This is a genomic window from Kitasatospora sp. NPDC058170 (assembly GCF_042883905.1).
Lineage (GTDB): Bacteria > Actinomycetota > Actinomycetes > Streptomycetales > Streptomycetaceae > Kitasatospora.
In genome coordinates this window covers 114805-172475 of the sequence record NZ_JBHVUV010000011.1, presented here as the reverse complement: position 1 = coordinate 172475, position 57671 = coordinate 114805, and the positions used below count along the sequence as shown (strand labels likewise).

The window sequence follows — 57671 nt, the reverse complement described above, 5'->3', positions numbered from 1 at the left end:
CGCCGCCGTCACCGCCGAGGCCCCGCAGACGCCGGACGACCTCGTCGCCCAGGTCCAGCGCTCCCTCAAGGCCGATCCGGCCGACCTGCACGCCACCCTCGACGGTCTGCTGGTCAAGGAGCTGCTCGTCGCGGACGGCGCGAGCCTGCGCCCCACGGACGCCGGGCGCGAGCTGCTCGCCGCCGTCGGCGCGCAGACGGCACCCGTCTCCGCCCGCATCTGGGGCGGGATACCCGAGGAGGACCTGGCCGCCGCCGGCCGCGTCCTCGCCCTGGTCACCGGGCGCGCCGACGCGGAGCTCGCGGCGCTGACCGCCTGATCGCCTGATCACCACGGGAGCAGGAGCACGGGAGCAGGAAGTCGGACAGGCCGACTTCCTACTCCCCGGACTTCTTCGGTGCCACCCAGATCTCACCGGGAAGCGGGCGGTCGGCCGGGACCGGTTCGCCGTAGCCGCTGAGGGTGAAGGTGCCGGACGGCTCGCGACCGGAGGAGTCGAACTCCACCTTCAAGGGGTAGGGAGTGCCCTCCGCCGCCACCGAGACCTTCGTGATCCCGGACAGTCCCGCCGAACGCAGCACGACCACCGGGGTCCCGCCGACCGTGCCGGTCGCGATCCGGGTGACCTTGAGGGTCTTCGTGGTGGGCGACTCGCTGCGGATCAGGTCGGCGACGAACTGGGCGGAGCACCGCGCGCGCCACTCCTTCAGCACGGCCTCGTCGTCCGGCTGCCACTTCGACATCAGGGCGAACACCTCCTCGCGGTCCTCGGGAGGGGTGTGGCTCCTGGTGTCCGAGTCGTACTCCAGCCAGGCCCGGTCCGGGTGCGACCAGCCCTCCTCACCCACCTTGCGGAAGAGGAAGGAGCCGTGCTCGACCCTGGACTCGCCGACACAGTTGTCCTGCTGGTCGAAGGAGACGCGGTAGCCCGGGTTCGTCGTCCGGCTCGGCTGCTCGGCGAGCAGCGTGACCGAGGGGGCTCCGAGCAGCGCCTCCCGGGCCTTCTTGGCGAGTTCGAGCGCCACGGCGTCCTCGCTGGGCGAGGCCGTGACGCTCGGGGTTGCCGGGGCTTCCGGGGGCGGACTCTTCTCGGCGGCACCGCACGCCACCAGTGCCACCATCGCCACGGCGGCCAGACCGGCCGACAGGACTCCCGAAGTCCGCACGCTTCCACCCCTGTTCGATCCGGAGCCTTCACTGTCCCATACAGGGAATGGAGTGGCCGACGGGCGTCTACAGCTTCAGCTGGAACCAGACGGTCTTGCCGATGTAGCCATCACCGCGGAGGTGGGCGCCCCAGGAGTCGGCGAGGGCGGTGACGAGTTCGAGCCCGCGGCCGCTCTCGTCGTCGGGGGCGGACCGGCGGGGCTGGGGGAGGTCCTCGCTGGCGTCGGTGACCTCGACCCGGAGGAGCGCCGGGTCGAGCAGCAGACAGCGGACCCCGACGAGGCGGTCCCGCGGGGCGCGGGCGTGACGGCAGGCGTTGGTGACCAGTTCGCTGAGGAGGAGCATCGCGATCTCGGTGGCCTCGTCGGGGACGTGCCACAGGAAGGCCTGCCGAAGCAGCTGGACGCGCGCCCGGCCGGCACTGCGGGGGTGGCGGGGGAACATCCACTCGATGTCGACAGGCTGAGTGATCATCAGGATCCTTGGGGGCATGGGGTCTTACGGCGTCACTCACAGGGGCGGAGTTCGGCCAATTCACGTTCCAAGAGTCGACATCCGGGCATAGCCTCGGGAGTTGCAACCGAGGTACAGCGGCGAAATGTCTCGCCAGCCGACCAGCACGGGAACGGGGGTCCGGGGATGAGCGCGCCCGCGCAGCAGCCGATGGCTTGGAAGTACTGCGGCGATCAGATCAAGCGGTGGCGCGATCAAGCCGGTGTGACACGAGAGCAGTTGAGCGAGGCCGCCAACTACGACATCGAGAGCGTTCGATCGATGGAGGCGGGAAGGCGGAAACCGTCGTTCAAGCTGCTGTCGACGGCTGATGAACTGTGCAACGCCCGGGGCATGCTGCTGGGCGCACAGGACTTCCTGAAGCCGGAGAAGTTCCCGTCCTACTCGAAGGGCTTCACGCAGGCCGAGAGCGAAGCCATCGCCCTCCACGCGTACGCCTCGCTGGTGATTCCAGGCTTGCTACAAACCGAGGAGTACGCCCGAGAGTTGATCAGCAGCGCATACCCACCCCTGGATGATGAGACGGTGGAAGTCCGCGTCGCCGGTCGGATGCAACGGCAGGAGCGGCTGAGGAAGTCACCCACGACGACATACGGCTTCGTGATCTACGAAGCCGCATTCCGAGCCATCGTCGGCAGTGCAGGTGCCATGAAGCGCCAGCTGGATCACATGCTCGACGTCGGCAATCTGCGCAACATCTCAATTCAGGTCCTGCCCATCGACCGTGCGGCCCGAGCGGCACTCGACGGGCCGATGGTTCTCCTGGAGACCCCGGATCACGAGCAGATCGCCTACGTCGAGGGGCAGTACACGGGGATCCTCTACGCCGACGCCGAACGCGTGAACATCCTCGCGCAGCGCCATGGCATGATCCGCATGCAGGCCCTCAGCGTTGAGGAGTCTGTAGCGTTCATCAGAAGAACGGCGGAGGAGCTATGAGCACCGGACTCGGTTGGTTCAAGTCCAGCTACAGCAACAGCGACGGCGGGGACTGCGTCGAGGTCGCCGCCTCCCCCCACTCCGTCCACGTCCGGGACTCCAAGGACAAGGCCGGGCCGCAGCTCTCCTTCTCCCCCGCCGCCTGGGGTGACTTCCTCGCCTTCGCGGCCGAAGCTCAGGTGTCGGCGGCCGAGTGACCTCCTAGTGGAATGGGTGGGTAACCAACCACCTCCCATCCACCCAACTACCGCTACTGCCAGCATGTATGACTAATCGTCACTGTTGGCCACCATGCGTTCCCGACGTGTAGCGTGCGCACCAACGAATCAACCCCCGCCGGTGCGCCAACACCGAACGGGGGTTTGACCAGCACGATCGATCGGACTCGATCCTGTGGCTACCCACGACTTTAGCGTTCCCGCTCCCGCCATGGCCTCGTCCGGCTACGGAAAGCGCTCCGCGCCGGGCGAATCCGCCCGCAGCGCCGAGGACTTCGCACACCTGCCCGTCCGCGAGGCGTACCTGGCGAGCCTCATCGACCATCTGCCCGAAGGGGCGGCGATGGACACCAAGACGCTCGCCGCGCACCAGCCTCTCTACGGGCAGCAGGCCGTCCGGACCGCACTGAACAGGCTCTCCGCCGCCGGGCACCTGCGCCGCATCCGCGAGCGGGTCGGCGCCGACCGCACCCAGTGGGTGTTCCGCACCTACTTCTCCCGCACGTCCCGCACCGACGGCTGGTGGGCCCACTTCCTCGCGACCGGCGAGGCCCGTGCCCAGGACGCGCCCGCCGAGGTTCACCCGGACGAGCGGCCGGCCCCGGAGCCGCCCTGTTCGCCCGCCTATGCCGCCCTGGCCGGGCTCGGCCTCGCCGATGCCCGCCTGTCGCTCTCGGCCGCCGACTGCGCCGCCCTGGAGCCGCTCGCCGCCCAGTGGCTGGCGCGCGGCACCACCCCGGACCTCTTCACGGCAGCCCTCGTCTCGGGGCTCCCGCCCTCGGTCCACAGCCCGGCCGGCCTCGTCCGGCGCCGGTTGGTCGACAAGATGCCCCCGGAACGCGCCTGGCCCCCCGCCCCGGCAGCGCCCGGCCGGGTCATGGAGTGCACCGCCTGCCGCACCCCGGGGCGCCCGACAGCCCTCCTCGGCGGCATCTGCCGCGCCTGCCGCACGGGCACCGCCACCGCACCCCCACCCCAGGCCCGGCTCGCCCCGGCGGCGGTCCGTACACACGCCGCCCGCATCCGCACCACCGCCGGCTGGACCCCTGCCCCACGCACCTACCGGTCGACGGCCATCGCCCCGGTCCGCCGGGCGAACTCCCGCACACCGGGCAGCCCCACCGGCGCATAGAGAACGGACGCCCACACCCAACCCGGCCTGCGGGGCGAGCTCGACCCGTCAGAGCTGATCAGAGCCCATCAGAGCACCAAAGGAGGACCACCATGGCCGGAGTCGTAGCGGTCTATGCGCAGTGCCGTACTGCGCCCGCCGTGATCGAGGATCTGGATCTGCAGCCGCCCCGGCCGTGGTGCCTCGCCTGCGCCCTGGTCCTGATGAAGGTGGGCGAGCCCGTGACCAGTTACCGGGAGCTCGACGGCGGTGGCGCGTACACCCGCGCGCTCGCCGGGACGGGCACCACGCAGACCCTTCGCTTCGGCTGAGCCCGGCCCGGCTCGCCCCGGCGGCGGTCCGTACACACGCCGCCCGCATTCGGACTGGGCTGATCACCAGCCGATCATGAATATTCACAGGCAGCGGCGTTAACCTATGCAAATTCCAAAGGTGAACTAGGTTACAAACCTTGCAATCAAAGCCACCCGGTTTGCCCACATGCTGAGATCCGTGCAATAGTCGAGGAAGTCCAACGGCGGGCAACGACAAATCCCGCCATGGACACCCAGAACTACGGCTGGCCCGACCTGGCGCAGCCGTCGACCATCGCACGGCACGCACCCCCTTGGCCGGCGCGATGACTTGCACGGGCCCCCACGCACCGGACCACGGTGACATCGGGGGCCCTGCGCGTTTTCCGGGCCGAGCAGGGCCGGGCAGGGCCGAGCCCGGCCGGGCCTCAGTGCCGGTCGCGGACCTTCAGCTCGAACCAGACGCTCTTGCCGCGCGGCAGCAGGTCCGCGCCCCAGCGGTCGGCCAGGTCGTCGACGATCTTCAGGCCCCGCCCGAACTCGTTGATCGGCAGCGGCTCGGCGAGGATCAGACAGGGCAGCGCCCGCGAGGAGTCCCGCACCTCGACCCGCAACCAGCCCGGTTTGCGCGTCACCTCCAGGCCGATCGTCCGCCCGGCGGCATGCCGCACCGCGTTGGCGACCAGCTCGCTGGTGAGTAACTCGCCCACCTCCAGCTGCTGGTGCAGATCCCAGGACTCCAGCACCGAGAGCACCAGTCGGCGGGCCACCGGGCCGGACTCCGGCCGGGACGGCAGCCGGACCTCGCCCGGCTCGGCCTGGTCGCACAACTTGCCGAAGTACATCTGCTCCAGCTCCTTGGAGCTGCGTCCTTCCAGCGTCGCGAGCGCGTCTTGGAAGCACATCCAGGACGCGTCAGCGACCAAGCTGGACCCAGGAAGTGATGACTGATCTGTTTCGCCCCAACCCGCCATGCGGACCATCATTGCGGAACGCAAGCGGCCGCGTACGGACAATGAGCAAACGATCACCACCCATTCGGCATATGCCGGACGCAACCCGGGTCCACGAACCGTCAAGCCCGGGTTGCCGCCGACCGCCTCCTACCAGGCGCTCCAGGCCAGGTTCCAGCCGCTCAGCCCGTTGTCCGGAGCGACCTGGCCGCGCGAGGAATTCTGCACCTTCACCACGTCCCCGACGAGCGAGCCGTCGTAGAAGGTGCCCGCGGAGGTCGAACCGCCGCCGCCCTTCACGTCCTTGAGCCCGACGCAGCCGTGGCTGACGTTGTCCTCGCCGAAGACGTTGCTCCAGTAGTTGCCGTGCACGTACGTGCCGGAGGTGGTCAGCCGCATCGAGTGCGGCACCATCAGGTCGTACGGCGCGCCGGTCATCCCGGGCATGCTGCTGGACTGCATCCGCACCACGCCCTCCTTGGACATCACGACCATGGTGCCGTTCCAGGTCGGGTGCTCGGGCGAGCCGGAGGTGATGTCGACGACCGAGGTCTGGCCGGCGGTGACCACCGTCATCTCGTGCGTCTTGGCGTCAACCGTCGAGACCTGCGATCGCCCGATCGTGAAGGGCTCGTCCCGCTCCACTCCCCCGTAGACGCCGGGGGCGATCTCCACGTTCTTCAGCCGGTAGTGCACGGTGACCTTGGTGCCCGGCGTCCAGTACGCCTCGGGGCGGAAGTCCAGCCGGCGGTCGCCGAACCAGTGGCCCTTCACCACCGTGCCGTTGTCGGACTCGAAGGTGATGCCCTTGGCGACGGCCTCCTTGTTCTTGACGTCCTTGTCGAAGTCCACCGAAACGATCATGCCGACGCCGTAGGTGGCGTTGTCCTCGACGTTGTCGCTGGCCTTCGCCTCGCGCTCCGGCGTCAGCGTGGTGAAGCTGCTGTCCGCCGCGGCGACCACGCCGTTGGCGTCCGCCGCCATCGCGCTCACCTGGTAGGCGGTGCCGACCGCGAGGGCGGCGGACGGGGTCCAGCTGCCGCCGTCGGCGGCGATGGCCCCGGGGACCTCCTTGCCGGCCTTGTCGCTGACCTTGACCGTGGTGAGCTTCCCGCCCGCCACCGCGACCTTCAGCGCGCCGTTCGGCGCCACGTCGACCGAGCCGGCCTTCGGCTGGATGTCCAGCACCGCCTGCGAGGTCTTCGGCGCCGCGCTCGACGCGGCGGCGGCCGGCGCCGCGGCCGGGGCGGAACCGCCGGCGCCGGCCGGGGCGGTCGACGCGGCCCCCGCGGTCGCGCCACCCCCGAGCTCCGCCTTGGCCGCGCTGCCGCTGCCGCCGCCGTCCCCGCCACAGGCGCTGGTCAGCACCATCACGCCGCCCAGCACACCGGCAGCCATCACCCTGCGTATCGACTTCACGTCGATTCCCTCCCTTGCTCCCGCCCTGGCCCCTGTGGACCCGACAGATACACGCGGGGACCACGGAAAAGGTTGCGCCATTCAGGTGGCAATTACCCCGGGAACCACGACCGGCCCGACCCCAACGAGTGAGGATCGGGCCGGTCGTCATCGAACCGGGACTACCGGGGGCTACCGCCGGGTAGGGGTAACCGGTTCGGCTACCAGTTCGCCCAGGCGATGTTCCAGCCGCTGAGCCCGTTGTCGGGCGCGACCGTCTTCTCCTTGGAGTTCACGACCTTGACCACGTCGCCGATCATCGAGTCGTTGAAGAACTTGCCCGCGACCGAGGCGTCGCTGCCTTCCTTGGTGTCCTGCATCGAGATGCAGCCGTGGCTGGCGTTGGTCTTGCCGAACGGGTTCGCCCAGTAGTTTCCGTGCACGAAGGTGCCGGAGGTGGTCAGACGCATCGCGTGCGGCACGTCCGGGATGTCGTACTCGCCGCCGAGACCGACGGTCTGCGAGTTCATCCGGGTGACCTTCTCCTTGCTGGAGATCACCATCACGCCGTTCCAGGACGGGTTCTTCTCGTCACCGAGGGTCACCGGCACGGTGTGGGGCTGGCCGTCCCGGACCACCGTCATCGTGTGGGCCGCGGAGTCGGCGGTGGAGACCTGCGAGCGGCCGATGGTGAACGGCTCGTCCTTGTCCACGTCGCCGTAGACGCCCGGGGCGACCTCGACGTTCTTCAGCCGGTACTTGATGACGACCTTGGCGCCCGGCTTCCAGTACTCGGCCGGACGGAAGTCCAGCCGGCGGGTGCCGAACCAGTGGCCCTTCACCTCGGTGCCGTCGTTGGTCTCGAAGGTGATCCCCTTGAGGACCGCGTCCTTGTTCTTGACGTCCTTGTTGAAGACCACCGAGACGATCATGCCGACGCCGTAGGTGGCGTTGTCGGTGATGTTGTCGTTGGTGGAGATCTTCTTGTCCGGCGTCAGCGTGGTGAACGAGGTGGTCGACGCGGCCACCAGGCCGTCGGCGTCCTTGGCCTGCGCGTTCACCTTGTAGGCCATGCCCACGGCGAGCGCGGCGCTGGGCTTCCAGCCGGAGCCGTCCGCGGCGATCGCGCCCTCGACCGGCTTGCCCTCCTTGTCGGTCACCTCGACCGCGGTGAGCTTGCCGTTCGCCACCGAGACGTTCAGCGCGTTGGTCGGCGCGACGTCCTGGGCGCCGTCCTTCGGCTCGACCGTCAGCACGGCGGCCGAGGTCTTCGGCGCCGCCGAGGTCTGTCCGCCGGCTGGGGCGCCGCTGGCGCCGGCCGTCGCGGCCGCCTCGTTGGAGCCGCCCCCCTTGCTGTCGCCGCCCTTGTCATCCCCGCAGGCCGCGGTGAGCAGCAGCACCCCGCCCATCATCAGCGCCATCGCACCGCGGCGCATACGAAGGTTGGTGGTGCGTATCGCGGCGTCGGCCGCCCTAACCTGCTTCACGGTCTCTCCCCTCCCGGTGTCCACCCTGATGGACGCGCGGATACCCGGACGGGTTGCACCCGGCCGTGATCTTTCACGCCGGGCTTGCGGCGCGGCAAGCAGGATAACTGGGCCGAATGAGTGAACCCCGGGGGGAGGGCGGTGAACCGGGTGTGGAACCGGGGTGAAGATCTGCCGCGCCGACCGGCGGCTCCGGCAGGTCGGGGCCGCGGCCGGGCCGGGCTCCGGCGGCGGGTCAGTGCTCCAGCGCGCTCCCGGCCCGCCACTGCTCCCAGGGCAGGTTCCAGCCGTTGAGCCCGTTGCTCGGCGGGACGTAGTCCCCCGCCGAGGCCTTCACCTCGATCACGTCCCCGGGGATGGTGTGCTCGAACAGCCAGCCCGCCGGGCTGTCCTTGCTGGCCCCGCCCTTGGCATCGGCCAGTCCGATGCAGCCGTGGCTGGTGTTGGCGGTGCCGAAGACCCCCGGGTCGGCCCAGTAGTTGCCGTGGATGAAGGTGCCGGAGTTGGTCAGCCGCATCGCGTGCGGGACGTCCTTGATGTCGTACTCGTCGCCCATCCCGACGGTCTGCGAGTTCATCCGGGTGACCTTGTACTTCTCCGACACCACCAGGACGCCGCGGTAGGTGGTGTGCTTGGGATCACCCCCGGACACCTTGAGCACCCGCACCGCCTTGCCGCCCGCGCCCTGCCGGACGGTGAGCGTGTGGGCGTCCAGGTCCGCCGTGGAGACCTGGGCCCGGCCGATCGTGAAGCGGATGTCCTTGGACTGGGTGCCGAACTCGCCCGGCGCCCCCTGCACGTCCTTCAGCCGCAGCGCCACGGAGACCTTGGTGCCGGCCGCCCAGTACGCCTTCGGCCGGAAGTCCAGCCGCTGGTTGCCGAACCAGTGCGCGGCCACCTCGACGGCCGGCTCGGCCGTCACCGCCACCGCCCGCTCCACCGCCGCCCGGTCGGTGATCGGTCGGCTGAAGCGCAGCGAGACCGGCATGCCGACCCCGACGGTGGAGCCGTCCTCCGGGGTGAAGAAGGCCACGAAGGTGTGCGCCCGGGCGACGGTCGAGAACGCCGAGTGCTGGGCCGCCTTCTGGCCCTGCTCGTCCTCGGCCACCGCGTCCAGGGTGTAGGCGGTGCCCAGCGGGAGCGGGCCGTCCGGCGTCCACGAGGCGCCGTCCTGGCTGATCGTCCCGGCCACCTCGGTGCCCTTGGCGTCGGCCAGCCGGACGGAGACCAGCCGGCCCTGCGCCGCCGTGACCCGCACCGGGCCGTCCGGCAGGACGTCCTGCGCGCCGTCGGCGGGCAGCGCGCTGATCGCCGCCCGGGAGGCGGGCTGCGGCGGCGCGGCCCGGCCCGGCGGGGCCGCGTCACCGCCGCCCGAGGGGGCGCTCCCGCCGGAGCACCCCGTCACCACGGCCAGGCACAAGCCCAGCGCCGCCGCCCGCCGTGCCCAAACCCGTTGTCGGGGCCGCATCCCGGGGCCTCCCGCCGTTTCCGTCCGATACCCCGCTAACGAGGGCAATCGCGACAGGACACGCAGAACACTCACACCCCCGGCCGAACCCGCACAGCCGAACCCCGGCGGGCCGCCCACCGCTCCCGGGGCCCGCGGCGGCCGCCCCGGCCACCACCCCCGGCCGCCATCCGCCGGTAAGCCACCGTTCAGCGGCTTCCGATCAGCAGGATCAGGGAAAGAGAGGTGGGCGGGGTCCGGGACACCCCGCCCAGGGAGGGTGCGGCCATGGCGTCAGGGCAGGAGCTGGAAGCCGGTGCGCGGCGGCTCGACGGCGGACCCCTCGCCGGACCGCCACCCTGGCCCGGCAGCTGGCAGCCGCTCGGCGCCCGCTTCCGCACCGACCCGCAGGGCCGCCAGGGCACCAACTTCGCGCTCTGGGCGGCCGGCGCCGAGGCCGTCGACCTCTGTCTGTTCGACGAGGACGGCCGGGAGAGCAGACACCGGCTCACCGAGCAGGACTTCCAGACCTGGCACGGCTTCCTGCCCGGGGTCGGACCGGGCACCCGCTACGGCTACCGGGTGCACGGCCGCTGGGACCCGTGGACCGGCGCCCGGTGGAACCCGGCCAAACTCCTGCTCGACCCGTACGCCCGGGCCGTCGACGGCTGTTACACCGCCCACGACTCCGTCTGCGGCTCCGTCCGCAACTGGCCCGAGGCCGATGTCGCCGACACCGTCCGGGACAACCGCGACTCGTCCCGCCACGTGCCCAGGTCCGTGGTCGTCCACGACGACGACGACTGGTACGACGACCACCGCCCGAAGACCCCGTGGGCCGAGACCGTGCTGTACGAACTGCACGTCCGCGGCTTCACCATGCGCCACCCCGGCGTCCCGCCCGAGCTGCGCGGCACCTACGCGGGCCTGGCCCACCCCGCCGCGATCGAACACCTCACCGGCCTCGGCGTCACCGCCGTCGAGCTGCTGCCCGTCCACCAGTACGCCAGCGAGGACCACCTCCAGGCCCGCGGGCTGGTCAACTACTGGGGCTACAACACCCTCGGCTACTTCGCCCCGCACGCCGGCTACTCCGCCTCCGGCAGCCGCGGCGGCCAGGTCGGCGAGTTCAAGCGGATGGTCCGCGCCCTGCACGCGGCCGGGATCGAGGTGATCCTCGACGTCGTCTACAACCACACCGCGGAGGGCGCCGAACTCGGGCCCACCCTCTCCCTGCGCGGCATCGACAACGCCGGCTACTACCGCCTCCCGCTGCACCGCCCGCGCGGCTACGCCGACTACACCGGCTGCGGCAACACCCTGGACACCCGCCGCCCGCACGTGGTCCGGCTGATCACCGACTCGCTGCGGTACTGGGTCACCGAGATGGGCGTGGACGGCTTCCGCTTCGACCTCGCCGCCGCCCTCGCCCGCGGCGGCGACGGCGTGGACATGGACCACCCCTTCCTCGCCGCCGTATCCCAGGACCCGCTGCTCAGCCGGGTCAAGCTGATCGCCGAACCCTGGGACGTCGGCCCGGGCGGCTACCAGGTCGGCGGCTTCCCGCCGCTGTGGGCCGAGTGGAACGACAAGTACCGCGACACCGTCCGGGACTTCTGGCGCGGCGCCCGCCCGGACGTCCGCGAACTCGGCTACCGGCTCTCCGGCTCCTCCGACCTCTACCAGCGCGGCGGGCGCCGCCCGTACGCCTCCGTCAACTTCGTCACCGCCCACGACGGCTTCACCCTGCGCGACCTCGTCTCCTACAACCGCAAGCACAACGAGGCCAACGGCGAGGCCAACCGGGACGGCACCGACGACAACCGCTCCTGGAACCACGGCACCGAGGGGGAGAGCCCGGACCCGGCGGTCCAGGCCCTGCGCCGACGCCAACTGCGCAACCTGCTGGCCACCCTGCTGCTCTCCACCGGCGTGCCGATGATCACCGCGGGGGACGAGTTCGGCCGCACCCAGGGCGGCAACAACAACGCCTACTGCCAGGACAACGAGGTGAGTTGGCTCGACTGGTCGCTGCTGGACGACCCGGGCTGGCGCGCCCTGCGCGACCTCACCGCCCGGCTGGTCCGGCTGCGCCGCGCCCACCCGGTGCTGCGCCAGCGGGCGTTCTTCTCCGGCCGGGCGCCCGCCCCGGGCGGTCAGCCCGACCTGGCCTGGTTCACCCCGCTCGGCAAGGAGATGACGGAGGCCGACTGGTTCTCCCCCACCGCCTGCCTGGGGATGCTGCTCTCCGGCGCCGCGATGTCCGAACGCGACGAGGAGGGGCGCCAGTTGACCGACGAGAGCTTCCTGCTGCTGCTCAACGCCGGCCCCGGCGAACCCGCGTTCACGCTGCCCGGCGAGCCCTGGGCCGCGCCGGACGCGGTGTACCGGACGGTGGTGGACACCGCCTCGGACGACCCGGACGCCGACTCCTCCGACGACCCGGCCGCCCCGCCGCGGAGCTACCGCCCGCAGGAGGCCGTGGTGCTGGGCGCCCGCTCGCTGCTCCTGCTGCGCACCCCGGCCCCGCACTGAACCCCGGCCCCCCGCCGGACCCCGGCCGCACCGACCCCGCCGAACCCGCCCACCGCACCGGCCCCGCCGGCCCCGCCGAACGTCCGCGTGCGGAGGAGCCTTCGCGGCGAACGGGACCGCCCGGTGGCCGGTTCTCGCCGACAGGTCCGAAAAACCGGATGAGAAATGACGCGCCCCCGGCCTACCCTCACCGCGATGGCCGATAACCAAGACACCACGCTGCCCGGTCCCCCACCCCGGACGGGGCAGCACCCACCGGACCCACCCGGTCCGGAGCCCGCCCCGCGGACCGCCGCACCCGCCCGCCGGTCGACGGTCCGCTCACTGCTGCGCCTGTGGCCCTACGCCCGGCAGATCCGCGGGCGGCTGGCCGCCTCGATCGGCGCGGCCGTCCTGGCCATGTTCAGCGTGCTCGGTGTCTCGCTGGTGCTCGGCCGGATCGTGGACGGCCCGATCGCCCACCACGACCTCGACGCGCTCTGGCCGCTGGTCGGCCTGCTGCTCGCCCTGGGCCTGGCCGAGGCGGCGCTCTTCTACACCCGCCGGGTGATCCTGGCCCGCCCGCTGGCCGGGCTGGAGACGGCGATGCGCGGCGACCTGTACGCCAAGCTGCAGCGGCTGCCGATCTCCTTCCACGACCGCTGGGGCTCGGGCCAGCTGCTCTCCCGGGCGACGGCCGACATGTTCACCATGCGGCTGTTCCTGACCTTCCCGCTGGTCTTCCTGGTCGTGAACTCGGTGATGTTCCTGGCCGGAACGGCCCTGATGTTCACCCAGGACTGGCGGCTCGCGCTGATCGTCGTGCTGCCCGCCGTCCCGCTGGTCGTCCTCACCCGGCGCTTCGAGACCGGCTACTCCGGCGCCGCCCGCCTCGCCCAGGACCAGAACGGCGACGTCGCCACCGTGATCGAGGAGTCCATCCTCGGCATCCGGATCCTCAAGGCCTTCGGCCGCCACCGCTCGATTGCCGAGCGCTTCCGGGCGCAGACCCTCGACCTGCGCCGCACCGAGCTGCGCAAGGCCGGTCTGCTCGCCAACCTCTGGGCGGTCATCGTCGGCCTGCCCGAGCTGGCCCTCGGCTGCGCGCTCGCGGCCGGCGCCTACCTGGTCGCGCACGACGAGCTCAGCGCCGGCACCCTGGTCGCCTTCCTCTCCACCGCCCTCGCGCTGCGCTGGCCGGTCGAGTCGCTCGGCTGGCTGCTCGCCTACGCCAACGAGGCCGCCACCGCCACCGACCGCTTCTTCGAGGTGCTGGACGAGCCCGATCCGGAGGACCGGGGCGCGGAGCAGGGCGCGGGCACCACCCCCGACGGCATCCGCCTCACCGGCGTCCGCTTCCGCTACCCCGACGCCCCGCCCGGCACCCCCGACCTGCTCCAGGGCATCGACCTGCACATCCGCAGCGGCGAGACGATGGCCCTGGTCGGCGCGACCGGCAGCGGCAAGACCACCCTCACCGCGCTGCTCCCCCGGCTGCACGAGGCCACCGCGGGCAGCATCACCCTGGACGGCCTCGACATCCGCGAGCTGTCCCGGCAGCGGCTGCGCGAGCTGGTCGCGGTCGCCTTCGAGGAGCCCACCCTGTTCTCCGCCACCGTCCGGGAGAACGTCCTGATGGGCGCGCCCGGCGCCGGCCCCGAGCAGCTGCGCACCGCCCTGGCCACCGCCCAGGCCGACTTCGTCGACCGGCTCCCGGCCGGGGTCGACACCGAGGTCGGCGAGCAGGGCCTCAGCCTGTCCGGCGGCCAGCGCCAGCGGCTCGCACTGGCCCGCGCGGTGGTCGGCGACCCGGCCTTCCTGGTGCTGGACGACCCGCTCTCCGCACTGGACGTGCACACCGAGGCACTGGTCGAACGGGCCCTGCGGGAGGTGCTCGGCTCCACCACCGCCCTGGTCGTGGCCCACCGCCCGAGCACCGTCCTGCTCGCCGACCGGGTCGCGGTGCTCGCCGACGGCCGGATCGAGGCCGTCGGCACCCACCAGGAGCTGCTGCGCGGCTCCGCGCGCTACCGCGAACTGATGTCGGGCGAGGCCGCCCCCGTCCCCGAGGGGAGCACCGCCCGATGACCACCACGATCGACCCCGCCGAGCGGACCGCGCCGAGCGAACCGGCCGAGGAGGAGCTCCCGCCGCCCCCGGCCGACGAGGAGGACATCCCCGTCCCGCCCGGCGCACCGCGCGCCCTGCTGCGCTCGCTGCTCGGCCCGCACCGGGCCCGGGTCACCGTCGCCATGGTGGTGATCCTGGTCCAGCAGGCCGCCCTGCAGTCCGGCCCGCTGCTGGTCGCGATCGCGATGGACCGGGGCATCCCGGCGCTGCGCGAGCACGACGCGGGCCCGCTGATCGCGGTGATCACCGCCTACCTCACCTGTGCGCTGCTCAGCACCGTGCTCCAGTGGGCGTTCATCAAGGTCACCGCCCGGATCAACCAGGACATCCTGCTGGAGCTGCGCGGCCGGATCTTCCGGCACGCCCAGCGGCTCAGCCTGGACTTCCACGAGCGCTACACCTCGGGCCGGATCATCTCGCGCGCCACCAGCGACGTGGACGCGCTGCGCGAGCTGCTCTCCGAGGGCCTCCAGGAGCTGCTGACCGTCTTCCTGTCGGTCTGCTACATCTCGGTGCTGCTGCTGGTGATGGACTGGCGGCTCGGCCTGGTCTCGCTGGCCTCGTTCCTGCCGCTGGCCCTGATCGCCCGCTCGTTCCGCCGCCGCTCGCGCAAGGTCTACCGGCGCTCGCGCACCTCGGCCGCCTCGCTGATCGTCCGCTTCACCGAGACGATGAACGGCATCCGCCCGGTGCAGGCCTTCCGCCGCGAGCGCGCCAACGAGGCCGCCTTCGGCGTGGTGAACCGGCAGTCGGCCACGGCCATGGCCGACGGCCTGCTGGAGATCGCCCGCTTCGTCGGCCTGGCCCGCGCCACCGCCAACCTGTGGGTGACCGGCGTGGTGCTGTTCGGCGCCTTCCTGGTCACCGACGGCGGCCTGGAGCTGGGCGTGCTCACCGGCTTCGTGCTCTACCTGCGCCGGCTGTACGACCCGATCGACCAGCTGGCGATGTTCCTGAACAGCTACCAGTCGGCCGCCGCCGCCCTGGAGAAGATCGCCGGCCTGCTCGCCCACGAGCCGACGGTGGCCGAGCCCGAGCGGCCCGCCGAGCTGCCCGCCGCCGCCGGCAAGGGCCGCGAGGTGCACTTCGAAAAGACCCGCTTCGCCTACCGGACGGGCAAGGAGGTGCTGCCGCCGTTCGACCTGGCGCTGCCCGCCGGGCAGACGGTGGCCGTGGTCGGCGCGACCGGCGCCGGCAAGTCGACGGTCGCCAAGCTGCTGGCCCGCTTCTACGACCCGACCGAGGGCCGGATCACCCTGGACGGCGTGGACCTGCGCGAGCTCGCCACCCCCGAGCTGCGGCGCGGGGTGGTGATGGTGACCCAGGAGTCCTTCCTGTTCTCCGGCACCGTCGCCGAGAACATCGCGATCGGCCGGCCGGGCGCCACCCGCGAGGAGGTCGAGCAGGCCGCCCGGGACATCGGCGCCCACGGGTTCATCACCGAGCTGCCGGACGGCTTCGACACCGACGTGCGCAAGCGCGGCGGCCGGATCTCGGCCGGCCAGCGCCAGCTGGTCGCCTTCGCCCGCGCCCTGCTGGCCGACCCGGCGGTGCTGATCCTGGACGAGGCGACCAGCTCGCTGGACGTGCCGGGCGAGCAGGCCGTGCAGCGGGCGATGCGCACGGTGCTGGCCGGGCGGACGGCCGTGATCATCGCCCACCGGCTCTCCACCGTGGAGATCGCCGACCGGGTCCTGGTGATGGAGCAGGGCCGGATCGTGGAGGACGGCACGCCCGCCGAGCTGATCTCCGGCGCCGGCCGCTTCGCCGAACTCCACCGGGCCTGGCGGGACAGCCTGGTCTGAGCCCGGCCCTCGCACCGGGGGCGGGGGCCGGACCGGCCCCCGCCCCCGGTGCGTTCAGCGCAGCAGCCCCGCGTCCATCCCCGCGGACTCGGCCGGCAGGGCCACCAGCCCCAGCTCGGCCGGGGAGGCCAGCCTCGGATGGGCCGGCAGCACCCGGACGGTGTACCCGAACGGGCCGGTGCGGCAGAGCTCCAGCGAGCCCTCGTACCGCGTCCGCCCGTCCAGGTCGGAGCCGCCGACCGGCTTGAGGGCGAGCAGGCAGGCGTCCGAGATGCCGTCCGACTCGTCCACCCGCCCGGACACCACCTGCACCTCGACATCACCCGGGTCCAGTGCCCCGAGCGCGACCTGCACCCGCAGCGCCAGCGAGCTGCCGAGCTCCTGCGCCTCGTCCGGGCACTCCGCCTCGACGTGCTCGACCCGGACGGCAGGCCAGGCCTCCCGGACCTTCGCCTTCCAGGCGGCCAGCTCCCGCGCCCCGGCGTGCGGGGCGGTGACCGGCCCGTCGGCCCCGGCCTCGCCCGGCCCGGCCGCCGCCAGCTCCCGCTGCGCCAGCGCCGCCGGGGCGTACAGCCGTTCGACGTACTCGCGGACCATCCGCCCCGCCAGCACCTTGGGGCCGAGGGTGACCAGGGTGTGCCGGACCATGGCGATCCAGCGGTGCGGCAGGCCGTCCGCGCCCCGGTCGTAGAACCGGGCCGCCACCTGGTGCTCGATCAGGTCGTACAGCGCGGCCGCCTCGATGTCGTCCCGGCGCTCGGCCTCCCGGCTGTCCGGGTCGAGCGGCCCGCCGGTGCCGTCGGCGGTGGGGATCGCCCAGCCGTTCTGGCCGTCGTACCACTCGTCCCACCAGCCGTCCAGGACGGACAGGTTGAGACAGCCGTTGAGCGCGGCCTTCATCCCCGAGGTGCCGCAGGCCTCCAGCGGGCGCAGCGGGTTGTTCAGCCAGACGTCGCAGCCCGGGTAGAGGTGCTGGGCCATCGCCATGTCGTAGTCCGGCAGGAAGACGATCCGGTGCCGGACGGCCGGGTCGTCGGCGAAGGCGATCATCTGCTGGATCAGCCGCTTGCCGCCGTCGTCCGCCGGGTGGGCCTTGCCGGCGACCACGATCTGCACCGGCCGGGCCGGGTCCAGCAGCAGGGCGCGCAGCCGCTGCTGGTCGCGCAGCATCAGGGTGAGCCGCTTGTAGGAGGGCACCCGCCGGGCGAAGCCGATGGTGAGGATGTCCGGGTCGAGGACGGAGGAGACCCAGCCGAGCTCGGCGTCCCCGGCACCGCGCTGGCGCCAGGAGGTGCGCAGCCGGCGGCGGGCCTCGTCGACCAGCTGGGCGCGCAGGCTGCGGCGCAGCTCCCAGATCTCGGTGTTGCCGATCCGCTCCAGGCCGGTCCAGCGCTTGGCGTCGCCGGTGGTCATGGCGGACTCGGCACGGTCGGCGCCGATCTCGGCGGCGCCCAGCCGGACGACGGCCGGGTCGATCCAGGTGGCGGCGTGGACGCCGTTGGTGACGGAGGTGATCGGGACCTCGGCGGCGTCGAAGCCCGGCCAGAGGCCGTTGAACATCGACCGGCTGACCTCGCCGTGCAGGGTGGAGACGCCGTTGGCCCGCTGGGCCAGCCGCAGGCCCATGGCGGCCATGTTGAACAGCTTGCCGTCCCCGCCGCGCCAGGTCTCGGCGCCGAGGGCGAGCACCTGCTCGACCGGGACGCCGGGCAGGGCCGCGTCCCCGCCGAAGTGCCGGGCGACCAGCTCGCGGTCGAAGCGGTCGATGCCGGCCGGCACGGGGGTGTGGGTGGTGAACAGGGTGCCGGCCCGGACGGCCTCCAGGGCGGCGGCGAAGTCGAGGTCGCAGGTCCGGTCGGCGACCAGCTCGCGGATCCGCTCGACGCCGAGGAAGCCGGCGTGGCCCTCGTTGGTGTGGAAGACCTCGGGGGCGGGGTGGCCGGTGAGGCGGCAGTAGGTGCGCACCGCGCGGACGCCGCCGATGCCGAGCAGCATCTCCTGGAGCAGCCGGTGCTCGCTGCCGCCGCCGTAGAGGCGGTCGGTGACGTCCCGTTCGGCGGCCGAGTTGGCCTCGATGTCGGAGTCGAGCAGCAGCAGCGGGACGCGCCCGACCTGGGCCTTCCAGATGTGGGCGGCCAGGGTGCGGCCGGCGGGCAGCGCGAGGTCGACCCGGCAGGGGGTGCCGTCACCCTCGCGGAGCAGGCTGACCGCGAGTTCGTCCGGGTCGAGCAGCGGGTAGCGCTCCTGCTGCCAGCCGTCCCGGTCGAGGGACTGCCGGAAGTAGCCGTGCCGGTAGAACAGCCCCACACCGATGATCGGCACGCCGAGGTCGCTGGCGGCCTTGAGGTGGTCGCCGGCCAGGATGCCGAGCCCGCCGGAGTACTGCGGCAGCGCGGCGGCGATGCCGTACTCGGGCGAGAAGTAGGCGACGGCCCCGGGCAGCGGCCCGGCTCCCGCCTGTTCGGCGCCCTGGTACCAGCGCGGGCCGGCCAGGTAGTCCCGCAGGTCGTCGGCGAGGTCGCCGAGTCTGCGCAGGAACCTCCGGTCGACGGCCAGCGCGGCGAGCCGGGCGGCCGGGACCTCTCCCAGCAGGCGCACCGGGTCCTCACCGGTGGCGGCCCAGACGTCCGGGTCCACGGACCGGAAGAGGTCCCTGGTCTCGGGGTGCCAGGACCAGCGCAGGTTGAGGGCCAGCTCGTGCAACGGCTGGAGTTGTTCGGGCAGGACGGTGCGGACGGTGAATCTGCGGATTGCCTTCACGGCGTGAAGCGTAGACCCGGCCACTGTCGTGATGGTGCGTCAAGTGGGCTATTGAGCCTCCGTTCGGCCTATTGATGAGATCGCATTCGGCGCATTGGACTGCACGGGGGGCGCGCGAGGCGCACTTTTCGGGGGAACGCGCTACCAATACGTGAACACTGCGGAACAGATCCATTTCCACCGACGGAGCCGCCCCGGACAAGACCCGAAACTACTGTCGTACCGCTGCAAAAGTCCGGTCCGCGATGCGACTATGAACCAAGGTCGTTGATGCTGTGGGGAGTGCGGCGACGGGTGGCGCCCCCCTTGAAGCAGCACGTCCGAATCCTTTTCGTGTTGATCGTTTCTCAACCTCCTTAGCCCATTCGGCGCTCACCGCGCACCGACGCGTGTCCTCGAACACGGCCTGCTCGTTCACGGGTGGGTTGGGTCGCCCAGGGGCGTACCCCGAGAGGCGTGCGCCGGGACGCGCACGGGCTCTCGGGCTCCCCGCCGCAGGCTCGGCGGGCGTCGGGCAGGTTGCCGGGGACGGTGGCGCGGGCAGGCTTCCGGTCGCACGTCCTCCCCACCCAGCAGTCCTCCCGGTACTCCCCTGGCCCGTCCGGCCCGCGGGAGCTGCCGCCGATCTCGGGCAGGAGTTTGGCATGCACGGCGACACGCGGGACCAGTCCACACCGGTGGCCGACGCCATCGACGCAGCGGTCGCGGAATCCGCCGGACGGATGGATTCTGACACTCGGACAGACGCGGCGATGCCGGGGCCCCGGGGCGCCGGGGCTATCCGTACGGAGCAGACCGAACCGGCCCGACAACCCGGGGCCGAGGAGAGCCGGACCGCGGCACCGCGCAAGCGCACCACCACCAGGCGCAGCGCGACCGCCGCCGGCGCCGCTGCCGCCGCCACCGCGGAGGCCGGCGCCGCACCCCGCAGGGCCCCCGCCCGAGCGACCGCCCGCAGCACCGCCGGTGCCACCGGTTCCGCCGGTGCAGGTGCCGCCGCCGCAGGTACCCCCGCCGGCGGTACCGCCGCCCGCAAACCTGCCGCCCGCAAGCCCGCCGCCCGCAAGACGACAGAGAGCGACACCGTGATCGGCCGCATCCCCGTCCTGGACGTCAGCCCACTCGTAGACGCCGGCCGCCGCCCGGCCAAGGCCGTGGTCGGCGAGACCTTCACGGTCACCGCGACCGTGTTCCGCGAGGGCCACGACGCGGTGAACGCCAACGTGGTCCTGCGCGACCCGCGCGGGCGCAGCGGCCCGTGGACGCCGATGCGCGAACTCGCCGAGGGCAGCGACCGCTGGGGCGCGTCCGTCACCCCGACCGGGCCCGGCCGCTGGTCCTACCTGGTGGAGGCCTGGAGCGACCCGCTCGCCACCTGGCGCAAGGTCGCCGCGGTCAAGCTGCCCGCCGGGATCGACACCGCGCTGGTGCTGGAGGAGGGCGCGCTGCTGCTGGAGCGGGCCGCGAACGGCGTGCCGAAGAAGGAGGGCCGGGCGCACGTGCTGGCCGCGGTGGACGCGCTGCGCGACACCGGCCTGCCGCCGCTGTCCCGGCTGGCCGCCGCGCTCGCCCCCGAGGTGCTGGACCTGCTGGCCCGCTACCCGCTGCGCGAACTGGTCAGCGCGACCCGCCCGCTGCCGCTCCAGGTGGACCGGGAGCGGGCCCTCTACGGCTCCTGGTACGAGTTCTTCCCGCGCTCCGAGGGCGCGGTGGTCGACCCCTCGGGTGTGGAGCCGCCGCGCTCGGGCACCCTGCGCACCGCCGCCGAGCGGCTGCCCGCCGTCGCCGCGATGGGCTTCGACGTGGTCTACCTGCCGCCGGTCCACCCGATCGGGCGGGCCTTCCGCAAGGGGCCGGACAACACCCTGACCGCCGGTCCGCACGACGTCGGCTCGCCCTGGGCGATCGGCTCGCCGGAGGGCGGGCACGACGCCGTCCACCCGGACCTCGGCACCATCGAGGACTTCGACCACTTCGTCGCCGAGGCCGAGGCGCTGCGCCTGGAGGTGGCGCTGGACTTCGCCCTGCAGTGCTCCCCCGACCACCCCTGGGTGAACAAGCACCCGGAGTGGTTCAGCCACCGCGCCGACGGCACCATCGCCTACGCAGAGAACCCGCCGAAGAAGTACCAGGACATCTATCCGGTCAACTTCGATCAGGACATGGATGGAATCGTCAAGGAAACCCTGCGGATCCTGCGGTTCTGGATGGCCCACGGCGTGCGGATCTTCCGGGTCGACAACCCGCACACCAAGCCGGTGCTGTTCTGGGAGAAGGTCCTCTCCGAGATCGCCCGCACCGACCCCGACGTGGTGTTCCTGGCGGAGGCGTTCACCCGGCCGGCCATGATGCACACCCTGGGGAAGATCGGTTTCCACCAGTCGTACACGTACTTCACCTGGCGCACCACCAAGCGGGAACTCACCGAATACCTCACCGAGCTCTCCGGTGACGCGGCCTCGTACATGCGCCCCAACTTCTTCGCCAACACCCCGGACATCCTGCACGAGTACCTGCAGACCGGCGGCCGGGCCGCCTTCGCCATCCGGGCCGTGCTGGCCGCCACGCTCTCCCCCAGCTACGGCGTCTACGCCGGCTACGAGCTGTACGAGGGCGAGCCGGCCCACCCGGGCTCCGAGGAGTACCTGCACTCGGAGAAGTACGAGCTGCGCCCGCGCGACTGGACCCGCACCGACAGCCTCGCCCCGCTGCTCACCGTGCTGAACCGGCTGCGGCGGCGGCACCCGTGCCTCCAGCAGTTGCGCGGCCTCTCCTTCCACCCGACCGACAACGACCAGGTGCTCGCCTTCTCCAAGACCGCGACCACGCCCGAGGGCCTCACCGACCACGTCATCACCGTGGTGAACCTGGATCCGCACCACGCCCAGGAGGCCACCGTCACCCTCGACGGGGACGGGCCTTTCGCGGTGCACGACGAGCTCACCGGCGCCGCCTACACGTGGGGCCGGCACAACTACGTCCGGCTCGATCCCTCAGCCGAGCCGGCTCACCTCCTCACGGTTCGGAGGAACCCAGCGTGACAGTGAACGAGCCCGTCCCCGACACCTTCCCCGAGACCTCGAAGAAGAACCTGGACCCGGAGTGGTTCAAGCGTGCGGTCTTCTACGAGGTGCTGGTGCGGTCCTTCCAGGACAGCAACGGCGACGGGATCGGGGACCTCAAGGGGCTCACGTCCAAGCTCGACTACCTGCAGTGGCTCGGCGTCGACTGCCTCTGGCTGCCACCGTTCTTCGCCTCGCCGCTGCGCGACGGCGGGTACGACGTGGCCGACTACAAGTCGGTGCTGCCGGAGTTCGGCGACCTCGCCGACTTCATGGAGTTCGTGGACGCCGCGCACGCCCGCGGCATGCGCGTGGTCATCGACTTCGTCATGAACCACACCAGCGACCAGCACCCGTGGTTCCAGGCCTCCCGCGAGGACCCGGACGGCCCCTACGGCGACTTCTACATGTGGGCCGACGACGACAAGCAGTACCCGGACGCCCGGATCATCTTCGTCGACACCGAGACCTCCAACTGGACCTACGACCCGGTCCGCAAGCAGTACTTCTGGCACCGCTTCTTCTCCCACCAGCCGGATCTCAACTACGACAACCCCCGGGTCCAGGACGAGATGATCGCCGGGCTGCGGTTCTGGCTCGACCTCGGCATCGACGGCTTCCGGCTGGACGCGGTGCCCTACCTGTTCGCCCGCGAGGGCACCAACTGCGAGAACCTGCCGGAGACCCACGAGTTCCTCCAACGGGTCCGCAAGGAGATCGACGCGGACTACCCGGACACCGTGCTGCTCGCCGAGGCCAACCAGTGGCCGGAGGACGTGGTCGACTACTTCGGCGACTTCTCCTCCGGCGGCGACGAGTGCCACATGGCCTTCCACTTCCCGGTGATGCCGCGGATCTTCATGGCCGTCCGCCGGGAGTCCCGCTACCCGGTCTCGGAGATCCTCGCCAAGACCCCGAAGATCCCGCACGGCTGCCAGTGGGGCATCTTCCTGCGCAACCACGACGAGCTGACCCTGGAGATGGTCACCGACGAGGAGCGCGACTACATGTACGCGGAGTACGCCAAGGACCCCCGGATGCGCGCCAACGTGGGCATCCGCCGCCGGCTCGCCCCGCTGCTGGAGAACGACCACAACCAGATCGAGCTGTTCACCGCCCTGCTGCTCTCCCTGCCCGGCTCCCCGGTGCTCTACTACGGGGACGAGATCGGCATGGGCGACAACATCTGGCTGGGCGACCGGGACGGCGTGCGCACGCCGATGCAGTGGACCCCGGACCGCAACGCGGGTTTCTCCTCGGCCGACCCGGGCAGGCTCAGTCTGCCGCCCATCATGGACCCGGTGTACGGCTATCAGGTGACCAACGTCGAGGCACAGCAGAGCAGTTCGAGCTCCCTGCTGCACTGGACGCGTCGCATGATCGAGATCCGCAAGCTCAATCCGGCGTTCGGCCTCGGCACGTACACCGAACTGCCCTCCAGCAACCCCGCGGTGCTGGCCTTCGTGCGCGAGCACGAGGGGGACCTGGTCATGTGCGTGAACAACTTCTCGCGGTTCGCGCAGCCGACCGAACTGGATCTGCGGCAGTACGGGGGACGGTACCCGGTCGAGCTGATCGGCGGGGTGCGCTTCCCCTCGATCGGCGAGTGGCCGTACCTGCTCACCCTCGCCGGACACGGCTTCTACTGGTTCCAGCTCCGCCAACCCCCGCGGCTGAGCGGGACCAGGCGCTCGAAGTAACGATCCGTCACAAGCCGTCCGCACCACCAAACCCTCCGGGGGCGCGAGAGTTTCGACCCCGCGCCCCCGGAGGTCTCTGCACCACCGCGTACGGAGAACAGCCCAACGGCCACCCACACTAAGGCGTGACACCTGAGCACCGCTCGCGTGCCGTCGCCGCCGCGCCGCCGAAATCCGGAAGACTGACGGACCCGGCCAGACCCGTCGGGCAGTCCGCCCGTTTCCGGGGAAAGGGAGTCATGTCCGAAACCTCCCGTTCTCAAGCCCACGTACACCGCGACACCCCCGCCGGCTCCGCCGCGCCGGTGGGCACCCGCGGCACCGGGGCCCGGAGAACCGCCCTGGGGGTCAGCGAACTCGTCCAGGCGGCCCTGCCGCTGATCGCCGAGTGGCTCCCGACCCAGCGCTGGTACGCCGGAAAGGGCCGCGCCATCACCGGCCTGCACCCGGTGGTCGGCACTCCGCTCCAGGTCGGCGACCCCGCCCTGCTGCACCTGCTGCTGCGGGTCGAGCACGCCACCACCGCCGGCGCGCCGCACGGGGACACCTACCAACTGCTGCTCGGCATCCGCTCGCAGGGCCCGGCCGGCATCGAGCCGACCGCCGTGCTCGGCCGGCTCAGCCAGGGCCCGTACGACGGTGCGGCGCTCTACGACGCGGTGCACGACCCCGAGCTGACCGGGCGGCTGCTGGAGCACCTGGCCACCGGCGACCGCTTCGGCTCGCTCTCGTTTCGCCGCACCCCCGGATCCGGGCTGCCCGCCAACCTGCCCGGGCGTGCCTCCACCGCCGAGCAGTCCAACAGCTCGGTCATCTACGGCACCTCCTACATCCTCAAGCTCTTCCGCCGCATCCACCCCGGCACCAACCCGGACCTGGAGCTCTCCCTCGCCCTCTCCCGGGCCGGCTCCACCCGCATCCCCCGGGTCGCCGCCTGGTTCGAGAGCCGGCTGGAGCGCGCCGAACCGGCCACCCTCGGGCTGCTCCAGCGCTACCTGCCGGAGGCCGAGGACGGCTGGGAGCTGGCCCTGGACCAGGTCGGCCGGCTCAAGGGGGACCCGTCGCCCGGCAACTTCGCCATCGAGGCGCACCGGCTCGGGCGGGCCACCGCCGAGGTACACCGGGTGCTCGCCCGCTCGATGCCGGTCGCCCGCCTCGACCACGCCCAGACCCGCCGGCTGGCCACCGCGATGGCCGACCGGCTGGACAGCGCGGTGGCCGCCGTCCCCGGCCTGCTGCGCTACCGGGCCGCGCTGCGCAGCGCCTTCCAGCAGCTCGCCGACGCCCACCCGGACGGGATGCCGGTCCAGCGCATCCACGGCGACCTGCACCTCGGCCAGGCGATGCGCACCCCGCACGGCTGGGTGCTGCTGGACTTCGAGGGGGAGCCGGCCAAGTCGGTCGCCGAGCGGCGCGAACCGCAGACCGCCCTGCGCGACGTGGCCGCGATGCTGCGCTCCTTCGACTACGCCGCCGCCCACCTGCTGGCCGGCGGCCCGCCCGACCCGGAGCTGGCCCACCTCGCCGCCGCGTGGGCGCAGCGCAACCGCACCGCCTTCTGCGCCGGCTACACGGCCGGCGGCGGCACCGACCCGGCCGCCTCGCCGGAGCTGATGCGCGCCCTGGAGATCGACAAGGCGGTCTACGAGGTCGTGTACGAGGCCCGGCACCGGCCGAGCTGGCTGCCGATCCCGCTCGCCGCGATCAACCGCCTGGCCCTCACCGTCTGAGCTCCCCACCGCCCGACCCCGTTCCGCCCTGCTCCGCGCCCGCCCGCCCCCGGAGAAAGCCCACCCCGCCGCCGACGTTCCCGCGGCCACCCCGATCCCGCAGGAGGACCCCGCCGTGACGCCGCTCGACCCGCCCGGCCGCACCACCCGCACCGTGCCCGCCACCTTCCTGGCGGGCACGGACTCCCCTCCGCGCGAGCCCGTGGCGCCCCGGCGGTCCGAGCCGCGCCCCCCGGCGGCCGAGGCGCCGCCCGCCCCCGCCGCCGCGGGCGGTGCGCTGCGACTGCCCGAGGCGCCGCTGCCGCCGGCCGAGGTGGACCGGCTGGTCGGCGGGCAGCACCACGACCCGCACGCCCTGCTCGGCGCGCACCCGGTGCACGGCGGCACCGCGATCCGGGTGCTGCGGCCGCTGGCCGAGCGGGTGGTGGTGGAGACGGCGCACGGCCCGGCCGAGCTCACCCACCAGCAGAACGGCCTGTTCACCGGCCTGCTGGCCGGCTCCGGGCTCTACCAGTCGGGCATGGCCGACTACCGGCTGCTGGTCAGCTACCCCGGCGGGGAGCCGATCGCCCAGTACGACGGCTACCGCACCCCGCCCACCCTCGGCGAGCTGGACCTGCACCTGATCTCCGAGGGGCGGCACGAGCAGCTCTGGCAGGCGCTCGGCTCGCACGTACGCACCGTCGAGGGGGTGGCCGGCACCGCCTTCGCGGTCTGGGCGCCGAACGCGGCCGGGGTCCGGCTGATCGGCGACTTCAACCACTGGGACGGCACCGGGCACCCGATGCGCTCGCTCGGCTCGTCCGGCGTCTGGGAGCTGTTCGTCCCGGGCCTGGCCGAGGGCGCCCAGTACAAGTACGAGATCCGCACCCGCCAGGGCTGGGTGCTCGACAAGGCCGACCCGCTGGCCCGCGCCGCCCAGTGCCCGCCCGGCACCGCCTCGGTGGTCACCTCCTCCGCGTACCGCTGGCAGGACGGCGAGTGGATGGCCCGGCGGGCCCGCACCGCGCACCACCGGGCGCCGATGTCGGTGTACGAGCTGCACCTGCCGTCCTGGCGGCCCGACCTCACCAGCTACCGGGCGATCGCCGAGGAGCTCCCGCAGTACCTCAGGGACCTGAACTTCACCCACGTGGAGCTCATGCCGGTCATGGAACACCCGTTCGGCGGCTCCTGGGGCTACCAGGTCTCCGGCTACTACGCCCCCACCGCGCGGCTCGGCAGCCCGGACGACTTCCGGTACCTGGTCGACACCCTGCACCGGCACGGCATCGGGGTGATCGTCGACTGGGTGCCGGCGCACTTCCCCAAGGACGACTTCGCGCTCGCCCGCTTCGACGGCGAGCCGCTGTACGAGCCGGCCGACCCGCTGCGCGCCGAGCACCCGGACTGGGGCACCCTGGAGTTCGACTACGGCCGCACCGAGGTGCGCAACTTCCTGGTCGCCAACGCGGTGTACTGGTGCGAGGAGTTCCACATCGACGGCCTGCGGGTGGACGCCGTCGCCTCGATGCTCTACCTCGACTACTCCCGCGAGGGCGGCGCCTGGACGCCCAACCAGTTCGGCGGCCGGGAGAACCTGGACGCGGCGGCCTTCCTCCAGGAGATGAACGCCACCGTCTACCGCCGCTGCCCCGGCGTGGTCACCATCGCCGAGGAGTCCACCGCCTGGGACGGCGTCACCCGGCCCACCGACAGCGGGGGGCTCGGCTTCGGGCTGAAGTGGAACATGGGCTGGATGCACGACTCGCTGGTCTACATCTCCAAGGAGCCGGTGCACCGCAAGTACCACCACAACGAGATCACCTTCTCGATGGTGTACGCCTACTCGGAGAACTACATCCTGCCGATCTCGCACGACGAGGTGGTGCACGGCAAGCAGGCGCTGGTCTCCAAGATGCCCGGCGACTGGTGGCAGCAGCGCGCCAACCACCGCGCCTACCTGGGCTTCATGTGGGCCCACCCGGGCAAGCAACTCCTCTTCATGGGACAGGAGTTCGCCCAGGGCGCGGAGTGGGACCACGAGCAGGGCCCGCAGTGGTGGGTGCTCGACGAGCAGTGGCCGGCGGCGGCCGAGCACCTCGGGGTCCGCTCGCTGGTGCGCGACCTCAACCGCGTCTACCTCGACACCCCCGCCCTGTGGGAGCAGGACACCACCCCGGACGGCTTCCGCTGGCTGGACGGCGGCGCCGCCGAGGACAACCTGCTCTCCTTCGTCCGCTACGCCGCCGACGGCAGCCCGCTGGTCGCGGTCTGCAACTTCTCCCCCGTCGTCCGCCACGGCCACCGGGTCGGGCTGCCCGCCCTGGGCGGCCGCGACCAGCTCTGGGAGGAGGTGCTGAACACCGACGACACCGCCTTCGGCGGCAGCGGCACCGGCAACTCCCGCCCGGTCAAGGCCGAGGCCACCCCCTGGAACGACCAGCCCCGCAGCGCCGAACTGGTCCTCCCCCCGCTCGCCACCGTCTGGCTCCGCCCGGCCTGACGGCGATCCCAGGGGGCCGCCGGTGCCGGACCGTTGTGTCCGGCACCGGGCGGCCCCTAGGCTCGCCCTCCGAGAATGATCGTCAGCAGCCGGGGGGCCTGCGCATGTGGCTGTGGATGTTCCTGGGGTGGGTGTACCTCCTCGCCCCGCTGGCCTGCTGGGCCGGCCTGGTCCGCACCCGGGTGGTCGGGGCGGCGGTCCTCGCCGTGCTGACCGGGCTGGCGACCGTGCTCGTCGGCCTGGAGTACGAGTGGTTCTTCAGCCGCGCCGCAGCCGAGGCCGAGGCCGGGTACCCCTACGCGGCGGCCCTGGTGATCCTGCTGGGCGCGCTGGTCGAACGGCGGCTGCGCGGGCCGCGGCCGGAAGGCCAGGCCCGCCGCCGCGAGGTCGGCGCGTCCATCGCGCTCACCGCCCTGGCACTGGTCGGGGTCGCCATCGCCGGCCTCTACTCGATCGCCCGGTTCGAGCCGTTCGCCCCGAATCCGGCCGAACTCCGCCTGCCGCCCGGTCTGACCATCGAGCGCGACTCCGGCTCCGACGGCAGCTGCGGCCTGCACGCCTGCGTCCGGGACCTCTCCATCGGCAGCACCGAGGGCCTGCCGGCCGCCGAGATCGCCCGCCGGCTGCGCGCGGGGCTCGCCGCCGACGGCTGGACGGCGGGTCCGAGGAACAGCCTGCTCCGCCCACACGGCTGGCTGTTGGACAAGCGCGTGACCGAGCTCTACATCACCGAGCTCCCGGAGTCCGTCACGGTGGAGCTCGCCGGCCCGGACGGCGTCGACCGGGCCGCCCGGCTCCTGGTCCCCGGCCCCTGATCCCCGGCCGGCCCCGCCGGGTCCTGCGTACCGGAACCGGGGGGCGCCACCCGGGCGTCTGACTTCCGGGATGCCGCCGTTCGCCGTGTGGGGGGTCGTTGGCCGTGTGGGCCGCGCTGGGAGTGCTGTTCGCGCTGATACCGCTCGCCTTCTTCCTGGCGCGGGCCCGCACCCTGCCGTGGCGGGTGTCCGTCGGCGCCGCGCTGGGGCTCTGGGCGGCGCTGATGTTCGCGGTGGGCTTCGAGCTGCTCCAGCTGCGGAGCGAGGCCGAGCTGTGGGTGCTCTACCTGCCGGTCGCCGTGCTGCTGGCGGGCTTCGGCCTGCTGATGGAGCGGCAGTTGGAGGGCCCGCGCGAGGAGCGGCCGCGCGGCTGGGCCCGGGCGGCCGGTGTCGCCTTCTGGATCCAGCTGGCGCTGGCCGTACCCGCCGTCCCGCTGGCCGCGCTGGTCGCCTTCCACGAGGCCCAGGTGCCGTCCGCACAGGCCCTGCCGGACCTTCCGCGCGGGTACTCCACGCTCCGCGCCGGCCAGGACTGCGGCAGCGGCCACGACGCGGTCTGCTGGCGCACGCTCCACCTGGCCGGTCCGCCCGGGGTGCCGGTCGAGGAGGCCGCCGACCGGCTGCGGCCGCGGCACGCGTGCGAGCCGAACGGCTGGCTGCTCGACCGCCGCAGGCTCTGCACGGACGTCTCCACCGACGCCGGGACGATCGTCTACCGCGTCCGCCTCGGCAGCGGCCTGTAGCCGGCCCGCCGGGACCTCCGTCCCTTGCCCCGGGCGGCGCCCTCTGCTCGCGGACGGGTGTTCGTGGTGCGAAGGTATGGTCGAGGTGACCACTTCCTGAGACGACGGGACGGAGACACCCACGTGGCGCGCAGCGTGTACGTGACCGGCATCGACCGGGGGGACGGCCGGCAGGCGGTCGAACTCGGGGTCATGGAACTGCTCACCCGCCAGGTGGACCGGGTCGGGGTGTTCCGCCCGCTGGTACACGCCCACGCGCCCGGCGAGCCCGGCTCCGACCACGTGGTCGAGCTGCTGCGCGGCCGCTACCGGCTCGACCTCCCCTCCGCCGAGCTGTACGGGCTCACCTACGAGGAGGCCGCCGCGCTGCAGGCCGCCCAGGGGCAGGACGAACTCGTCTCCACCCTGGTCGACCGCTTCCGCGCGCTGGAGCGGCGCTGCCAGGCCGTCCTCGTCCTCGGCACCGACTTCGCCGACACCAACATCCCGGACGAACTGGCCTTCAACGCCCGGCTGGCCAACGAGTTCGGCGCCGCCGTGCTGCCGGTGGTCGGCGGCCGCTCCGAGGACCCGCAGACCGTGATCGCCGAGGTCCGCAACGCCCACCGCGCGTACACCGACCTCGGCTGCGAGACCCTGGCGATGGTCGCCAACCGGGTCGTGCCCGGCAACAAGCAGCGGATCCAGCGCACGCTCACCGAGAAGCTGCCGATCCCCGCCTACGTCATCCCCGAGGAGCCGGCGCTGGCCGCGCCGACCGTCGCCCAGCTGGTCGAGGCCACCGGCGCCGAGGTGCTGCTCGGTGACGCGGCGGGCCTGGCCCGGGACATCCGCGGCTTCGTCTTCGGCGGCGCCATGCTGCCGACCTTCCTGGACGCGCTGACCGAGGGCGCCCTGGTGGTCACCCCCGGGGACCGCGCCGACCTGGTGATCGGCTCGCTGGCCGCGCACGCCGCCGGTGCCCCGCCGATCGCCGGCGTGCTGCTGACGCTCGGCCAGCACCCCGGCCCGAACGTGATGGCGCTGGCCGCCCGGCTCGCCCCCGGCACCCCGGTCGCCGTCGTCCCCGAGGGCAGCTGGCCCACCGCCGCCGCCCTCACCCACCTGGAGGGCCGGCTCTCCGCGGCCAGCCCCCGGAAGGCCGAGATCGCCCTCGGCCTGTTCGAACTGCACGTCGACACCGCCGAGTTGACCAACCGGATCGAGGTCGGCCGGTCCGAGCGGGTCACCCCGATGATGTTCGAGCACGCGCTGCTGGAACGCGCCCGCTCCGACCGCCGGCACGTGGTGCTGCCCGAGGGCGCCGAGGAGCGGGTGCTGCGGGCCGCCGAGATCCTGCTGCGCCGCAACATCTGCGACCTCACCCTGCTCGGCGAGGTCGACGCCGTCCGCCGCCGGATAGCGGGCCTCGGCCTCGACCTCCCCACCGAGAACCCGCCCGCCGACCGCGCCCAGGTCCGGATCGTCGACCCGGCCACCAGCCCGCTGCGCCGCCAGTTCGCCGAGCTGTACGCCAGGCTGCGCGCCCACAAGGGCATGACCGTCGAACTGGCGCTGGACGTCGTCACCGACGTCAGCTACTTCGGCACCCTGATGGTCCAGGAGGGCATCGCCGACGGCATGGTCTCCGGCGCGGTGCACTCCACCGCCGCCACCATCCGGCCCGCCTTCGAGGTGATCAAGACCTCGCCGGGCGCCGCGATCGTCTCCTCGGTCTTCTTCATGTGCCTGGCCGACAAGGTGCTGGTCTACGGCGACTGCGCGGTCAACCCCGACCCGGACGCCCAGCAGCTCGCCGACATCGCCATCCAGTCGGCCGCCACCGCCGCCCAGTTCGGCGTCGAGCCGCGGGTCGCGATGCTCTCCTACTCCACCGGCACCTCCGGCTCGGGCGCCGACGTGGACAAGGTCCGCAAGGCCACCGAGCTGGTCCGCGAGCTGCGCCCGGACATCCTCGTCGAGGGCCCGATCCAGTACGACGCCGCGGTGGACGCCCATGTCGCGGCCACCAAGCTGCCGGGCTCTCCGGTGGCCGGCCGGGCCACCGTGCTGATCTTCCCGGACCTCAACACCGGCAACAACACCTACAAGGCGGTCCAGCGCTCGGCCGGCGCGGTCGCGGTCGGCCCGGTCCTGCAGGGTCTGCGCAAGCCGGTCAACGACCTCTCGCGCGGCGCGCTGGTCGAGGACATCGTCAACACGGTCGCGATCACGGCCATCCAGTCCCAGCGGCAGGCCGAAGGAGCCGACAAGTGAGCGAAGGTACCCGCGTCCTGGTCCTGAACGCCGGCTCCTCGTCGGTCAAGTACCAGCTGATCGACATGCTGGACGGCGCCCGGCTCGCCTCCGGGCTGGTCGAGCGGATCGGCGAGGCCGGCGGCCGGCTGGTGCACACCCCGCGCACCGGCGGGAAGCGGGAGGCCCTCCAGGTCTTCCCCGACCACTCCGCCGCGCTGAAGGCCGTCGCCGAGGAGCTCGCCGCCGACGGCGTCGGGCTGGACTCCCCCGAGCTGGCCGCGATCGGCCACCGGGTGGTGCACGGCGGTCTGCGGTTCACCGAGCCGACCGTGATCACCGACGAGGTGCTCCGGGAGATCCGCCGGCTGATCCCGGTCGCCCCGCTGCACAACCCGGCGAACATCACCGGCATCGAGGTGGCCCGCGCGCTGCGCCCGGACCTGCCGCAGGTGGCCGTCTTCGACACCGCCTTCCACGCCTCGATGCCGGAGTACGCGGCCCGCTACGCGGTCGACAAGGCCGTCGCGGACCAGCACCGGGTCCGCCGCTACGGCTTCCACGGCACCTCCCACCAGTACGTCTCACGGGCCACCGCCCGGCTGCTCGGCAAGGACCCGGCCGAGGTGAACGTGATCGTGCTGCACCTGGGCAACGGCGCCTCCGCCTCGGCGGTCGCCGGCGGGCGCTGCGTGGACACCTCGATGGGTCTGACCCCGCTGGAGGGCCTGGTGATGGGCACTCGTTCGGGTGATATCGACGCGGGCGTGGTGTTCCACCTGCACCGGGTCGGCGGTCTGTCCGTCGACGAGATCGACGACCTGCTCAACCGGCGCAGCGGCCTGCTGGGCCTGTGCGGCGACAACGACATGCGCGAGATCATGCGGCGGGCCGAGGAGGGCGACGCGGAGGCCCGGCTGGCCTTCGACGCCTACGTCCACCGGCTCCGCAAGTACATCGGGGGCTACTACGCGGTGCTCGGCCGGGTGGACGCGATCGCGTTCACGGCGGGTGTCGGCGAGAACGCGGCGCCGGTGCGCGCCGCCGCGACGTCCGGCCTGGAGGGGCTGGGAATCGCGGTGGACCCGGAGCTGAACTCGGTCCGCTCCGGCGAGGCCCGGATCATCTCACCGGCCATCCTTCCTTCGGGAGGCACCGCCCGGGTCGCCGTCGCCGTCGTCCCCACCGACGAGGAACTGGAGATCGCGCGGCAGGCCTTCGCCCTGGTGCACCGGGGGTCGGAGGACTGACAGACCGTCGTCTCGACCCTCGGAATCCTTCGTTGGCGATTCCTCACGATTCGTGCCGAATGCACCTATAACACGAACGGATAGACTGATCCATATGCGCCGAGCGAAAATTGTCTGCACCCTGGGTCCGGCCACGGACTCCTACGAACAGCTGAAGGCCATCGTCGAGGCGGGCATGAACGTCGCCCGACTGAACATGAGCCACGGCACCCACGCGGACCACGAGGAGCGGTACCGAAAGGTCCGCCAGGTCTCGGAGGACACCGGCAAGGCCATCGGCGTCCTGGCCGACCTCCAGGGTCCCAAGATCCGTCTGGCGACCTTCGCCAACGGCCCGGTGACCGTCGACAACGGCGACGAGTTCACCATCACCACCGAGGACGTCCCCGGTGACCAGCACATCTGCGGGACCACCTACAAGGGCCTGCCCGGCGATGTCAAGGCCGGCGACCCGATCCTGATCAACGACGGCGTCATCGCCCTGGAGGTCGTCAGCGTCGACGGCCCGCGGGTGAGGACCGTGGTCATCGAGGGCGGCGTGCTCTCGAACAACAAGGGCATCAACCTGCCCGGCGCGGCCGTGAACGTGCCCGCGCTGTCCGAGAAGGACAAGGACGACCTGCGCTTCGCGCTGGAGCTGGGCGTCGACATGGTCGCCCTCTCCTTCGTCCGCAACGCGGCCGACATCAAGGACGTCCACGAGGTCATGGACCAGGTCGGCATCCGCGTGCCGGTCATCGCCAAGATCGAGAAGCCCCAGGCCGTCGAGGCCATGGAGGAGATCGTCCTCGCCTTCGACGCGATCATGGTGGCCCGTGGCGACCTCGCCGTGGAGTACCCGCTGGAGCGGGTGCCGCTGGTGCAGAAGCGCCTGATCACGCTGGCCCGCCGGAACGCCAAGCCGGTCATCGTCGCCACCCAGATGATGGAGTCGATGATCCACGCCTCGCGGCCGACCCGCGCCGAGGTGTCCGACGTCGCCAACGCCATCCTGGACGGCACCGACGCGGTCATGCTGTCCGCGGAGTCCAGCGTCGGCAAGTACCCGGTCGAGACGGTCCGCACCATGAGCCGGATCGCCGAGAAGGCCGAGGAGGAGCTGCTCTCGCAGGGCCTCCAGCCGCTGAACCCGGGCCGCAAGCCGCGCACCCAGGGCGGCTCGATCGCCCGCGCCGCCTGCGAGCTGGGCGACTTCCTCAACGGCAAGGCGCTGGTCGCGTTCACCAAGTCCGGTGACACCGCCCGCCGCCTCTCCCGCTACCGCTCGCCGATCCCCGTGGTGGCCTTCACCCCGGACTCCGCGACCCGCAACCAGCTCTCGCTGAGCTGGGGCGTCGAGGCGTACGTGACCGAGCAGGTCGGCTCCACCGACGAGATGGTCGCCCAGGTCGACGGCGAGCTGCTGCGGATCGGCGAGCTGAACGAGGGCGACACCGTCATCGTCACGGCCGGCTCCCCGCCCGGTGTCCCCGGCAACACCAACATGGTGCAGGTGCACCACCTGGGTACCCGGAGCGAGTAGGCCCCGGCCCCCGGTACGACCGTACGAACGCCCGTGGGGCGGTCCCTCCGCAGTGGAGGGACCGCCCCACGGGCGTTCTCCGGGCCGCCCGGCCCGGAGACCGGTCGCTACTTGTTGCCGGGGTAGGGCAGGTCGTCGTTGTAGAGCCGCATGCCGGGGATCTTCAGGGTGCCGCCGAACTGGCCGGCCTGGATCGCGGTGACGCCCTTCAGCTCCAGGTCCAGCGGGATCGGGATGGAGCCGATCAGGTCGTACAGCCAGCGCGGCAGGGTGTCCGGGGTGAGGGTGATCTCGCCCAGGTCGATCGGGATCGGCAGGCCGAGCACCTTCGAGAGGTGGCCGGAGAGCCGCTCGACGTACATCGTGACCGGGCCCTTGCGCATCGTCGAGGTCGAGCCCGGGGCCCCCTTGACGTGGAAGGTCTTGCCGTTCCCCTCCAGGGTCGACATGTCGAGGTTGTCGATGTCGACCGTGGAGACCACGAACTTCAGCACCCGCTTGGTGCCGGTGGGCGTCTTCACGTCGTACACGCCGTGGAAGGCCGCGCCGTACAGCGCGAGGCGGGTGGTGAGCAGCGTCCAGTTCTGCTCCGGGACGACGTGCTCGCCGGCCGCCGCGCCCGCCGTCAGGCCGCGGGCGTCCACGGCGCAGTTCGGGTTGGCCGAGGGCGAGCCGGACGGCGTGGCGGCGGTCTTCGCGGAGGGCTTGGCCGTGGCGCCGGCCGACGGCGCCGCCTTCGGGCTCGCCTTGGCGGCGCCCGAGGCCTGGGCGCCGGGCTGGGGCCGGGTGCCGTTCTGAGCCGGCGTACCGGCCTGGGTCGGCGTACCGGTCTGGGCGGCCGAGCCGGGCTGGGCCGCGGGCGGCTGCGCGGCGGTCGTCCCGGCGTCGGCCGGGGGCGCCGGGGCCTGCTGCGCGCTCGCCGTGCCCGCCGCGGGCTGCACCGGGGCCGCCGCGCGGGTGTCGGGGGTGCTCGCGGCCGGCGCCGCGGGGCCGGCGCTCGCCGACGGGCTGGGCGAGGCGCTCGGGTGGAGCAGCTTGCCGACCCCGCCGAGCAGGTCGTCGATCAGCCCGCTCTGGACGGCTCCGGTGCCGCCGCCCTGGTACACGGCGGCGACCGCGCCGGTGGTGGCGGGAGCGGTGGCCGCGGTCCGGGTGGGCGCGGGCGCGGTGGCCGGGGCCTGGGTCGGCACCTGGGTGGGCGCGGCGGTCGGGGCCTGGGTCGGCGCCGCCGTCGGGGCCTGGGTGGGGACGGCCGTCGGGCCCGTCGTCGGAGCGGCCGTCGGGGCGGTCGTCGGGACGGCGGTGGGCCCGGTGGACGGACCGTCGGTCGGCGGGGTCAGCTCGCTCTTGGGAACGGGCGTCTCCTCCACCGGCGAGACGTCCGGGACGGACTCCGGCGCGGTGGCGCACGGCTTGCCGGCCGAGGTCTCGGCGATGGCCGATCCGGGCGTGTAGGCGGCGGCCATCAGCAGCGCCGTGGGCACCGCCGCCATCGCCAGCGCGCGGCCTCTCAGCCGGACCCGGACGGGCGTCCGGGGTGCCGCGTGCCGGGCGGTGCGCTGCTCGGGCAGGGCCGGCCGGTCCTGCCGGTCGTCCGAGCCGGTCACCGTGCCTCCTTCCGGTCCCCGGACTGCTGCTGCGGGACGGTGCCCTCGGCGGCCTGGTCCGTGGCGGGGTGCGCGGGCGCGCCCTGGTCGGGGACGACCGGCAGCGGCGCGGTGGCGGGCTCGGTCGCGGCGGTAGCGGTGACGGTGGCCGCAGTGGCAGCGGGTGCGGTGGCCACCGACTGCGCGGTGGCCACCCCGGCGGCGTCGGCGGCCTCCGGCTCGGGCAGCGGCGCCCAGGCGACCATCAGGCCGCCGCCGATCAGGCCCGGCAGCAGCGCCATCCCGAAGCCGGCCAGGTTGGAGACCGGGATCGAGACCAGGGTGAGCAGGGTGGTGGCGACGCCGGAGAAGACCCGGATGGCCGGCTGGAACCAGGCGGTGAGGCCGAGCACGACCAGCAGGACGCCGATGATCAGCGAACCGGCGCCGGCCGTGGTCGCCATGGTCACCGTCATGCCGCTCAACGAGAGCTTGGCATACGGGAAGTACATGACCGGGACGCCGGCCATCATGGCCAGCAGGCCCCCGTAGAAGGGACGGGTCCGACGGAAGTTACGGATCACCCGACGCACCCACTGCGCGGGGTTCTCGTGCTCGGCGGGCCGCAGCCCGGCAAGGGCGCTGGACACGATGCAGCTCCTCGATGTCGTGAACGAGGGGGAAAAACGGGACGAGGAGGACCGGGGACGGCGCGCGCACCGCCCCCAGCCCCCCGGGTGCCGTGGTCGGTGACGGGCCTGACGGCCCGTCACCGGTCAACGGCCTAGTAGCACTCGTGGCCGCCGTCGGTGTGCAGCGCGAGCTTCAGGCCGTTCAGCTTGAAGGTGCCGGCCGAGGTGGCCCAGGCGGTCTGCTTGACGTCGAGCAGGTCGGCCGCATCGGCGGCCTGGGCGAAGCCGACCCCGCCGGAGGGCAGGCCCGTGCCGAGCCTGGACTTCCAGTTCTGGGTGGCGGAGCCCTTCAGGGTGGAGGCATCCTGACCGATGTTGATGTTGGTGAAGGTGGCGTCCGCGCTCAGCTGGTCGAGGTCGATCAGCAGGTTCTCGGCGGAGACCTGCTTGTCCTTGTCATCGGTGTTGCCGGCCTCCAGACGGAGGGTGATCTTCGGCAGCTTCCAGGGCAGGCCCGGGATGATGTTGGGGTCGGTCACCACCGACTGGCAGAGGCCCTTGATCCGAGCCTTGTCGAAGGCCGACACGGCAACCGGGTGCGGCGTGCCGTTGGACTCGGCGTCGATCGAGCCGAACTGCGCGAAGTTGGTGCCGTGCAGCTCCTGTGCGGTGACCTTGAAGCTCTGGCCGGAGACGCTGAACGAAGCCGCCAGAGCGTTGTTCGCCAGCGCGACGCCCACCGCGGCGGTGGCCGCGAGGCTGGGCACCATCACCAGGGCGAAACGCTTCCAACGGGTCTTGCCGTGGGTCTGGGACATGCGAGTCCTCCTTCTAGGACGTACATCTCCGGCTCCCCGGCGGTGCGTCCCGCACCGGTGGGGGCCTGGGATGGGAGAGAGCTACGTCCTCGGTAGCGGAGAGCGCCTTGGGCGTCGTCGGACGCGGGAGCGGCCGGTGTACGGCTGCACTCCCGTCCCGGCACCGGCCACCCTTGCGGGGCGGCGGGCAGGACCGACGACATCGGCGATCACCCCCGAGCGACAACCAGCGACCGCGCGGGCCGCGCGGCCGGTCGAAGGACAGGAACCGCCGTGGGACCGCGGATACCCCCCTGCCCTTCCTGCCGACGGCCGGGGCCGACGGCTCGCCCGGTGGGGATCCCTCGCTCCGCTTCACCGACCGACTGTCGGAGGGTTTGGAGTCTGGGACCGGGCGTCGCCGATCGTGCTTGAATCCCGGGCGAAGCACAAGGGGTTCATTACTGACGGGTAATCCAACAACAGACGCCGTCGATCATGGAATCGGCCGCTCGCGCACCCTGAGTGATGTCTTGAAGAAATCGTGACGGCGAAATCCGCCGGAAACGCCAGTGAAACACCCGTGGGTGGTCACATAAAGTGACCACCCACGGGTGTTGTCAAGATTTGGTAAACCTCTGCTCCGATGACCGGATTGTCGCCAAATCGTCAGCGACACCGCAGGTCATCAACCGTGCCGGAACGGACCTTCCGCAGGCCTCAGAACAGCACGCGGGCCAGCGCACCGCGCGCCGCCGTCACTCGCGGGTCGTCGGTGCCGATCACCTCGAACAGCTCCAACAGTCGTACCCGCGCGGCGTCCCGGTCCTCGCCGAAGGTCCGCCCGACGGTGTCCACCAGCCGGCCGAAGGCGTCCTCGACGTGACCGCCGACCAGGTCCAGGTCCGCCGCCTCCAGCTGGGCGGCGACGTTCTTCGGGTCGGCCGCGGCCGCGGCGCGGACGGCCTGCGGGTCCAGCACCTCCACCCGGCTCAGCAGCTGCGCCTGGGCCAGGCCCAGCTTGGCCTCGGTGTTGCCCGGCTGGTCGGCCAGCACGTTCCGGTAGGCCTGGACGGCGCCGCCCAGGTCGCCCCGGTCCAGCGCCTCGTGCGCCGCCGCCAGGGCCGGGTCCTCGGGCACGTACGGGCCGGCCTCGCCCGCCTCCGCGGCGGGCGCCCCGGCGCCGCCGACGATGCCGAAGCGCTGCTCGGCGACCAGGATCAGCTGGTCCAGCACCTTGCGGACGTTGGCCTCGCTCTCCGCGCCCTGGAACAGCGGCACGAGCTGGCCGGCCACCACGGCCATCACGGCCGGGATGCCCTGGATGCCGAACTGCTGCGAGATCAGCGGGTTGGCCTCGACGTCGATCTTGGCGAGCACGATCCGGCCGGCGTACTCCTCGGCCAGGTTCTCCAGGATCGGGCTGAGCTGCTTGCAGGGCCCGCACCACTCGGCCCAGAAGTCGATGACCACCGGCACTTCGGTGGAGCGCTGGACGACCTCGGCCTCGAAGGTGTCCTCGGTGACGTCGATGACGAGCGGGTAGTCCGCCTGCACCGGGGCCACTCCGGCCGCTTCGGCGGCGGCCGCCTGGCGGGCCCGCTCGGCCTTGGCCTGCTCGGCCTTCTGGGCAGCCTCGCCGGCTGCCTTCACTGCGGCGAGGTCGACCGCACCGCGCAGGGCGGAGCTGTTGGGACGCGAATTCCGTGGCTGCATGGCACTATCCTCCCCCGTCTGCGCTGTCGGCGGGCACCAACCACCGGGAAAGTCGCTCCGCGCGGGCCGCGCGGGCCCGCTTCCCTGGCGGGAGCCCCTCCCCCGGTAGCCCGAACCGTTCGGCGCGGATCCCCACCCGCGCCTGCGCCGCCCCCGTCCCACGGGTTGCGGCGCCTGGTTGTCACTGCTTTCGCTACAGGTCGTAGCGTAACTGGACCGAGGCCCCCCGCCGCAACCCCCCGGGGCCATCCCGGGACGTGAGCTGCCCCACTTTCCCGCCCGGCCAGGCTGACCTGGACGGCGAACAGTCGCTACCGTTACCAGCCCCACCCAAGTTACTTACCGGTAGACCGCAAGGAGGCCCCGGTGTCGGCCGCCCAGCCCCCCACGACCGCGCCGAGCCAGGACGCGGAGAACACCGCGATCCGCGCCAAGGGGCGCCCGCGCAGCGCCGCCGCCGACCTCGCGATCCTGGACGCCACCCGCGAGACCCTGGCCGAACTCGGCTGGGGCGGGCTGACCATGGGCCACGTCGCCACCCGCGCCAAGGTCGCCAAGACCACCCTGTACCGCCGCTGGCCCTCCAAGAACGAACTGGTGGTCGACGCCGTCGCCAGCCTCTTCGACGAGCTGGTGATGCCGGACCTCGGCAGCCTGCGGGCCGACATCGAAGCCGTGGTGGCCCAGTTCGCCGACCTGCTGGCCCGCCCGGAGACCCAGGCCGCGCTGCTCGCGCTGTTCGCCGAGGGCACCCGCGACCCGCAGCTGCGCCGGCGGATCCGGGAGGCGATCGTCGACCCGCAGAAGCACCTGGTCCGCCAGGGCCGGGCCGCCGCCCAGACCCGCGGCGAGCTGCACCCGGACGGCGACCCGGTGACGGCCTGCGAGGAGATCGACATCATCTTCGACACCATCGCCGGCACGGTCGAGCACCGCGTGCTGGTCAGCGGCGAGCCGATCACCGCCGAGTGGACCCGGCGCTTCACCAACCTGCTGCTCGGCCCCTTCCCCAGCCTCGCCGGGGACTGAGCGGCCGCTCCCCGGCCCGCCCGGGGACCGGGTGCCCAGACGGCGAGAACCGCCCCGCAGCAGGCTGCGGGGCGGTTCTCCACACCATCACGCGATCGGCCGGGCCGGCCTCGCGGGCCGGCCTAGTGCCGCGTCAGGCAACGTTTGCCCGTCAAGGGGCGGCGTCCGGTGCGTGCTATCGGCGTGCCGGCCGGAAGCCCTCGTACTGGACGTACTTGGGCTTTCGGCCGGTGCGGCGAGAGTGCGTGCCGGGCGTCGCGACGGGGCGAAGGTTGCCTGACGCGGCACTAGAAGACGGCGGACTCCCGGTACGTGCCCCACTCCTCGCGCAGCGCGTTGCAGATCTCGCCCAGGGTGGCCTCGGCCCGCACCGCGTCCAGCATCGGCGGGATCATCGACTCGCCCGAGCGCGCCGCCGCCAGCATCGCGTCCAGCCCGGCCCGCACCGCCGCCTCGTCGCGGGCCGCCTTGCGCTCGGCCAGCGCCCGCACCTGCTCGCGCTCGACCTCGTGGCTGACCCGCAGGATCTCCAGCTCGGGAGTGACGCTGCGCGGGTGGCAGTTGACGCCGACGACCCGCTTCTCGCCCTTCTCCACACCCTGCTGGTACTGGAAGGCCGCCTCGGCGATCTCCCCGGTGAAGTAGCCCTCCTCGATCCCGCGCAGGATCCCGGAGGTGATCGGCCCGATCTCGTGGTCCTCCCGGCCCTTGTCCAGGATCCGCCGGAAGATCTCCTCGGCCTGCTCCTCGATCCGGTCGGTGAGCGCCTCGACGTACCAGGAGCCGCCCAGCGGGTCGGCCACGTTGGTGATGCCCGTCTCCTCCATCAGCACCTGCTGGGTGCGCAGGGCGATCTCGGCGGCCTGCTCGGAGGGCAGCGCCAGGGTCTCGTCCAGGGCGTTGGTGTGCAGCGAGTTGGTGCCGCCGAGGACGGCCGACAGCGCCTCCACCGCGGTGCGCACCACGTTGTTGTACGGCTGCTGCGCCGTCAGCGAGACACCGGCGGTCTGGGTGTGGAAGCGCAGCCACTGCGCCTTGTCGGTCTTGGCCCCGAAGCGCTCGCGCATCCAGCGGGCCCAGATCCGGCGGGCGGCGCGGAACTTCGCGATCTCCTCGAAGAAGTCCAGGTGCGCGTCGAAGAAGAAGGACAGGCCGGGCGCGAAGACGTCCACGTCCAGGCCCCGGGAGAGGCCCAGCTCGACGTAGGCGAAGCCGTCCGCCAGGGTGTACGCCAGCTCCTGCGCGGCCGTCGCCCCGGCCTCGCGGATGTGGTAGCCGGACACGGAGAGCGGCTTGTACGCGGGGATGCCCCGGGCGCAGTAGGCCATCAGGTCGCCGATCAGACGCAGGTGCGGCTCGGGGGAGAAGAGCCACTCCTTCTGGGCGATGTACTCCTTGAAGATGTCCGTCTGGAGGGTGCCGTTCAGCACCGCCGGGTCGACGCCCTGGCGCTCGGCGGCCACCAGGTACATGCAGAAGATCGGCACGGCCGGGCCGCTGATCGTCATCGAGGTGGTGACCTCGCCGAGCGGGATGCCCTTGAACAGCACCTCCATGTCGGCGGCCGAGTCGATGGCCACACCGCAGTGGCCGACCTCGCCGAGCGACTTGCCGTCGTCCGAGTCGTACCCCATCAGGGTCGGCATGTCGAAGGCGACCGAGAGGCCGCCGCCGCCCGAGTCCAGGATCATCCGGTAGCGCTCGTTGGTCTGCTCGGCGTTGCCGAAGCCGGCGAACTGGCGGATGGTCCAGGTCCGCCCCCGGTAGCCGGTGGCGTGCAGACCGCGGGTGTACGGGTACTCGCCCGGCCAGCCGATCCGCTCGAAGCCCTCGACGGGCTGCCCGGGAGCCGGTCCGTAGACCGGCTCGACCGTGTCGCCGGACAGGGTGGTGAAGTCCGCGTCCCGCTTGCGTGCGCTGTCGTACCGCTGCTGCCAGCGCTGCCGCCCGCGCTCGATCTCCTCGGCGTCCATGGCCCCGAACTCCGCTCCGTACGGCCGCCACGGTAGCGGGGCGGCACAACTATGAGGACGTCCTACTAATTTACTCGGACGTCCTAGTACTTGTCGATGGCGACAGGCCGGGGTGGTGGATGAACAGCTGCGCAACGGCAGGGGCGCAACGGCAGGGGCGCCCCTCCCCGAACGGGAGGAGCGCCCCTGGAACCCCTGAGGTCAGACGCCGGCGGGCTGGCGGGCGCCGGCGGCGGGCAGCTGCCCGGCCGCCTCGCGCACCACGCGCCGCTCGGCGACGAAGGAGGCGAACGGGATGCAGCCGGCGGCGAGGGTGAAGACCAGCCGGCCCAGCGGCCACTTGAGCTTCTGGCCGAGCAGGAAGGTGACCACGAAGTACCCGATGTAGAGGTAGCCGTGCAGCATCGCCACGTAGGTGGTGATGTCCTCGGCCGTGTGGAAGCCGTACTTCGCCACCATGAAGCCGCAGAACACCAGCAGCGCGACACCGGTCGCGATCGCCAGGGCCCGGTACCAGCCCAGCAGGGGGGTCGCCTTCATACTCACATCGCCTCGCTTGGCAGGATCGGCAGGTACGTCCGGATCTGCGCACCGCTCCGAACGAGGGTAGCCGCCTTCACGGCCGCCGCCGCGCAGGCCCCCGGGGCGGCGGCTACGGCGCCCCGCCGCCCTCCGGCTCGGTGAAGTCCCCCGCCGCCACGCGCAGCGGCCTCAACAGGTCGAACACCTGGCGGCACTGGTCCGGGCCGTACTCCTCCAGGCCGAACTCCATCGCCATCAGCTCCCGGGTGGCCCCTTCGACCACCTCGCGGCCCCGGTCGGTGATGGCCGCGAGCACGCCCCGGCCGTCCAGCGGGTTGGGGCGGCGGGCGACCAGGCCGGCCCGCTCCAGGCGGTCGACGGTGTTGGTGACGCTGGTCGGGTGGACCATCAGCCGCTCACCGACCTTGGAGAGCGACAGCTCGCCGGTCCGGCTGAAGGTGAGCAGCACCAGCGCCTCGTAGCGGGCGAAGGTCAGCCCGTACGGCTTGAGCACCGCGTCCACCCGCGCGAGCAGGATCTGGTGCGCGCGCATGATCGAGGTGATCGCCGCCATGGAGGGGACCGCGCCCCAACGGCGGGCCCACAGCTCGTCGGCGCGGGCGATCGGGTCGAAGTCGAGTGCGAGGGGCTTGGCCACCTCCTTACCGTACCGGCGTACGGGGCGGGTGATACCAGTCGTCCTGATGGTGGACAAGCGCGACACGTGGCGGGATCCCGCCAGCCGGATCGTCAGGTACGTACCAGTGCGTTACGCGGGTGTGAACCCCCGCCAACCGGGCTCCACCCGGCGGCCGTTGGCCCCCGAACCGGGCGCCCGGCCCATGATCAGGCCTCGGTTCGGGCGGTAACCCGCTGCAAGAGCGGGTGCTTTGGGGGCATTTGTCGGGCTGTTCACAATCCGCCGGTCTGGCGAGACCTGGCCAATAGGTGAACCAGACCTGTCATTTCACTTGTTGGATTGTCATGCTTTCGCCCAGCCCCGTTCCGGCGGCCACCGCCCCACTCACCGGTGACCCGCCGATCGACCGCACGGAGCAGCACGCCAGCGCCCGTTCCCGCCCCTCAAGGTGCCAACCCCGGCACCACGGGACGCGGCGCAACCGCACACCCGCGGTTTCCCGGAAGGACCTGTACGTGAAGCGCAAGCTCGCAGCCGTCGCCGTACTCTCCGCCACCGCTCTCCTCACCGGCGTGGTCCAGGTGAGCACCGCCGCCCAGGCCGCTCCCACGCCCCCCGCCGAGGCCCAGGCCGCCCAGGCCGCCCAGCAGCGCGCCGCCGTCGTGGCACTGGCGAACGGTCAGGCCGGACCGCTGGCCCAGGCCCTCGCCCTGGGCGGCCAGGAGCAGCTGGTCGCCAAGGACGCCGTGATCGACGCCGACGGCACCCGGCACCTCCGCTTCGAGCGCACCTACGCCGGCCTGCCGGTCCTCGGCGGCGACCTGGTCGTGCACCAGGCCGCCGACGGCGGGCTGGAGTCGGTCGACAAGGCCGTCACCGAGCAGATCGCCCTGCCGAGCCTGAGCCCGAAGCTCTCCGCCGACAAGGCCGCCGCCCAGGCCGCCGGCGCGGTGCAGGCCACCGTCGGTATCGCCGCCGACAAGGACGAGTCGCCGCTGCAGGCGGTCCACCAGACCGGCGCCGCCAAGCTGGTCGTCTGGGCCGCCGACGGCAACCCGCGGCTGGCCTACCAGACCGTCGTCGAGGGCATCCGGGCCGACGGCACCCCGAGCAGCCAGCAGCTGGTCACCGACGCCGCCACCGGCGAGGTGCTCTCCACCCACGAGCAGGTGCAGACCGCCACCGGCAGCGGCACCGGCGTCTTCGTCGGCAAGGTCCCGCTGACCACCACCAGCGTCTCCGGCGGCTACTCGCTGAAGGACGCCTCGCGCGGCGGCCAGTCCACCGTGGACTTCAAGAACCGCACCTCCGGCTCGGGCACCCTGTACACCGACGCCGACAACGTCTGGGGCACCGGCGCCGTTTCCAACGGCCAGTCGGCCGCGGTGGACGCGCAGTTCGGCGCGGCGGCCACCTGGGACTTCTACAAGAACACCTTCGGCCGCAACGGCATCAAGAACAACGGCGTCGGCGCGACCAGCCGGGTCCACTACGGCAAGAACTACGTCAACGCCTTCTGGAGCGACGACTGCTTCTGCATGTCGTACGGCGACGGCGCGAGCAACACCCACCCGCTGACCGCGCTGGACGTGGCGGGCCACGAGATGACCCACGGCGTCACCTCGGCCACCGCCAACCTGAACTACTCCGGCGAGTCCGGCGGTCTCAACGAGGCCACCTCGGACATCTTCGGCACCATGGTCGAGTGGTCGGCCAACCTCGCCTCCGACAAGCCCGACTACCTCATCGGCGAGAAGATCGACATCAACGGCGACGGCACGCCGCTGCGCTACATGGACAAGCCCTCCAAGGACGGCGGTTCGGCCGACTCCTGGTCCTCCTCGGTCGGCGGCCTGGACGTCCACTACTCCTCCGGCGTCGGCAACCACTTCTTCTACCTGCTGGCCGAGGGCAGCGGCGCCAAGACCATCAACGGCGTCAGCTACAACAGCCCGACCTCCAACGGCTCCACCCTCACCGGGATCGGCCGGGACAAGGCCGCGGCGATCTGGTACCGCGCCCTGACCGTGTACTTCACCTCCACCACCAACTACAAGGCGGCCCGCACCGGCACCCTGAAGGCGGCGGCGGACCTGTACGGCTCCACCAGCACCGAGTACAACGCGGTCGCGGCCGCGTGGAGCGGTGTCAACGTCAACTGACGCCGACGCCTGCGGTACGGACGCCCGGGACCCTCGTCGAGGGGGCCCCGGGCGTCCGCGCGTGCGCTCCAGCCCGCCCGTAGCAGCGCCCCCGGGGAGCGCAAGGGGGCCTGCGTTGGCGGGATCCCGCCAACGCCGCGAACCACCCGATAACGGTCACCGGCCGCAGCCGAACCAGCAGCCCCAACCCACTGGCGAGACCTGGCCAATAGGCCCCGGCGCCCTGTCCCCGGACCCCTTGAATTGTCATGCTTCTGCCCAAAGCCCCGTTCGGCGGCCGTCACCCCCACCCCCGACGGCTCGCCGAGGACCGCACGGGAGCAGCACGTCAGCGCCCGTACCGCCCCACGGCGCCAACCCCGGCGCCCCGGTACGCGGCGTGACCGCGCACACGCGGTTTCGTGGAAGGAACCCCGTACGTGAAGCGAAAGCTGACAGCCGGAGCCGTACTCTCCGCCACCGCCCTCCTGGCCGGCGCCATCCAGGTCGCCGCCGCCCCCGCCCAGGCCTCCGCGCCCTCGGTGGCGCAGCAGCGCGACGCGCTGATCGCCCTGGCGGACGGGCAGGCCGCCCCGGTGGCCGCGGCGCTCGGGCTCGGCGGCCAGGAGCGACTGGTCGTCAAGGACGCGGTGGTGGACACCAACGGCGACCGCCACCTGCGCTACGAGCGGACCTTCGGCGGCCTGCCGGTCCTCGGCGGCGACCTGATCGTGCACCAGCGGGCCGGCGGCGCGATCGCCTCGGTGGACCGTGCCTTCGACGGGCGGCTGTCGCTGCCCGGCCTGAGCCCGAAGCTCTCCGCGGACCAGGCCGCCGCCCAGGCGACCGGCGCGGTCCGGGCCACCATCGGCATCGCGGCCGACCAGGACGAGTCGGCGATCAGCCGGGTCGACGGCGCCGGCGCGGCCACCCTGGTGGTCTGGGCCGCCGACGGCAACCCGCGGCTGGCCTACCAGACGGTGGTCCAGGGCCAGCGGGCCGACGGCACCCCGAGCAGCCAGCGGCTGGTCACCGACGCGGCCAGCGGCGCGGTGCTCTCCACCCACGAGGAGTTCCAGACCGCGACCGGCAGCGGCAAGGGCGTCCACGTCGGCTCGGTCACCCTGACCACCACCCAGAGCGGCTCGACCTACCAGCTCAAGGACGCGTCCCGGGGCAACCAGTCGACCGGCAACGCCGCCAGCGGGAACGCGGTCTTCACCGACGCGGACAACGTCTGGGGCAACGGTCTCGCCTCCAACGTCCAGTCCGCCGCCGTGGACGCCCAGTTCGGCGCCGGCGCGACCTGGGACTACTACAAGAACACCTTCGGCCGCAACGGCATCAAGAACAACGGCGTCGGCGCGACCAGCCGGGTCCACTACGGCACCAACTACGTCAACGCCTTCTGGAACGACGCCTGCTTCTGCATGACGTACGGCGACGGCGCGGGCAACACCCACCCGCTGACCGCGATCGACGTGGCCGGCCACGAGATGACCCACGGCGTCACGGCGGCCACCGCCGGGCTGGTCTACTCCGGCGAGTCCGGCGGCCTCAACGAGGCCACCTCGGACATCTTCGGCACCATGGTCGAGTGGTACGCCAACCTGCCGGGCGACGTGCCGGACTACTGGATCGGCGAGAAGCTCAACCTCAACGGCAACGGCACCCCGCTGCGCTACATGGACAAGCCCTCCAAGGACGGCGCGTCCAAGGACTCCTGGTACTCCGGGGTCGGCAACGTGGACGTGCACTACTCCTCGGGCGTGGCCAACCACTTCTTCTACCTGCTGGCCGAGGGCAGCGGCGCCAAGACCATCAACGGCGTCAGCTACAACAGCCCGACCTCCAACGGCTCCACCATCGTCGGCATCGGCCGGAACAAGGCCGCGGCGATCTGGTACCGCGCGCTGACCGTGTACTTCGTCTCCACCACCAACTACAAGGCCGCCCGCACGGCGACCCTGAAGGCGGCGGGGGACCTGTACGGCGTGAACAGCACCGAGTACAACACGGTGGCCGCCGCCTGGAGTGCCGTGAACGTCTGACCAGGGCCCGTCCGGTCGCCCGGCAGGACCGGCCGGACGGGACCGACCCCCCGGAAACACCGACAGGCTGTCGCGGCCCACGGGAGAGGAGGCCGCGGCAGCCTGTCGGCCTGCCGCCGGGGGGCTCAGGCTGCGGCGGGCTCGCGCGTCGGGGCGAGCTCGCCGCGCTCCTCCTTGGCCAGGGTGCGCTCGGCGAAGAAGCCGCCGGTGGGCAGCACCGAGAGGACGAACAGCAGGATGCCGCGCTTGGCGTCCCACTTCTGCGTCTGCCAGGCCATGATCCAGAACACCACGTACAGGACGAACAGGACCCCGTGGATCATGCCCATCGCCGGTACGGCGTTGAAGCTGGTGGTGCGCTTGAGGACCGAGCACACCAGGAGCAGGAGGAAGGAGAGGCCCTCGGGGCCGGAGACCAGGCGCAGGCGGTGGACGGCACTGCTGTTCACGATGGGTACCTCGATGCGGGGTCGGAGATCGCTTGTGAACCGGCTCACAAACATCCCCGCCATTATCACCGAGCACATGTCCGGACCCTGCGCCGGGGCCCCGGGCGTGCCCGATGTCACAGCCCTGCAGCAGATCCCCGCCGGCCGCCGCGGCCCGCCGGTCCGCGCCCCTATCCTGCTGCCGCGCGCCACGGGCCGTCCGGGCGCCGTCCGCATCGCACCACGGGGGTACGACCGATGTTGAAGCCGGACTGGGACCGAAGGACCTGCGCCAGGCGCGGCCACATCACCTACGCGCCGACCGAGCCCGAACTGAGCCGCCGCCTGCACGTCGCCACCGCGCTCGGCGAGGCCTGGCGCTGCCTGCGCTGCGGGGACTTCGCGCTCGGCGCCCCGCACGGCTCCGGACCGGCCGAGGAGGCCCCGCTGGTGCCCCGCGGCAAGGCCCTGCGGGACCTGTTCATCCTGCGCTTCCTGGCGGTCGAGCGGCTGCTGCGCGGACTGCTGATCGTGGTGGTGGCCTGGGGCGTCTGGAAGTTCTCCAACAGCCAGGACGCGGTGCGCCGGGTCTTCGACGAGAACCTGACGGTCTTCAGGCCGGTGACCGAGCACTTCCACTGGGACCTGGAGCACTCCCCGATCGTCGACACCATCCGCCGGACCTTCGACTACGAGCACAGCACCCTGGTGATCGTCGCCGCGGCGCTCCTGCTGTACGCGCTGATCGAGATCGTCGAGGCGGTCGGCCTCTGGCGCGGCCGGCGCTGGGCCGAGTACCTGACCGTGGTGGCCACCGCGGCCTTCCTGCCGCTGGAGGTGTACGAGCTGACCGAGCACGTCAGCGCGGTCAAGATCGGCACGCTGGCGCTGAACATCGTCGCGGTGCTCTGGATCCTGCTCTCCAAGCGGCTCTTCGGCCTGCGCGGCGGCGTGGTGGCCTTCGAGGCGGAACGCCACTCGGCCTCGCTGCTGGAGGTCGAGCTCGCCGCCGGGGCGGTGCCGCCGGGCGCCCGCACCCCGGTCTGATCCGGGCCGTTTTGTCGCAGACCGGTACCAGAACACCGCCGCCCCCTCCCACTGGCCCGCAGAATCCGGCTACATTGCGGCGGTGGCACAGTTTCGACTCCAGGGGTCCAAGACGCTCGCCGTCGACATGACGGGCGATGGCGTGAAAGCCAGAAACGGCTCAATGGTCGCGTACACCGGCCAGATGAACTTCAAGAAGCTCTCCGGCGGCGGTGACGGTCTGCGCGGCATGGTGACCCGCCGACTGACCGGTGAGCAGATGACGGTCATGGAGGTGAAGGGGCAGGGCACCTGCTACTTCGCCGACCGGGCCACCGAGATCAACCTGGTCCGGTTGAACGGCGAGACGCTGTACGTCGAGGCGGACAACCTCCTCTGCACCGAGGGCACGCTGAAGACCGGCACCACCTTCACCGGGCTCAACGGCATCTCCTCCGGCAACGGCCTGTTCACCACCAAGGTCGAGGGCCACGGCTGGGCGGCCGTCACCTCCAAGGGTCCCGCGATCATCCTGCGGGTCTCCCAGGGGATGCCGCTGCGGGTCGACCCGGGGGCGTACGTGGCGCACACCGGCAACCTGAACCGCAGCCTGAAGTCGGGCGCGGGCTGGTCCACCTTCATCGGCGAGGGCGGCGGCGAGGCCGTCCAGGTGGAGTTCGCCGGCGAGGGCCTGGTCTACGTGCAGCCGTCCGAGAAGCTCACCGTCGGGGGCGACGTCTGATGCCGTTCACCAGGATCAACAACAAGATGATCGAGGCCCGGGTCGTCCCCGGGCAGCGGCTCTTCAGCCAGCGCGGCGCGATGCTCGCGTACACCGGCGAGGTCCGCTTCACCCCGAACGTGATGGGCGGGCAGGGCGGGGTCATGTCGATGATCGGCCGCCGGGTGGCCAACGAGGACACCCCGCTGATGACCGTCGAGGGCCAGGGCACCGTGATGTTCGGCCACGGCGGCCACCACGTCCACGTGATCGAGCTGGCGGGCGACACCCTGTGCGTCGAGGCCGACCGGCTGCTGGCCTTCGACGGCTCGCTGCAGCAGTCCACGATGTTCATGGGCTCGCAGGGCGGCGTGATGGGCATGGTCCGCGGCCAGGTCACCGGCCAGGGCCTGTTCACCACCAAGCTGGACGGCCACGGCTCGGTCGCGGTGATGGCGCACGGCGGCGTCTTCGAGCTGCCGATCACCCCGCACCAGCCGGTGCACGTCGACCCCCAGGCCTACGTCGCGCACCGCGGCCAGGTCCAGAACAAGCTGTCCACCGCGCTGGGGTGGCGCGACATGATCGGACGCGGCTCGGGCGAGGCCTTCCAACTGGAGCTGTCCGGGAACGGCACCGTGTTCGTGCAGGCGAGCGAGGAGAAGCTCTGATGTCCTACCCGCCGCAGCCCCCGTACGGGCAGCCGAGCGACCCGTACGGACAGCAGTCGCCGTACAACCAGCCGACCCAGCCCGGGTTCCCGGCCGCCCCGCCGCCCGGCTACGGGCAGCAGCCCGGGCAGCAGCCGTACCCGCAGCAGGGCTACCCGCAGCAGGGCTACCCGCAGCAGGGCGGCTACCCGCCCCCGCCGCCGCAGGGCTACCCGCCGGCGCCCCCGCAGAACTACGCCCAGGAGCAGTACGGCGGCGCCCAGGCCCCGTTGCCCAAGGCGCAGGACGGCTCCGGCCCGGTGGTGCACGACGCGCACAGCCTGCCGGTCAACGACAACGTCAACCCGTACGCCTTCTCGGTCGACCTGAACGGGTCGTACTTCCTGCAGAAGGGCAAGATGATCGCCTACTACGGCGACATCTCCTTCAAGGGCGTCGGCGCCGGGGCGCTCGACCGGATGCTCGGGCAGCACTTCAACTCGCCGATGCACGCGGCGGACTGGGTGGTCGCCGAGGGCCGGGGCAAGCTGCTGCTGGCCGACCGGGCCTTCGACCTCAACTCCTACGACCTGGAGGAGGGGAACCTGACCGTCCGGTCGGGCAACCTCCTCGCCTACGAGCCCACGCTGCGGCTCAAGCAGTCGATCATCCCGGGCTTCCTCACGCTGATCGGCTCCGGCAAGTTCGTGGCCGCCTCCAACGGCCCGGTGCACTTCGTCGAGCCGCCGATCCGGGTGGACCCGCAGGCGCTGGTGGGCTGGGCGGACTGCCCCGCGCCGTGCCACCACTACGACCACGACTACATGCACGGCGTGATCGGCGGGATCCGCCGGCTGACCGGTCTCGGCGGGGCCTCCGGCGAGGAGCACCAGTTCGAGTTCATCGGCGCCGGCCAGGTACTGCTGCAGTCCACCGAGGTGCTGATGGCCGAGCGCGCGGTCGGCCAGGTGCACGCCGAGGCGGGCGTGCCGATGGGCGGCGTGCCCCCGCAGCACGCGGCCGGCCACGGCGGCCAGCTGCCGAACGTGAACGTCCCCGGTCTCGGTAACCTGGGCGACCTCGGACGGCGCTTCGGCCTGTAAACTTGTACAAGATTTAACTAAATAGTATGCTGCGTGCATGGACACGCACACGCTCGACGCCGACGACGTCTCCTCCTCGCGTCCCGAGGAGGAGACCCCCTGGCTCACCGCCAGGGAGCAGCGGCTGTGGCGCGCCCACCTGGAGGTCGCCAAGCTGCTGGACTACCAGCTCGGCCGCGAGCTCCAGCCGCACAACCTCGCGATCAACGACTACGAGATCCTGGTCGTGCTCTCCGAGGCGCCCGAGCGCCGGATGCGGATGACCGACCTGGCCACCGCCACGCTCCAGTCCAAGAGCCGCCTCTCGCACCAGATCACCCGGATGGAGACGGCCGGGCTGGTGCTGCGCCAGGAGTGTCCGGGCGACCGCCGCGGCCTCTACGCCCACCTCACCGAACAGGGCTGGGCGACCATGCAGAAGGTCGCCCCGGACCACGTCCGCAGCGTCCGGGCGCACTTCATCGACCGCTTCACCCCCGAGCAGCTGGACGCGATGTACGAGGCGCTGGCGCCGGTCGCCGAGCACCTGCGCGGACTGCGCGGCCGGTCCTGAGACCGGTCGCCCCCCCCGACGTGACGAGGGCCGCTCCCCCACCGGGGAGCGGCCCTCGTCACGTCCGGTCAGGCCCGGGTGAGCCCGGAGACCAGCTCGTCCGCGGCGCCGTACGAGTCCAGCCCGCCGGCCACCACCCGCTCGGCCAGGGTCGCCAGGTGGCGGTCGCCGTGCAGGTCGCCGATCCGGGCGCGCAGGGTGGCCAGCGCGATCGCCTCGATCTCGTCGGCGGCCCGGCGCCGGCGGCGCACCGCCAGCTCGCCGCTCTCCTCCAGCCAGGCGCGGTGCTTCTCCAGCGCCTCGACCACCTCGTCCACGCCCTCGCCGCGGGCCGCGACGGTCTTCACGATCGGCGGCCGCCACGCCCCCGGCTCGCGGGCCTCGCCGAGGCCGAGCATGTGGTTCAGCTCGCGGGCGGTGGCGTCGGCGCCGTCCCGGTCCGCCTTGTTGACCACGAAGACGTCGCCGATCTCCAGGATCCCGGCCTTGGCGGCCTGGATGCCGTCGCCCATCCCGGGGGCGAGCAGCACCACGGTGGTGTCCGCCTGCGCGGCGACCTCCACCTCGGACTGGCCCACGCCGACCGTCTCGACCAGGATCACCTCGCAGCCGGCCCCGTCCAGCACCCGCAGCGCCTGCGGGGCCGTCCAGGAGAGCCCGCCGAGGTGGCCGCGGGTGGCCATCGAGCGGATGAACACCTCGCGGTCGGTGGCGTGCTCCTGCATCCGGACCCGGTCGCCGAGCAGCGCGCCGCCGGAGAACGGCGAGGACGGGTCGACGGCCAGCACCCCGACCCGCTTGCCGAGCCGGCGGTAGGCGGAGACCAGCGCCGAGGTCGAGGTGGACTTGCCCACGCCGGGCGAGCCGGTCAGCCCCACCGTGTAGGCCTGCCCGGTGTACGGGGCGAGCGCCGCCATCGCCTCGCGCAGCTGCGGGGCGGCGTTCTCGACCAGGGAGATCAACCGGGCCACGGCCCGCGGGCGGCCCTCGCGGGCCTGCTCGACCAGCGTCGCGACATCGATCATCAGGAGCTCCTAGCGCCGAAGGGCTGCGGACCGCCGTGGCGGTCCGCAGCCCGAAGGTATGTCAGATGATCAGGCCTTCGGAACGCGCACGATCAGCGCGTCGCCCTGGCCGCCGCCACCGCACAGCGCGGCCGCACCGACGCCGCCGCCGCGGCGCTGGAGCTCCAGCGCCAGGTGCAGCACCACGCGGGCGCCGGACATCCCGATCGGGTGGCCGAGCGCGATCGCGCCACCGTTGACGTTCACGATGTCGGAGGTGACGCCGAGGTCCTTCATCGACTGGTGGGCGACGGCCGCGAACGCCTCGTTGATCTCGATCAGGTCGAGGTCGGCGACCTCCAGGCCCTCCTTGGCCAGCGCGTGCCTGATCGCGTTGGACGGCTGCGACTGCAGGGAGTTGTCCGGGCCGGCCACGTTGCCGTGCGCGCCGATCTCGGCGATCCAGGTCAGGCCCAGCTCCTCGGCCTTCGCCCTGCTCATCACGACCACGGCGGCGGCGCCGTCGGAGATCTGCGAGGAGGTGCCGGCGGTGATCGTGCCGTCCTTGGTGAAGGCCGGGCGCAGCTTGGCCAGGCCCTCGACGGTGGTGTCCGCGCGGATGCCCTCGTCCTGGCTGAAGACGACCGGCTCGCCCCGGCGCTGCGGGATCTCCACCGGGACGATCTCGGCCTCGAACACGCCGTTCTGCTGCGCCTTGGCGGCCCGCTGGTGCGAGGCGGCGGCGATCTCGTCCTGGGCCTCGCGCGGGATGCCCAGCCGGGCGTTGTGCTTCTCGGTGGACTCGCCCATCGGGATGTTCTCGTAGGCGTCGGTGAGGCCGTCGTACGCCATGGCGTCCAGCAGCTCGATCGCGCCGTACTTGTATCCCTCGCGGGACTTCGGCAGCAGGTGCGGGGCGTTGGTCATGGACTCCTGGCCGCCGGCCACCACGATGTCGAACTCGCCGGCCCGGATCAGCTGGTCGGCCAGGGCGATCGCGTCGAGGCCGGAGAGGCACACCTTGTTGATGGTGAGCGCCGGGACGTTCAGCGGGATGCCCGCCTTGACGGCGGCCTGGCGGGCCGGGATCTGGCCGGCGCCGGCCTGCAGCACCTGGCCCATGATCACGTACTGGACCTGGTCACCCGTGACACCGGCCCGCTCCAGGGCCGCCTTGATCGCGAAGCCGCCGAGCTCGGCGCCGGTGAAGCCCTTGAGTGAACCGAGCAGGCGCCCCATCGGGGTCCTTGCACCGGCAACGATCACAGAGGTGGTGTTGGTCATGGGACGGGCCCCTTCGCACGTCGTGGCCAGGTGAGGATGCCGCTCAATGTACTGACCTGTTACCCGCCCGTCACCGGAGCGACGGTGTGATCGAGCGCACTGGCACTGTCCAGTCAACACCGTGTCAGGACGATCCGGGTGAACCGCGGCCGTGTGAGCAGGCTCGCACCGGGGAGACTGGCGCGCCCCGGCCGCATGCGCTGCACTGTTGCCGTCCGTTGCCCGCTCGCACCCGGAGGTCACCGTGCTGACCCGTATCGACCACATCGGCATCGCCTGCTTCGACCTCGACAAGACGGTCGAGTTCTACCGCGCCACCTACGGCTTCGAGGTGTTCCACAGCGAGGTCAACGAGGAGCAGGGGGTGCGCGAGGCCATGCTCAAGATCAACGACACCGGCGACGGCGGCGCCTCCTACCTCCAGCTGCTGGAGCCCACCCGCCCGGACTCCACGGTCGCCAAGTGGCTGGCCAAGAACGGCGAGGGCGTGCACCACATCGCCTTCGGCACCGCCGACGTGGACGGCGACTCCGAGGCCATCCGGGACAAGGGCGTCCGGGTCCTCTACGAGCAGCCGCGGATCGGCTCGATGGGCTCGCGGATCACCTTCCTGCACCCCAAGGACTGCGGCGGCGTCCTCACCGAGCTGGTCACCTCCGCCGAGCCCGGCGAGCACTGACACCTCCCCCTCCGGGTGCGGGTGCCGTCCCCGGACGGCACCCGCCGAGGCGCCCGGCTCGTCATGACCCGTCAGTAATGTCGCCCCGCGCCCGGAAAACACCTACGCGGCCATTCCCCCGCCGGGCGCTCCCACTACAATGCCCAGGTGCGCGAAGACTCCGGGGGACGGAGCCGACGGGCACGGCCGATGACAGGCCTGTCCGCCCTCCGGTGGTCGGCCCGTCGCAGGGGAGTCCATTACGCGGGCACGGCTGAACAGTCGCAGTTCGGATCTGTCACCATTCTCCACAAGGCAAGAGTTCGCCCAGGAGTCCACCCGGACGGGGGAACGCGGAACCTCCGCGCTCCCGTACCCAGGACTCCGACCACCGCGGCGGGCGGCCCCGACTTGTTGGGGGGTGTCCACCGGCCGCGGATGCAAGGACCAGTCGGACGCGGGCCCCGGAACCACGGGAGCCCGGGAACGGCCGGGTCGAGGACGCGACCAGGAGATGGATGGGACCGCGGAGTGCGGGGCTACGACCGCTACGAGGTTGACGATCACCTCTCCCAGTTCGAGGCCGAGATGGATCGGACTCGGAAGGAGCGGGACAAGTCAGTCGAGCATGCCGAGGACCTCGCCTATCAGGTGGAGGTGCTCCGGGCCAAGCTGCACGAATCCCGTCGCATGCTCGCCCAGCCGCGCGCCTTCGACGCCGTGTCCGGCCAGGCCGAGCAGATGCTCCGCACCGCCGAGATGCAGGCCCAGCAGCTGCGCGCCGACGCCGAGCGCCATCTTCGCGACTCCCAGGCGGCCACCCAGCGGCTGCTGGCCGAGGCCGCCGAGCGCACCGCCCGTCTGGAGGCCGAGCTCACCGCCCGCCGCCGCCAGCTGGAGGACGAGCTCACCGAACTGCGCCGCAGCGCCGAGCAGCACGTCAACGAGAACGTCAACTGGGCCGAGCAGACCCGGGCCGGTACCGAGCAGGAGGCCCAGCGCCTGCTCCAGGAGGCCCGCGCCGAGGCCGACCGGATGATGGCCGCCGCCCGCGCGGAGGCCTCCGCCCTCTCCGACCACGCCCGCGCCCAGACCGCGGCCGATGTCGACGCCGCCCGCGGCGAGGCCCAGGCCGCCGCCGAGGCCGCCCTCCAGCGCGCCCAGAGCGACGCCGAGCGCCTGCTGCGGGCCGCCTCCGAGCAGGCCCAGCAGGCCAGCGCGCAGGCCGCCGCCGACGTGAACGCCGCCCGCGGCGAGGCCCGCCAGCAGCTGGCCGGCGCGCACGCCGCCGCCGAGCAGCAGCTCACCGCCGCCCACGCCGAGATCGGCCGGCTCAAGGAGCAGGCCGCCGCCGAGCAGGCCCGCGCCGAGGAGGCCCTCGGCCACGCCCAGGCCGAAATAGAGCGGCTGCGCGGCGAGGCGATCGCCGAGGCCGAGCGCACCCGCCGGGAGGCCACCGAGCTGCGGGCCCAGGCCGAGGTCGCCGCCGAGCAGCTGCAGGCCGACGCCGAGGCCGCCGCCGAGCGCAAGGTCGCCGACGGCGAGGCCGCCAGCGAGCAGCGCTCGCAGACCGCCCGGGCCGAGGTCGCCCGGATGGTCGCCCACGCCACCAAGGAGGCCGCGGCCCTCAAGGCCGAGGCCGCCACCAAGCAGGCCGAGGCCGAGGCGGCCAGGGCCGCCGCCGCCGAGGAGAGCGAGCGGCTGCGCGCCACCGCCGAGTCGGTGGCCGGCCAGCTGCGCGCGGAGGCCGAGGCCGCCATCGCCGAGATGCGGGCCCAGGCCGAACGGGACGTCGCCGAGCTGCGCGCCCAGGCCGAGTCCGCCGCCGAGCAGCTGCGCGGCGAGGCCCACGAGGAGGGCCGGGCGGCCGGCGCCAAGGACGCCACCGTCCACCTCGCCAAGGCCGCCAAGACCGCCGAGGAGGTGCTCGCCCGGGCCGACCAGGACGCCGAGACCACCCGCGGCGAGGCCGCCGCCGAGGCCGAGCGGATCCGCGCCGAGGCCGCCGCCGAGGCCGAGCGCCTGCGCGAGCAGGCCCAGGCCTCCGTCGAGCAGGCCCAGAACGCCGCCCTGGACGACGCGGCCGGCATCCGCGAGCGGATGCAGCAGATGCAGGACGAGGCCGCCCGGCTGCGCGCCGAGGCCGAGGAGCTGCGCGCCCAGGCCGCCGCCGAGGCCGACCGGGTGCGCGGCGAGGCCCGCCGCCAGGCCGTCGTGCAGATCGAGGAGTCGGCGAAGAGCGCCGAGGAACTGCTCACCAAGGCCAAGGCCGACGCGGACGAGCTGCGGGCGGGCGCCGCCGGCGAGATCGAGCGGCTGCGCACCCAGACCAAGGAGCAGGCCGCCGAGACCCAGGGGCGGGCCGAGCAGACCCTCACCCGGGCCCGCGCCGAGGCCGGGAAGATCACCTCCACCGCCGAGCAGCAGGGCCAGGACGCCCTCGCCGCCGCCAAGGCCGCGGCCGCCGAGAACCGGGCCGCCGCCGAGCGGGAGACCGCCGAGCTGCGCCGCGAGGCCACCGACTTCGACCAGCGGGTGCGCGCCGAGGCCGACGCCGCCGCCGAGGCGGTGCGCTCCGACGCGCAGGCGCAGGCCACGGCCGTCCGGGACGCCGCGGTGGCCGCCGCCGAGCGGCTGCGGACCGAGACCGACGCCGAGCTGGCCCGGGTGCGCGGCGAGGCCGAGGCCGCCGCGAACGCGCTGCGCGAGGAGAGTCGGCGCGCGCACGAGGAGGCCGCCGCCGGGCTGCACCGCGAGCGCGAGGAGAGCGCCGAGCAGCTGGCCGCCGCCCGGACCGCCCGCGAGCAGGCCGAGCAGGCCGCGGCCGAGCTCACCGAGCGCACGGCCGCCGAGACCACC

43 protein-coding genes and 1 pseudogene (1 of these 44 running past the window's edge) are annotated in these 57671 nt (G+C 72.4%); 27 read left to right on the top strand and 17 right to left on the bottom strand.

Annotation, left to right across the window (positions count from 1 at the left end):
- On the top strand, positions 1-319 hold the 3' portion of the coding sequence (locus tag ACFVVX_RS14805) for a MarR family transcriptional regulator (RefSeq protein WP_387945300.1). It extends 173 nt beyond the left edge of the window; 319 of the gene's 492 nt are visible here — the last part of the coding sequence; its start codon lies off the left edge, out of view; its stop codon occupies positions 317-319.
- A 58-nt stretch (positions 320-377) separates the two neighbouring features.
- Here the strand turns inward: ACFVVX_RS14805 and ACFVVX_RS14800 are convergent, their stop codons facing one another.
- The gene (locus ACFVVX_RS14800) at positions 378-1166 is read right to left on the bottom strand and encodes a hypothetical protein (RefSeq protein WP_387945298.1); all 789 of its coding nucleotides are present in this window, start codon (positions 1164-1166) and stop codon (positions 378-380) included.
- 67 nt (positions 1167-1233) lie between these two features.
- On the bottom strand, positions 1234-1641 hold the full coding sequence (locus ACFVVX_RS14795; protein WP_387945296.1) for an ATP-binding protein: 408 nt from the start codon (positions 1639-1641) through the stop codon (positions 1234-1236).
- Between the two features lie 165 nt (positions 1642-1806).
- Here ACFVVX_RS14795 and ACFVVX_RS14790 point away from each other — a divergent pair, with 165 nt between their 5' ends.
- From ACFVVX_RS14790 to ACFVVX_RS14775, 4 genes are all read left to right on the top strand, one after another.
- Positions 1807-2619, top strand: a complete 813-nt coding sequence (locus tag ACFVVX_RS14790) for a helix-turn-helix transcriptional regulator (protein WP_387945294.1) — start codon at positions 1807-1809, stop codon at positions 2617-2619.
- Positions 2616-2816 (top strand): DUF397 domain-containing protein, encoded by a 201-nt coding sequence (locus ACFVVX_RS14785; protein WP_387945292.1) that lies wholly within the window; start codon positions 2616-2618, stop codon positions 2814-2816. The genes ACFVVX_RS14790 and ACFVVX_RS14785 overlap by 4 nt, the downstream gene beginning before the upstream one ends.
- A gap of 232 nt (positions 2817-3048) precedes the next feature.
- On the top strand, positions 3049-3969 hold the full coding sequence (locus ACFVVX_RS14780) for a hypothetical protein (RefSeq protein WP_387945290.1): 921 nt from the start codon (positions 3049-3051) through the stop codon (positions 3967-3969).
- A 92-nt stretch (positions 3970-4061) separates the two neighbouring features.
- The gene (locus ACFVVX_RS14775) at positions 4062-4280 is read left to right on the top strand and encodes a hypothetical protein (protein ID WP_387945288.1); all 219 of its coding nucleotides are present in this window, start codon (positions 4062-4064) and stop codon (positions 4278-4280) included.
- A 410-nt stretch (positions 4281-4690) separates the two neighbouring features.
- Here the strand turns inward: ACFVVX_RS14775 and ACFVVX_RS14770 are convergent, their stop codons facing one another.
- From ACFVVX_RS14770 to ACFVVX_RS14755, 4 genes are all read right to left on the bottom strand, one after another.
- Entirely contained in the window at positions 4691-5248 is a 558-nt protein-coding gene (locus ACFVVX_RS14770) for an ATP-binding protein (protein WP_387945286.1), read from the bottom strand.
- A 117-nt stretch (positions 5249-5365) separates the two neighbouring features.
- On the bottom strand, positions 5366-6634 hold the full coding sequence (locus ACFVVX_RS14765) for an Ig-like domain-containing protein (RefSeq protein WP_387945284.1): 1269 nt from the start codon (positions 6632-6634) through the stop codon (positions 5366-5368).
- A 200-nt stretch (positions 6635-6834) separates the two neighbouring features.
- On the bottom strand, positions 6835-8100 hold the full coding sequence (locus ACFVVX_RS14760; protein ID WP_387945282.1) for an Ig-like domain-containing protein: 1266 nt from the start codon (positions 8098-8100) through the stop codon (positions 6835-6837).
- Positions 8101-8335: 235 nt separating this feature from the next.
- A complete protein-coding gene (locus tag ACFVVX_RS14755) occupies positions 8336-9568 on the bottom strand; it encodes an Ig-like domain-containing protein (RefSeq protein ID WP_387945280.1) in 1233 nt (410 codons plus the stop codon).
- Between the two features lie 267 nt (positions 9569-9835).
- On the opposite strand from ACFVVX_RS14755, the gene glgX reads away from it, so the two are divergent.
- The 3 genes from glgX (at position 9836) to ACFVVX_RS14740 (ending at position 15996) form a co-directional block, all read left to right on the top strand.
- On the top strand, positions 9836-12082 hold the full coding sequence (gene glgX / locus ACFVVX_RS14750) for a glycogen debranching protein GlgX (RefSeq protein ID WP_387945278.1): 2247 nt from the start codon (positions 9836-9838) through the stop codon (positions 12080-12082).
- A gap of 195 nt (positions 12083-12277) precedes the next feature.
- Positions 12278-14149, top strand: coding sequence for an ABC transporter ATP-binding protein (locus ACFVVX_RS14745; RefSeq protein WP_387945276.1), 1872 nt, complete (start codon positions 12278-12280; stop codon positions 14147-14149).
- Positions 14146-15996, top strand: a complete 1851-nt coding sequence (locus tag ACFVVX_RS14740; protein ID WP_387945274.1) for an ABC transporter ATP-binding protein — start codon at positions 14146-14148, stop codon at positions 15994-15996. Before ACFVVX_RS14745 ends, ACFVVX_RS14740 begins: the two co-directional genes overlap by 4 nt.
- A gap of 54 nt (positions 15997-16050) precedes the next feature.
- Here ACFVVX_RS14740 and glgP read toward each other — a convergent pair whose 3' ends face one another.
- Positions 16051-18756 (bottom strand): alpha-glucan family phosphorylase, encoded by a 2706-nt coding sequence (gene glgP / locus ACFVVX_RS14735; protein ID WP_387945272.1) that lies wholly within the window; start codon positions 18754-18756, stop codon positions 16051-16053.
- Positions 18757-19841: 1085 nt separating this feature from the next.
- On the opposite strand from glgP, the gene ACFVVX_RS14730 reads away from it, so the two are divergent.
- The 9 genes from ACFVVX_RS14730 (at position 19842) to pyk (ending at position 34298) form a co-directional block, all read left to right on the top strand.
- Positions 19842-21797: an alpha-1,4-glucan--maltose-1-phosphate maltosyltransferase gene (locus ACFVVX_RS14730; protein ID WP_387945404.1), complete on the top strand. Its 1956-nt coding sequence runs from the start codon at positions 19842-19844 to the stop codon at positions 21795-21797.
- On the top strand, positions 21794-23518 hold the full coding sequence (gene treS, locus ACFVVX_RS14725; RefSeq protein WP_387945270.1) for a maltose alpha-D-glucosyltransferase: 1725 nt from the start codon (positions 21794-21796) through the stop codon (positions 23516-23518). Before ACFVVX_RS14730 ends, treS begins: the two co-directional genes overlap by 4 nt.
- A gap of 239 nt (positions 23519-23757) precedes the next feature.
- Positions 23758-25248 (top strand): phosphotransferase, encoded by a 1491-nt coding sequence (locus ACFVVX_RS14720; RefSeq protein WP_387945268.1) that lies wholly within the window; start codon positions 23758-23760, stop codon positions 25246-25248.
- 115 nt (positions 25249-25363) lie between these two features.
- Positions 25364-27733: a 1,4-alpha-glucan branching protein GlgB gene (glgB, locus tag ACFVVX_RS14715; protein ID WP_387945266.1), complete on the top strand. Its 2370-nt coding sequence runs from the start codon at positions 25364-25366 to the stop codon at positions 27731-27733.
- Positions 27734-27837: 104 nt separating this feature from the next.
- The gene (locus tag ACFVVX_RS14710) at positions 27838-28548 is read left to right on the top strand and encodes a hypothetical protein (RefSeq protein ID WP_387945264.1); all 711 of its coding nucleotides are present in this window, start codon (positions 27838-27840) and stop codon (positions 28546-28548) included.
- 98 nt (positions 28549-28646) lie between these two features.
- Positions 28647-29291, top strand: coding sequence for a hypothetical protein (locus ACFVVX_RS14705; protein ID WP_387945262.1), 645 nt, complete (start codon positions 28647-28649; stop codon positions 29289-29291).
- Positions 29292-29414: 123 nt separating this feature from the next.
- Entirely contained in the window at positions 29415-31547 is a 2133-nt protein-coding gene (gene pta / locus ACFVVX_RS14700; protein ID WP_387945260.1) for a phosphate acetyltransferase, read from the top strand.
- Positions 31544-32776: an acetate kinase gene (locus ACFVVX_RS14695; protein WP_387945258.1), complete on the top strand. Its 1233-nt coding sequence runs from the start codon at positions 31544-31546 to the stop codon at positions 32774-32776. The genes pta and ACFVVX_RS14695 overlap by 4 nt, the downstream gene beginning before the upstream one ends.
- A 94-nt stretch (positions 32777-32870) precedes the next feature.
- Positions 32871-34298, top strand: a complete 1428-nt coding sequence (pyk, locus tag ACFVVX_RS14690; RefSeq protein ID WP_387945256.1) for a pyruvate kinase — start codon at positions 32871-32873, stop codon at positions 34296-34298.
- 107 nt (positions 34299-34405) lie between these two features.
- Here pyk and ACFVVX_RS14685 read toward each other — a convergent pair whose 3' ends face one another.
- From ACFVVX_RS14685 to ACFVVX_RS14670, 4 genes are all read right to left on the bottom strand, one after another.
- Entirely contained in the window at positions 34406-35905 is a 1500-nt protein-coding gene (locus ACFVVX_RS14685; RefSeq protein WP_387945254.1) for a hypothetical protein, read from the bottom strand.
- Entirely contained in the window at positions 35902-36534 is a 633-nt protein-coding gene (locus ACFVVX_RS14680) for a DUF6114 domain-containing protein (protein ID WP_387945252.1), read from the bottom strand. The genes ACFVVX_RS14685 and ACFVVX_RS14680 overlap by 4 nt, the downstream gene beginning before the upstream one ends.
- Positions 36535-36668: 134 nt before the next feature.
- The gene (locus ACFVVX_RS14675) at positions 36669-37334 is read right to left on the bottom strand and encodes a DUF6230 family protein (RefSeq protein ID WP_387945250.1); all 666 of its coding nucleotides are present in this window, start codon (positions 37332-37334) and stop codon (positions 36669-36671) included.
- 699 nt (positions 37335-38033) lie between these two features.
- Positions 38034-39029 (bottom strand): tetratricopeptide repeat protein, encoded by a 996-nt coding sequence (locus ACFVVX_RS14670; RefSeq protein WP_387945248.1) that lies wholly within the window; start codon positions 39027-39029, stop codon positions 38034-38036.
- Positions 39030-39452: 423 nt separating this feature from the next.
- Between ACFVVX_RS14670 and ACFVVX_RS14665 the strand changes: the two genes are divergently transcribed.
- The gene (locus ACFVVX_RS14665; protein WP_387945402.1) at positions 39453-40058 is read left to right on the top strand and encodes a TetR/AcrR family transcriptional regulator; all 606 of its coding nucleotides are present in this window, start codon (positions 39453-39455) and stop codon (positions 40056-40058) included.
- A gap of 287 nt (positions 40059-40345) precedes the next feature.
- Here the strand turns inward: ACFVVX_RS14665 and ACFVVX_RS14660 are convergent, their stop codons facing one another.
- The 3 genes from ACFVVX_RS14660 to ACFVVX_RS14650 form a co-directional block, all read right to left on the bottom strand.
- On the bottom strand, positions 40346-42031 hold the full coding sequence (locus ACFVVX_RS14660) for a methylmalonyl-CoA mutase (protein WP_387945246.1): 1686 nt from the start codon (positions 42029-42031) through the stop codon (positions 40346-40348).
- A 201-nt stretch (positions 42032-42232) separates the two neighbouring features.
- Positions 42233-42571, bottom strand: a complete 339-nt coding sequence (locus ACFVVX_RS14655) for a DUF3817 domain-containing protein (protein ID WP_387945244.1) — start codon at positions 42569-42571, stop codon at positions 42233-42235.
- 112 nt (positions 42572-42683) lie between these two features.
- On the bottom strand, positions 42684-43211 hold the full coding sequence (locus tag ACFVVX_RS14650; RefSeq protein ID WP_387945242.1) for a MarR family winged helix-turn-helix transcriptional regulator: 528 nt from the start codon (positions 43209-43211) through the stop codon (positions 42684-42686).
- Between the two features lie 497 nt (positions 43212-43708).
- Between ACFVVX_RS14650 and ACFVVX_RS14645 the strand changes: the two genes are divergently transcribed.
- Together ACFVVX_RS14645 and ACFVVX_RS14640 are read left to right on the top strand one after the other, a co-directional pair.
- Positions 43709-45355, top strand: coding sequence for a M4 family metallopeptidase (locus ACFVVX_RS14645; protein WP_387945240.1), 1647 nt, complete (start codon positions 43709-43711; stop codon positions 45353-45355).
- A gap of 419 nt (positions 45356-45774) precedes the next feature.
- Complete coding sequence (locus tag ACFVVX_RS14640) at positions 45775-47385, top strand: M4 family metallopeptidase (protein WP_387945238.1); 1611 nt, start codon at positions 45775-45777, stop codon at positions 47383-47385.
- Positions 47386-47510: 125 nt separating this feature from the next.
- On the opposite strand, the gene ACFVVX_RS14635 is transcribed toward ACFVVX_RS14640, so the two are convergent.
- The gene (locus ACFVVX_RS14635; RefSeq protein WP_387945236.1) at positions 47511-47888 is read right to left on the bottom strand and encodes a DUF3817 domain-containing protein; all 378 of its coding nucleotides are present in this window, start codon (positions 47886-47888) and stop codon (positions 47511-47513) included.
- A 186-nt stretch (positions 47889-48074) separates the two neighbouring features.
- On the opposite strand from ACFVVX_RS14635, the gene ACFVVX_RS14630 reads away from it, so the two are divergent.
- From ACFVVX_RS14630 to ACFVVX_RS14610, 5 genes are all read left to right on the top strand, one after another.
- Positions 48075-48860: a DUF2127 domain-containing protein gene (locus ACFVVX_RS14630; protein WP_387945400.1), complete on the top strand. Its 786-nt coding sequence runs from the start codon at positions 48075-48077 to the stop codon at positions 48858-48860.
- 82 nt (positions 48861-48942) lie between these two features.
- Positions 48943-49581, top strand: a complete 639-nt coding sequence (locus ACFVVX_RS14625) for an AIM24 family protein (protein WP_387945234.1) — start codon at positions 48943-48945, stop codon at positions 49579-49581.
- Positions 49581-50231 carry an AIM24 family protein gene (locus tag ACFVVX_RS14620; RefSeq protein WP_387945232.1) on the top strand — a complete coding sequence of 217 codons (651 nt, stop codon included), beginning with the start codon at positions 49581-49583 and terminating at the stop codon, positions 50229-50231. Before ACFVVX_RS14625 ends, ACFVVX_RS14620 begins: the two co-directional genes overlap by 1 nt.
- A gap of 269 nt (positions 50232-50500) precedes the next feature.
- A complete protein-coding gene (locus ACFVVX_RS14615; protein WP_387945398.1) occupies positions 50501-51313 on the top strand; it encodes an AIM24 family protein in 813 nt (270 codons plus the stop codon).
- Between the two features lie 37 nt (positions 51314-51350).
- Positions 51351-51866, top strand: a complete 516-nt coding sequence (locus ACFVVX_RS14610; RefSeq protein ID WP_387945230.1) for a MarR family winged helix-turn-helix transcriptional regulator — start codon at positions 51351-51353, stop codon at positions 51864-51866.
- Between the two features lie 68 nt (positions 51867-51934).
- Here the strand turns inward: ACFVVX_RS14610 and meaB are convergent, their stop codons facing one another.
- Complete coding sequence (gene meaB, locus ACFVVX_RS14605) at positions 51935-52891, bottom strand: methylmalonyl Co-A mutase-associated GTPase MeaB (RefSeq protein WP_387945228.1); 957 nt, start codon at positions 52889-52891, stop codon at positions 51935-51937.
- Between the two features lie 69 nt (positions 52892-52960).
- Positions 52961-54154 (bottom strand): acetyl-CoA C-acetyltransferase, encoded by a 1194-nt coding sequence (locus ACFVVX_RS14600; protein WP_387945226.1) that lies wholly within the window; start codon positions 54152-54154, stop codon positions 52961-52963.
- A gap of 244 nt (positions 54155-54398) precedes the next feature.
- Here ACFVVX_RS14600 and mce point away from each other — a divergent pair, with 244 nt between their 5' ends.
- Together mce and ACFVVX_RS14590 are read left to right on the top strand one after the other, a co-directional pair.
- The gene (gene mce, locus ACFVVX_RS14595; protein WP_387945224.1) at positions 54399-54833 is read left to right on the top strand and encodes a methylmalonyl-CoA epimerase; all 435 of its coding nucleotides are present in this window, start codon (positions 54399-54401) and stop codon (positions 54831-54833) included.
- A gap of 567 nt (positions 54834-55400) precedes the next feature.
- Positions 55401-57671, top strand: a pseudogene (locus ACFVVX_RS14590) (hypothetical protein); the annotation flags it as partial.

What these genes read in the sequence shown, in the direction of transcription:
- ACFVVX_RS14635 (WP_387945236.1), bottom strand. Translation starts at nt 47,888, where the DNA reads ATGTTTGTGAGCCGGTTCACAAGCGATCTCCGACCCCGCATCGAGGTA.
- ACFVVX_RS14790 (WP_387945294.1), top strand. Translation starts at nt 1,807, where the DNA reads ATGAGCGCGCCCGCGCAGCAGCCGATGGCTTGGAAGTACTGCGGCGAT.
- ACFVVX_RS14710 (WP_387945264.1), top strand. Translation starts at nt 27,838, where the DNA reads ATGTGGCTGTGGATGTTCCTGGGGTGGGTGTACCTCCTCGCCCCGCTG.
- glgX (WP_387945278.1), top strand. Translation starts at nt 9,836, where the DNA reads ATGGCGTCAGGGCAGGAGCTGGAAGCCGGTGCGCGGCGGCTCGACGGC.
- pyk (WP_387945256.1), top strand. Translation starts at nt 32,871, where the DNA reads ATGCGCCGAGCGAAAATTGTCTGCACCCTGGGTCCGGCCACGGACTCC.
- ACFVVX_RS14600 (WP_387945226.1), bottom strand. Translation starts at nt 54,154, where the DNA reads ATGACCAACACCACCTCTGTGATCGTTGCCGGTGCAAGGACCCCGATG.
- ACFVVX_RS14745 (WP_387945276.1), top strand. Translation starts at nt 12,278, where the DNA reads ATGGCCGATAACCAAGACACCACGCTGCCCGGTCCCCCACCCCGGACG.
- meaB (WP_387945228.1), bottom strand. Translation starts at nt 52,891, where the DNA reads ATGATCGATGTCGCGACGCTGGTCGAGCAGGCCCGCGAGGGCCGCCCG.
- ACFVVX_RS14620 (WP_387945232.1), top strand. Translation starts at nt 49,581, where the DNA reads ATGCCGTTCACCAGGATCAACAACAAGATGATCGAGGCCCGGGTCGTC.
- ACFVVX_RS14795 (WP_387945296.1), bottom strand. Translation starts at nt 1,641, where the DNA reads ATGATCACTCAGCCTGTCGACATCGAGTGGATGTTCCCCCGCCACCCC.
- ACFVVX_RS14670 (WP_387945248.1), bottom strand. Translation starts at nt 39,029, where the DNA reads ATGCAGCCACGGAATTCGCGTCCCAACAGCTCCGCCCTGCGCGGTGCG.
- ACFVVX_RS14785 (WP_387945292.1), top strand. Translation starts at nt 2,616, where the DNA reads ATGAGCACCGGACTCGGTTGGTTCAAGTCCAGCTACAGCAACAGCGAC.
- ACFVVX_RS14660 (WP_387945246.1), bottom strand. Translation starts at nt 42,031, where the DNA reads ATGGACGCCGAGGAGATCGAGCGCGGGCGGCAGCGCTGGCAGCAGCGG.
- ACFVVX_RS14770 (WP_387945286.1), bottom strand. Translation starts at nt 5,248, where the DNA reads ATGATGGTCCGCATGGCGGGTTGGGGCGAAACAGATCAGTCATCACTT.
- ACFVVX_RS14610 (WP_387945230.1), top strand. Translation starts at nt 51,351, where the DNA reads ATGGACACGCACACGCTCGACGCCGACGACGTCTCCTCCTCGCGTCCC.
- ACFVVX_RS14775 (WP_387945288.1), top strand. Translation starts at nt 4,062, where the DNA reads ATGGCCGGAGTCGTAGCGGTCTATGCGCAGTGCCGTACTGCGCCCGCC.
- ACFVVX_RS14720 (WP_387945268.1), top strand. Translation starts at nt 23,758, where the DNA reads ATGTCCGAAACCTCCCGTTCTCAAGCCCACGTACACCGCGACACCCCC.
- ACFVVX_RS14740 (WP_387945274.1), top strand. Translation starts at nt 14,146, where the DNA reads ATGACCACCACGATCGACCCCGCCGAGCGGACCGCGCCGAGCGAACCG.
- ACFVVX_RS14780 (WP_387945290.1), top strand. Translation starts at nt 3,049, where the DNA reads ATGGCCTCGTCCGGCTACGGAAAGCGCTCCGCGCCGGGCGAATCCGCC.
- ACFVVX_RS14675 (WP_387945250.1), bottom strand. Translation starts at nt 37,334, where the DNA reads ATGTCCCAGACCCACGGCAAGACCCGTTGGAAGCGTTTCGCCCTGGTG.
- ACFVVX_RS14655 (WP_387945244.1), bottom strand. Translation starts at nt 42,571, where the DNA reads ATGAAGGCGACCCCCCTGCTGGGCTGGTACCGGGCCCTGGCGATCGCG.
- ACFVVX_RS14755 (WP_387945280.1), bottom strand. Translation starts at nt 9,568, where the DNA reads ATGCGGCCCCGACAACGGGTTTGGGCACGGCGGGCGGCGGCGCTGGGC.